Annotated in this window: 53 protein-coding genes, 5 tRNA genes and 1 pseudogene (2 of these 59 cut by a window edge); 40 read left to right on the top strand and 19 right to left on the bottom strand. The window is 52.0% G+C overall.

Features of this window, described 5'->3' with window-relative positions; all coding sequences use genetic code 11:
* The 3 genes from glnS to chiQ form a co-directional block, all read left to right on the top strand.
* A protein-coding gene (gene glnS, locus HV346_RS06225; RefSeq protein WP_181622680.1) for a glutamine--tRNA ligase crosses the window boundary here: on the top strand, positions 1-509 show its 3' portion. The gene continues 1,159 nt to the left of window position 1, outside the view; the window shows 509 of its 1,668 coding nt (coding positions 1,160-1,668); its start codon lies off the left edge, out of view; it ends in the stop codon at positions 507-509.
* Positions 510-956: 447 nt separating this feature from the next.
* On the top strand, positions 957-2,354 hold the full coding sequence (gene chiP / locus HV346_RS06230; RefSeq protein ID WP_181622681.1) for a chitoporin: 1,398 nt from the start codon (positions 957-959) through the stop codon (positions 2,352-2,354).
* A 46-nt stretch (positions 2,355-2,400) separates the two neighbouring features.
* Positions 2,401-2,730 carry a ChiQ/YbfN family lipoprotein gene (gene chiQ / locus HV346_RS06235; RefSeq protein ID WP_181623705.1) on the top strand — a complete coding sequence of 110 codons (330 nt, stop codon included), beginning with the start codon at positions 2,401-2,403 and terminating at the stop codon, positions 2,728-2,730.
* Between the two features lie 132 nt (positions 2,731-2,862).
* Here the strand turns inward: chiQ and fur are convergent, their stop codons facing one another.
* From fur to ybfF, 4 genes are all read right to left on the bottom strand, one after another.
* Positions 2,863-3,309 (bottom strand): ferric iron uptake transcriptional regulator, encoded by a 447-nt coding sequence (fur, locus tag HV346_RS06240; protein ID WP_032681417.1) that lies wholly within the window; start codon positions 3,307-3,309, stop codon positions 2,863-2,865.
* Positions 3,310-3,601: 292 nt separating this feature from the next.
* Positions 3,602-4,132: a flavodoxin FldA gene (fldA, locus tag HV346_RS06250; RefSeq protein WP_014069353.1), complete on the bottom strand. Its 531-nt coding sequence runs from the start codon at positions 4,130-4,132 to the stop codon at positions 3,602-3,604.
* A gap of 155 nt (positions 4,133-4,287) precedes the next feature.
* The gene (gene ybfE / locus HV346_RS06255) at positions 4,288-4,575 is read right to left on the bottom strand and encodes a LexA regulated protein (protein WP_181622682.1); all 288 of its coding nucleotides are present in this window, start codon (positions 4,573-4,575) and stop codon (positions 4,288-4,290) included.
* Positions 4,576-4,703: 128 nt separating this feature from the next.
* Complete coding sequence (gene ybfF, locus HV346_RS06260) at positions 4,704-5,477, bottom strand: esterase (protein ID WP_181622683.1); 774 nt, start codon at positions 5,475-5,477, stop codon at positions 4,704-4,706.
* Between the two features lie 183 nt (positions 5,478-5,660).
* On the opposite strand from ybfF, the gene seqA reads away from it, so the two are divergent.
* The 3 genes and pseudogenes from seqA to HV346_RS06275 all read left to right on the top strand — a co-directional run bounded on the left by seqA (position 5,661) and on the right by HV346_RS06275 (position 9,248).
* Positions 5,661-6,209 (top strand): replication initiation negative regulator SeqA, encoded by a 549-nt coding sequence (gene seqA, locus HV346_RS06265; protein ID WP_181622684.1) that lies wholly within the window; start codon positions 5,661-5,663, stop codon positions 6,207-6,209.
* 24 nt (positions 6,210-6,233) lie between these two features.
* Positions 6,234-7,874 carry a phosphoglucomutase (alpha-D-glucose-1,6-bisphosphate-dependent) gene (pgm, locus tag HV346_RS06270; RefSeq protein ID WP_181622685.1) on the top strand — a complete coding sequence of 547 codons (1,641 nt, stop codon included), beginning with the start codon at positions 6,234-6,236 and terminating at the stop codon, positions 7,872-7,874.
* A 181-nt stretch (positions 7,875-8,055) separates the two neighbouring features.
* A pseudogene (locus HV346_RS06275) lies at positions 8,056-9,248 on the top strand (IS4 family transposase).
* 88 nt (positions 9,249-9,336) lie between these two features.
* On the opposite strand, the gene potE reads toward HV346_RS06275, so the two are convergent.
* From potE to kdpF, 9 genes are all read right to left on the bottom strand, one after another.
* Positions 9,337-10,650, bottom strand: coding sequence for a putrescine-ornithine antiporter (potE, locus tag HV346_RS06280; RefSeq protein WP_181622686.1), 1,314 nt, complete (start codon positions 10,648-10,650; stop codon positions 9,337-9,339).
* Positions 10,647-12,845 carry an ornithine decarboxylase SpeF gene (gene speF, locus HV346_RS06285; RefSeq protein WP_181622687.1) on the bottom strand — a complete coding sequence of 733 codons (2,199 nt, stop codon included), beginning with the start codon at positions 12,843-12,845 and terminating at the stop codon, positions 10,647-10,649. Before speF ends, potE begins: the two co-directional genes overlap by 4 nt.
* A 255-nt stretch (positions 12,846-13,100) precedes the next feature.
* Positions 13,101-13,205 carry a leader peptide SpeFL gene (gene speFL / locus HV346_RS06290; RefSeq protein ID WP_003858645.1) on the bottom strand — a complete coding sequence of 35 codons (105 nt, stop codon included), beginning with the start codon at positions 13,203-13,205 and terminating at the stop codon, positions 13,101-13,103.
* A 276-nt stretch (positions 13,206-13,481) separates the two neighbouring features.
* Positions 13,482-14,159: a two-component system response regulator KdpE gene (kdpE, locus tag HV346_RS06295; protein WP_181622688.1), complete on the bottom strand. Its 678-nt coding sequence runs from the start codon at positions 14,157-14,159 to the stop codon at positions 13,482-13,484.
* Positions 14,156-16,843, bottom strand: a complete 2,688-nt coding sequence (kdpD, locus tag HV346_RS06300; RefSeq protein ID WP_181622689.1) for a two-component system sensor histidine kinase KdpD — start codon at positions 16,841-16,843, stop codon at positions 14,156-14,158. The genes kdpE and kdpD overlap by 4 nt, the downstream gene beginning before the upstream one ends.
* Complete coding sequence (kdpC, locus tag HV346_RS06305) at positions 16,844-17,419, bottom strand: potassium-transporting ATPase subunit KdpC (protein ID WP_181622690.1); 576 nt, start codon at positions 17,417-17,419, stop codon at positions 16,844-16,846. It lies immediately after the preceding gene.
* A 12-nt stretch (positions 17,420-17,431) separates the two neighbouring features.
* Positions 17,432-19,480, bottom strand: a complete 2,049-nt coding sequence (gene kdpB / locus HV346_RS06310) for a potassium-transporting ATPase subunit KdpB (RefSeq protein ID WP_181622691.1) — start codon at positions 19,478-19,480, stop codon at positions 17,432-17,434.
* Between the two features lie 18 nt (positions 19,481-19,498).
* On the bottom strand, positions 19,499-21,178 hold the full coding sequence (kdpA, locus tag HV346_RS06315; RefSeq protein WP_181622692.1) for a potassium-transporting ATPase subunit KdpA: 1,680 nt from the start codon (positions 21,176-21,178) through the stop codon (positions 19,499-19,501).
* Positions 21,178-21,267: a K(+)-transporting ATPase subunit F gene (gene kdpF, locus HV346_RS06320; protein WP_014069365.1), complete on the bottom strand. Its 90-nt coding sequence runs from the start codon at positions 21,265-21,267 to the stop codon at positions 21,178-21,180. Before kdpF ends, kdpA begins: the two co-directional genes overlap by 1 nt.
* A 308-nt stretch (positions 21,268-21,575) precedes the next feature.
* On the opposite strand from kdpF, the gene HV346_RS06325 reads away from it, so the two are divergent.
* From HV346_RS06325 to nei, 7 genes are all read left to right on the top strand, one after another.
* Positions 21,576-21,782: a YbfA family protein gene (locus tag HV346_RS06325; RefSeq protein WP_181622693.1), complete on the top strand. Its 207-nt coding sequence runs from the start codon at positions 21,576-21,578 to the stop codon at positions 21,780-21,782.
* A gap of 257 nt (positions 21,783-22,039) precedes the next feature.
* Positions 22,040-23,452, top strand: coding sequence for a deoxyribodipyrimidine photo-lyase (phrB, locus tag HV346_RS06330; RefSeq protein ID WP_181622694.1), 1,413 nt, complete (start codon positions 22,040-22,042; stop codon positions 23,450-23,452).
* A 10-nt stretch (positions 23,453-23,462) separates the two neighbouring features.
* Positions 23,463-24,206 carry a type 2 GTP cyclohydrolase I gene (locus tag HV346_RS06335; protein WP_181623706.1) on the top strand — a complete coding sequence of 248 codons (744 nt, stop codon included), beginning with the start codon at positions 23,463-23,465 and terminating at the stop codon, positions 24,204-24,206.
* Between the two features lie 14 nt (positions 24,207-24,220).
* The gene (gene pxpB, locus HV346_RS06340) at positions 24,221-24,877 is read left to right on the top strand and encodes a 5-oxoprolinase subunit PxpB (protein WP_181622695.1); all 657 of its coding nucleotides are present in this window, start codon (positions 24,221-24,223) and stop codon (positions 24,875-24,877) included.
* Positions 24,871-25,803 carry a 5-oxoprolinase subunit PxpC gene (gene pxpC / locus HV346_RS06345; protein ID WP_181622696.1) on the top strand — a complete coding sequence of 311 codons (933 nt, stop codon included), beginning with the start codon at positions 24,871-24,873 and terminating at the stop codon, positions 25,801-25,803. The genes pxpB and pxpC overlap by 7 nt, the downstream gene beginning before the upstream one ends.
* The gene (pxpA, locus tag HV346_RS06350) at positions 25,790-26,527 is read left to right on the top strand and encodes a 5-oxoprolinase subunit PxpA (protein ID WP_181622697.1); all 738 of its coding nucleotides are present in this window, start codon (positions 25,790-25,792) and stop codon (positions 26,525-26,527) included. The genes pxpC and pxpA overlap by 14 nt, the downstream gene beginning before the upstream one ends.
* Positions 26,528-26,550: 23 nt before the next feature.
* Positions 26,551-27,342, top strand: coding sequence for an endonuclease VIII (gene nei / locus HV346_RS06355; RefSeq protein WP_181622698.1), 792 nt, complete (start codon positions 26,551-26,553; stop codon positions 27,340-27,342).
* A 117-nt stretch (positions 27,343-27,459) separates the two neighbouring features.
* Here nei and HV346_RS06360 read toward each other — a convergent pair whose 3' ends face one another.
* On the bottom strand, positions 27,460-28,743 hold the full coding sequence (locus HV346_RS06360) for a citrate synthase (protein WP_181622699.1): 1,284 nt from the start codon (positions 28,741-28,743) through the stop codon (positions 27,460-27,462).
* A gap of 647 nt (positions 28,744-29,390) precedes the next feature.
* Here HV346_RS06360 and sdhC point away from each other — a divergent pair.
* From sdhC to pnuC, 26 genes are all read left to right on the top strand, one after another.
* The gene (gene sdhC, locus HV346_RS06365; RefSeq protein WP_020684965.1) at positions 29,391-29,795 is read left to right on the top strand and encodes a succinate dehydrogenase cytochrome b556 subunit; all 405 of its coding nucleotides are present in this window, start codon (positions 29,391-29,393) and stop codon (positions 29,793-29,795) included.
* On the top strand, positions 29,789-30,136 hold the full coding sequence (gene sdhD / locus HV346_RS06370) for a succinate dehydrogenase membrane anchor subunit (RefSeq protein WP_181622700.1): 348 nt from the start codon (positions 29,789-29,791) through the stop codon (positions 30,134-30,136). Before sdhC ends, sdhD begins: the two co-directional genes overlap by 7 nt.
* Positions 30,136-31,902 carry a succinate dehydrogenase flavoprotein subunit gene (gene sdhA / locus HV346_RS06375; RefSeq protein WP_181622701.1) on the top strand — a complete coding sequence of 589 codons (1,767 nt, stop codon included), beginning with the start codon at positions 30,136-30,138 and terminating at the stop codon, positions 31,900-31,902. Before sdhD ends, sdhA begins: the two co-directional genes overlap by 1 nt.
* A 15-nt stretch (positions 31,903-31,917) precedes the next feature.
* Positions 31,918-32,634, top strand: coding sequence for a succinate dehydrogenase iron-sulfur subunit (locus tag HV346_RS06380; protein ID WP_119935049.1), 717 nt, complete (start codon positions 31,918-31,920; stop codon positions 32,632-32,634).
* Positions 32,635-32,959: 325 nt separating this feature from the next.
* Positions 32,960-35,767 (top strand): 2-oxoglutarate dehydrogenase E1 component, encoded by a 2,808-nt coding sequence (gene sucA / locus HV346_RS06385; RefSeq protein ID WP_181622702.1) that lies wholly within the window; start codon positions 32,960-32,962, stop codon positions 35,765-35,767.
* A 14-nt stretch (positions 35,768-35,781) separates the two neighbouring features.
* Positions 35,782-37,002, top strand: coding sequence for a 2-oxoglutarate dehydrogenase complex dihydrolipoyllysine-residue succinyltransferase (gene odhB, locus HV346_RS06390; RefSeq protein ID WP_181622703.1), 1,221 nt, complete (start codon positions 35,782-35,784; stop codon positions 37,000-37,002).
* Between the two features lie 95 nt (positions 37,003-37,097).
* Positions 37,098-38,264 (top strand): ADP-forming succinate--CoA ligase subunit beta, encoded by a 1,167-nt coding sequence (gene sucC, locus HV346_RS06395; protein WP_181622704.1) that lies wholly within the window; start codon positions 37,098-37,100, stop codon positions 38,262-38,264.
* Complete coding sequence (gene sucD / locus HV346_RS06400) at positions 38,264-39,133, top strand: succinate--CoA ligase subunit alpha (RefSeq protein ID WP_181622705.1); 870 nt, start codon at positions 38,264-38,266, stop codon at positions 39,131-39,133. Before sucC ends, sucD begins: the two co-directional genes overlap by 1 nt.
* Positions 39,134-39,949: 816 nt before the next feature.
* Positions 39,950-41,518 carry a cytochrome ubiquinol oxidase subunit I gene (gene cydA / locus HV346_RS06405; protein WP_181623707.1) on the top strand — a complete coding sequence of 523 codons (1,569 nt, stop codon included), beginning with the start codon at positions 39,950-39,952 and terminating at the stop codon, positions 41,516-41,518.
* A gap of 15 nt (positions 41,519-41,533) precedes the next feature.
* On the top strand, positions 41,534-42,673 hold the full coding sequence (gene cydB / locus HV346_RS06410; protein ID WP_181622706.1) for a cytochrome d ubiquinol oxidase subunit II: 1,140 nt from the start codon (positions 41,534-41,536) through the stop codon (positions 42,671-42,673).
* A gap of 14 nt (positions 42,674-42,687) precedes the next feature.
* A complete protein-coding gene (gene cydX, locus HV346_RS06415; RefSeq protein ID WP_181622707.1) occupies positions 42,688-42,801 on the top strand; it encodes a cytochrome bd-I oxidase subunit CydX in 114 nt (37 codons plus the stop codon).
* On the top strand, positions 42,801-43,094 hold the full coding sequence (gene ybgE, locus HV346_RS06420) for a cyd operon protein YbgE (RefSeq protein ID WP_181622708.1): 294 nt from the start codon (positions 42,801-42,803) through the stop codon (positions 43,092-43,094). The genes cydX and ybgE overlap by 1 nt, the downstream gene beginning before the upstream one ends.
* Before the next feature lie 148 nt (positions 43,095-43,242).
* A complete protein-coding gene (ybgC, locus tag HV346_RS06425) occupies positions 43,243-43,647 on the top strand; it encodes a tol-pal system-associated acyl-CoA thioesterase (RefSeq protein ID WP_032617092.1) in 405 nt (134 codons plus the stop codon).
* Positions 43,644-44,336, top strand: a complete 693-nt coding sequence (tolQ, locus tag HV346_RS06430; protein WP_089598919.1) for a Tol-Pal system protein TolQ — start codon at positions 43,644-43,646, stop codon at positions 44,334-44,336. Before ybgC ends, tolQ begins: the two co-directional genes overlap by 4 nt.
* A gap of 3 nt (positions 44,337-44,339) precedes the next feature.
* Positions 44,340-44,768 (top strand): colicin uptake protein TolR, encoded by a 429-nt coding sequence (tolR, locus tag HV346_RS06435; RefSeq protein WP_181622709.1) that lies wholly within the window; start codon positions 44,340-44,342, stop codon positions 44,766-44,768.
* Between the two features lie 41 nt (positions 44,769-44,809).
* Positions 44,810-46,090 carry a cell envelope integrity protein TolA gene (tolA, locus tag HV346_RS06440; protein ID WP_181622710.1) on the top strand — a complete coding sequence of 427 codons (1,281 nt, stop codon included), beginning with the start codon at positions 44,810-44,812 and terminating at the stop codon, positions 46,088-46,090.
* A gap of 135 nt (positions 46,091-46,225) precedes the next feature.
* A complete protein-coding gene (gene tolB, locus HV346_RS06445; protein ID WP_181623708.1) occupies positions 46,226-47,518 on the top strand; it encodes a Tol-Pal system beta propeller repeat protein TolB in 1,293 nt (430 codons plus the stop codon).
* A 35-nt stretch (positions 47,519-47,553) separates the two neighbouring features.
* On the top strand, positions 47,554-48,075 hold the full coding sequence (gene pal, locus HV346_RS06450) for a peptidoglycan-associated lipoprotein Pal (RefSeq protein WP_003858578.1): 522 nt from the start codon (positions 47,554-47,556) through the stop codon (positions 48,073-48,075).
* Positions 48,076-48,084: 9 nt separating this feature from the next.
* Positions 48,085-48,882, top strand: coding sequence for a cell division protein CpoB (gene cpoB, locus HV346_RS06455; RefSeq protein WP_181622711.1), 798 nt, complete (start codon positions 48,085-48,087; stop codon positions 48,880-48,882).
* Positions 48,883-49,043: 161 nt separating this feature from the next.
* A tRNA-Lys gene (locus HV346_RS06460) sits at positions 49,044-49,119 on the top strand.
* Positions 49,120-49,246: 127 nt separating this feature from the next.
* Positions 49,247-49,322, top strand: a tRNA-Val gene (locus HV346_RS06465).
* A 3-nt stretch (positions 49,323-49,325) separates the two neighbouring features.
* A tRNA-Lys gene (locus tag HV346_RS06470) sits at positions 49,326-49,401 on the top strand.
* Between the two features lie 41 nt (positions 49,402-49,442).
* Positions 49,443-49,518: transfer RNA gene (locus HV346_RS06475), tRNA-Lys, on the top strand.
* Positions 49,519-49,549: 31 nt separating this feature from the next.
* Positions 49,550-49,625: transfer RNA gene (locus HV346_RS06480), tRNA-Lys, on the top strand.
* 361 nt (positions 49,626-49,986) lie between these two features.
* Positions 49,987-51,030: a quinolinate synthase NadA gene (nadA, locus tag HV346_RS06485; RefSeq protein ID WP_181622712.1), complete on the top strand. Its 1,044-nt coding sequence runs from the start codon at positions 49,987-49,989 to the stop codon at positions 51,028-51,030.
* A 22-nt stretch (positions 51,031-51,052) separates the two neighbouring features.
* On the top strand, positions 51,053-51,775 hold the full coding sequence (pnuC, locus tag HV346_RS06490; RefSeq protein WP_181622713.1) for a nicotinamide riboside transporter PnuC: 723 nt from the start codon (positions 51,053-51,055) through the stop codon (positions 51,773-51,775).
* Here the strand turns inward: pnuC and zitB are convergent.
* Positions 51,769-52,704: a CDF family zinc transporter ZitB gene (gene zitB / locus HV346_RS06495; protein ID WP_181622714.1), complete on the bottom strand. Its 936-nt coding sequence runs from the start codon at positions 52,702-52,704 to the stop codon at positions 51,769-51,771. The genes pnuC and zitB overlap by 7 nt on opposite strands.
* A gap of 184 nt (positions 52,705-52,888) precedes the next feature.
* Here zitB and aroG point away from each other — a divergent pair, with 184 nt between their 5' ends.
* Complete coding sequence (gene aroG, locus HV346_RS06500) at positions 52,889-53,941, top strand: 3-deoxy-7-phosphoheptulonate synthase AroG (protein ID WP_181622715.1); 1,053 nt, start codon at positions 52,889-52,891, stop codon at positions 53,939-53,941.
* An 88-nt stretch (positions 53,942-54,029) separates the two neighbouring features.
* Here aroG and tnpA read toward each other — a convergent pair whose 3' ends face one another.
* The 4 genes from tnpA to galK all read right to left on the bottom strand — a co-directional run.
* Positions 54,030-54,464: an IS200/IS605 family transposase gene (gene tnpA, locus HV346_RS06505; RefSeq protein WP_181623709.1), complete on the bottom strand. Its 435-nt coding sequence runs from the start codon at positions 54,462-54,464 to the stop codon at positions 54,030-54,032.
* A gap of 170 nt (positions 54,465-54,634) precedes the next feature.
* Positions 54,635-55,387 (bottom strand): 2,3-diphosphoglycerate-dependent phosphoglycerate mutase, encoded by a 753-nt coding sequence (gene gpmA, locus HV346_RS06510; RefSeq protein WP_114978400.1) that lies wholly within the window; start codon positions 55,385-55,387, stop codon positions 54,635-54,637.
* Positions 55,388-55,590: 203 nt separating this feature from the next.
* Complete coding sequence (gene galM, locus HV346_RS06515) at positions 55,591-56,631, bottom strand: galactose-1-epimerase (RefSeq protein ID WP_181622716.1); 1,041 nt, start codon at positions 56,629-56,631, stop codon at positions 55,591-55,593.
* Positions 56,625-57,671 carry the 3' portion of a galactokinase gene (gene galK / locus HV346_RS06520; RefSeq protein WP_181622717.1) on the bottom strand. It continues 102 nt past the right edge of the window, so only the last 1,047 of its 1,149 coding nucleotides appear in the window; the start codon falls outside the window, past its right edge; the stop codon is at positions 56,625-56,627. The genes galM and galK overlap by 7 nt, the downstream gene beginning before the upstream one ends.

Genomic DNA, 57,671 nt, shown 5'->3' on the forward strand with positions numbered 1-57,671 from the left:
TCTGGATCGATCGTGCTGACTTCCGTGAAGAAGCCAACAAACAGTACAAGCGCCTGGTGATGGGTAAAGAAGTTCGTCTGCGTAATGCGTATGTGATAAAAGCTGAACGTGTTGAAAAAGACGCGGAAGGCAATATCACCACGATTTTCTGTACTTATGATGCGGATACTCTGAGCAAAGATCCTGCGGATGGTCGCAAAGTGAAAGGCGTGATCCACTGGGTTAGCGCTGCCCACGCGCTGCCGATTGAAATTCGTCTCTACGATCGTCTGTTCAGCGTACCAAATCCAGGTGCAGCGGACGATTTCCTGGCGACTATTAACCCCGACTCTCTGGTCATCAGGCAGGGTTATGCAGAACCGTCTCTGAAACAGGCTGAAACCGGTAAAGCGTTCCAGTTTGAACGTGAGGGATATTTCTGTCTGGACAGCCGTCACAGTACGGCGGAAAAGCCCGTGTTTAACCGCACTGTGGGTTTGCGTGATACCTGGGCCAAAGCAGGCGAATAATAACGCTTCGTAGGTCAATGAGAAACAACGCCGCTAACTGCGGCGTTTTTTTTATTTTATGATCATACCGTTAATGAAAGGTATGTCATGGCGATGTCAAAATATCAGGTCAATGAGCTGCTACTTATTTTTCTCGAAAAAAGTTCGAAGTATTTGTCCACCAATGGACTGAGATAAATCGTCGACAAAAATAGTTCTTCCTTGCTTAAACTAACTGATTTTCCGCGTAAAACCTCGAATTGGCGGAAGTGTTACAAATCACTACCAATTATGTGCACTTCGTCATAATCCTGACTTTTGCCTACTAAAAAGCATTGATAATTCGTGTCGCGAAAAATAACCTAAAGGCGGTAGTTAATTCGAGGGTATTTCTAACTACCCCAGACCATCAGGTCTTTTATATTTTTCGCCGTTTAGGCGTTTTAATTCGTCAAAGAGGATTTATCTATGCGTACGTTCAGTGGCAAACGTAGTGCGCTGGCGCTGGCTATTGCCGGTGTCACAGCAATGTCTGGTTGGGTTGTCTCCCCAGAAGTTCATGCAGCAGGATTTGTCGATGATTCCACGTTAACAGGCGGTGTCTATTACTGGCAGCGTGAGCGTGATCGTAAAGATGTTACCGAAGACAAATATAAAACCAACCTTTCTCACTCCACCTGGAACGCCAACCTGGATTTCCAGTCTGGTTATGCAGCCGATATGTTCGGTCTTGATATTGCAGCATTTACCGCAATTGAAATGGCAGAAAATGGCGATAGCGGCCACCCGAACGAAATTGCCTTCTCTTCCAGTAATAAAGCGTACAAAGAAGACTGGTCTGGCGATAAAAGCGGGGTCAGCCTGTATAAAGCGGCTGCAAAATTCAAATACGGTCCTGTATGGGCGCGAGCAGGTTATATTCAGCCAACCGGACAAACCCTGTTAGCACCGCACTGGAGCTTTATGCCAGGTACTTATCAGGGCGCAGAAGCCGGAGCTAATTTTGACTACGGTGATGCGGGCGCGTTGAGCTTCTCCTATATGTGGACCAACGAGTACAAAGCGCCGTGGCATATTGAGATGGACAAGTTCTATCAGAACGACAGAAAAACCAAAGTAGAATATCTCCACTCACTCGGTGCGAAGTACGATTTCAAAAACGATCTGGTTCTTGAAGCCGCATTTGGTCAGGCTGAAGGGTATATCGATCAGTATTTTGCGAAAGCCAGCTACAAATTCGACATCATTGGTGGTCCTCTGAGCACCAGCTACCAGTTCTATGGTACGCGTGACAAAGCCAGCAATGGAACGGTTAACGATATTTATGCTGGCACAGCATGGTTGCAGGCGCTGACGTTTGGCTACAAAGTCGGTCAGGTTGATTTACGTCTGGAAGGGACCTGGGTGAAAGCTGAAGGCCAGCAAGGCTACTTCCTGCAACGTATGACACCAACCTATGCCTCTTCAAACGGTCGTCTGGATATTTGGTGGGATAACCGTTCTGACTTTAACGCCGATGGCGAAAAAGCCGTCTTCTTCGGCGCGATGTATGACCTGAAGAACTGGAACCTCCCGGGTTGGGCAGTGGGTGCATCTTATGCTTACGCCTGGGATGCGAAGCCTGCCGATATGGCCACCCCGGATGCTTACTACGACCCTAACTACCGTCTGAAAGAGTCCTCTTACAGCCTGGATGCGATTTACACACTGCAGGATGGCCGCGCAAAAGGCACGATGTTCAAGCTTCACTTCACTCAGTATGACAACCATTCCGATATCCCGAGCTATGCGGGCGGTTACGGCAACATCTTCCAGGATGAGCGAGACGTGAAATTTATGGTTATCGCGCCGTTCACTATTTTCTGATGAACCCTCCGGCGGGCTGAGTCCCGCCGGAAAGGAGACTGAAATGATGAAAAAAATCGTGCTTATTGCCGTCATGGCTGCCGGGCTTACAGCCTGTGCGCAACCTCAGGCCCCGAAAGAAGATTCTCGCCTGAAAGAGGCTTACAGCGCCTGCATTAATACGGCTGAAGGCTCGCCGGAAAAAATTGAAGCTTGCCAAAGTGGGCTGACTGTGCTGAAGAAAGAGAAAGCACATGAGCAATTCGCGACGCAGGAAAATGTCAGAGTGATGGATTACCAGGCCTGTATTCAGGCGCGTAAAACCGGTAACGATCAGGAAGTGGCAAAACGTTGCGACAAAATCTGGCAGGAAATTCGTAGCAATAACACCAAATAGTAAGCTGTTTGCCACGCCCGGAGACGCTCGTTTACTGTCAATACAGTAAGCAATGCATCTCCGGGCTTTTTTATTGATATTTCAGGCAAAAAAAAGCCAACCGTAAGGTTGGCTCAGAGTACGAAAGCGAGCTTATTTCGCGTCGTGCGCGTGATCGTCTTCACGACAATCGCCTTCTGCACAGTGACCATACAGGTACAGGCTGTGGTTAGTCAGGCGGATGCCATGACGTGCTGCGATTTCACGCTGACGCGCTTCGATGGAATCATCGCTAAACTCAATCACTTTGCCGCAATCGAGGCAAATCAAGTGATCGTGATGATGCTGTTGCGTCAGTTCGAACACGGATTTACCGCCTTCGAAGTTGTGACGGGTGACAATTCCGGCATCATCAAACTGGTTCAGAACACGGTATACGGTCGCCAGCCCAATCTCTTCGCCCATGTCGATCAGACGTTTGTAAAGATCTTCCGCACTGACGTGATGGTTATCCGGTCCTTGCAACACTTCCAGGATTTTCAAACGAGGAAGCGTAACTTTCAGGCCAGCCTTCTTTAATGCGGTATTGTTGTCAGTCATGCGGAATCTGTCCTGTTGCTAAACGATTCACTTCTAAAGAAGAAGTGACAGAAAATGCACTTGGGATAATGCGTCTCATTATAGAACTGCCATGCCTAAATGAAAACTGCAAGTCTCAAGCAAAGTATGCTTATAAAAACGTGGTATCGCCAACAAACTTGTTAGAAAGCGACCCCTTTACCAGACAGTTATTGTACAGGTATGAGCGCAAAAGTTAAAAGTTTGTAGCAATTAATTTAATTGGTACGACCTGATACTGCGACGCAACACAAATGCTGCGCCGCATCAATCATTAAGCGTTAAGGATGTCGTCCAGATTCAGCTCTTCGCGGATCTGTTTCACCCATTTTTCAACACGCTCAGCGGTCAGCTCCGGTTGGCGATCTTCATCAATGGCCAGACCGACAAAGTGATCGTCATCAGCCAGACCTTTAGAGGCCTCAAAGTGGTAACCCGCTGTTGGCCAGTGGCCTACAATCGCCGCGCCGCGTGGTTCAATGATATCGCGAATTGTTCCCAGTGCGTCACAGAAGTACTCTGCGTAATCTTCCTGATCGCCACAGCCGAACAGGGCAACCAGTTTACCGTTGAAGTCAACTTCTTCCAGCGTTGGGAAGAAATCGTCCCAGTCACACTGTGCTTCACCGTAGTACCAGGTTGGAATGCCGAGCAACAGGATGTCATAGCCTTCGAGATCTTCTTTGCTGCTCTTGGCAATGTCATGCACATCGGCAACATCTTTACCGAGCTGTTTTTGAATATTTTTTGCGATATTTTCGGTATTGCCGGTGTCACTGCCGAAAAAAATGCCGATGATTGCCATGAGTAAAATAACCTCTTGAAACTTAATGGTATGGTGGCGCGATTTGTCCACGGATAGGGGCAATAATAGCAGAACTGACAACCCTGCGGGAACTGCTATCGCGCAGGACTGCACTCTGTGCTACATGAAAAGGGTGAGAAAGGGAATTATCCGACTTACACCTTGCTGTGTGATTTTTCGAGTTGCGCGATCAACATCTCTTCAATCAGCTCACTACGGCTGATATTGCGTGCATCAGCAAGTTCGTTAAGTGCATCGACGGCATCAGCATTGAGCTTTAGCTCGACACGCTTAAGCCCACGATTTTTATCGCGTTTAAGCTGATTGCGTTTATTAATACGCAGCTGTTCGTCGCGTGAAAGCGGATTGGTCTTGGGTCGTCCCGGGCGACGCTCATTCGCGAACAGATCTATTGTCGTGCGGTCCGTTTGTTCTTTGGCCATGATTTTGAGACTTCGGGGGAAACACGCCGCCCTGCTAATGCCCAGGCGATAAGCGCGCAATCATACATCACGGAAAACGGCACGCCAACGACTGGAAGCCTGTAGCCTTCCGGTCGCTGTCTTTTTAATCAATTTTCAATGTCAGCGAGATAACGGCGGATAGCGCGAAGTACAGCTTCTGGTTTTTCTGCGTGCACCCAATGCCCAGCTCCGGCAATCACGTGGGCTCGTGTCTGAGGGAACTGCGCCAGAATCGCATCGCGGTACGCTTCAGTAACATACGGTGAATTGCCGCCACGGATAAAGAGAGCAGGGTGTGACCAGGCAGGCACGGGTTCCCAGCCGACAATATGACGGTACTGATCCCACAGCACCGGAACGTTGAAACGCCACTGACCTTCGACGAAAGATTTCAGCAAAAATTGCACAACCCCCTCTTCATCAAGGTGCTCGCGCATAATGGCTGCCGCCTGTTGGCGGGTAGATACACCGGCGTCTGTCACGGCATTAATTGCCGCAAAAATTTCATCATGGCGACGAACGTCGTAATCTACCGGGGCAACATCAATAACAATCAGCCCATTGATACGCTCAGGTGCGAGCGCGGTCAGCGCCATAACGGCTTTGCCGCCCATTGAATGCCCAATCAGCGTGACTTTTTCGAGGTTATTAACGTCAAGTGTCTCCAGCAGATCCTGTGCCATTGCCGTGTAGTTCATGTCCGGCGATCGACCGGAAAGGCCATGGTTTCGCATATCGACCTGCAAAATGTCGTGATCGGTAACCAGATCGCGCGCCAGTACACCCAGATTATCAAGGCTGCCAAACAGGCCGTGAACCAGTACGATGGGGGAATTATTGTTCGGCGATTGTGCAGATTGCGCTCGGGTATTCAATTTCATGGCAAAGTTCTTTTTTTACGTATGTCAGGTTAGGGTATTATGTTGACCATTCTGCCGCCCGGCTGCAAGGATCCAGTTTATTCTGACTTTTGCCGCCAACCTGGCTTGACGCTATCCGCTGTTGGGATTTGACTTTATAATCCCAACGACTTGTATTCAGATAAGATATCGCACTGGATTAAGATGAAAACAATCGAAGTTGATGATGAGCTCTATCAGTATATCGCCAGCCAAACGCGGCATATCGGGGAGAGCGCGTCCGACATTTTACGGCGCATGCTGAAATTTTCCGCCGCCTCACAGCCTGTCACTCCTGTTACTAAAGATGTTGTGCTTCAGCCGAGTGTAGCTGCGCAAGTTAAACCGGCACAAACGCCGGTCAAAGATAAAGTGCGTGCGATGCGCGAACTGCTGCTTTCTGATGAATACGCAGAGCAGAAAAAGGCGGTTAACCGCTTTATGTTGGTGCTGTCTACACTCTATTCACTGGATAACAAAGCGTTTGCTGAAGCGACCGAGTCGCTGCACGGTCGTACGCGCGTGTATTTTGCGGGTGACGAGCAGACGTTGCTACAAAACGGCAATCAAACCAAACCTAAACATGTCCCTGGTACGCCATACTGGGTGATTACCAATACCAACACGGGCCGCAAGTGCAGCATGGTTGAACACATCATGCAGTCCATGCAGTTCCCGGCGGAATTGATCGAAAAGGTTTGCGGTACAATCTAACCCTTGCATAAGAAGGACCCGGCAATGGCAAATCACAACCGTGCAGGCCAACCTGCACAACAAAGCGATTTGATTAACGTCGCCCAACTGACCGCGCAGTACTACGTACTGAAACCGGTTGTGGGTAACGCAGAACACGCAGTGAAGTTTGGTACGTCTGGCCACCGCGGTAGCGCGGGTCGCCATAGCTTTAACGAACCGCATATTCTGGCCATTGCCCAGGCCATCGCGGAAGAACGCGCGAAAAATGGCGTGACGGGTCCGTGCTATGTAGGGAAGGATACGCACGCTTTATCTGAGCCAGCTTTCATCTCCGTACTGGAAGTGCTGGCCGCTAACGGCGTGGACGTTATTGTCCAGGAAAATAACGGTTTTACCCCGACGCCTGCGGTCTCTAACGCGATCCTTGTGCACAACAAAAAAGGTGGTGCGCTGGCTGATGGTATCGTTATTACACCATCCCACAACCCGCCAGATGATGGTGGTATCAAATACAACCCACCTAACGGCGGCCCGGCAGATACCAACGTCACTAAAGTGGTAGAAGACCGCGCTAATGCCCTGTTGGCGGACGATCTGAAAGGTGTAAAGCGCATCTCTCTGGATGCGGCAATGGCCTCAGGTCACGTGAAAGCGTTGGATCTGGTCCAGCCGTTTATCGAAGGGTTGGCTGATATCGTTGATATCGCTGCGATCCAGAAAGCAGGTCTGAAACTGGGCGTTGATCCACTTGGCGGTTCCGGGATCGAGTACTGGAAACGTATCGCCGAATTCTACAAACTGGATCTGACCATCGTGAACGATCACGTTGATCAAACCTTCCGCTTTATGCATCTCGATAAAGACGGCGCAATCCGCATGGACTGCTCCTCAGAGTGTGCTATGGCAGGTCTGCTGGCGCTGCGTGATAAATTCGATCTGGCGTTTGCAAACGACCCGGATTACGACCGTCACGGTATCGTCACCCCGGCAGGTCTGATGAACCCGAACCACTATCTGGCGGTCGCGATCAACTATCTGTTCCAGCATCGTCCACAGTGGGGCAAAGAGGTCGCTGTCGGTAAAACACTGGTCTCTTCTGCGATGATCGACCGTGTGGTCGATGCACTTGGCCGTAAGCTGGTGGAAGTCCCGGTGGGCTTCAAATGGTTTGTTGACGGTCTGCATGACGGTAGCTTCGGCTTTGGCGGCGAAGAGAGTGCAGGGGCATCTTTCCTGCGCTTCGACGGTACACCGTGGTCGACTGACAAAGATGGCATCATTATGTGTCTGCTGGCGGCTGAAATTACCGCCGTTACCGGGAAAAACCCGCAGGAACACTACAATGAGCTGGCCGCACGTTTTGGTGCGCCAAGCTACAACCGCATTCAGGCGGCAGCGACATCTGCGCAGAAAGCCGCTCTGTCTAAACTCTCCCCTGAAATGGTCAGCGCCAATACGCTGGCAGGCGATCCGATTACTGCGCGTCTGACTGCTGCGCCAGGTAATGGTGCGTCCATTGGCGGCCTGAAAGTCATGACCGAGAATGGCTGGTTTGCCGCGCGTCCGTCTGGTACGGAAGACGCGTACAAAATCTACTGCGAAAGCTTCCTCGGTGATGAGCACCGTAAGCTGATCGAGAAAGAAGCGGTAGAGATTGTCAGCGAAGTGCTGAAAAACGCGTAAGTGTAGTTCTGGTGTGGGCTGATGTTTTCACTCCAGCCTTCTCCCACAGAATGAGGGAGAAAACACTAAAAACGGCAACCTTCGGGCTAATGCCGATCAGTTAAGGATCGATTGACCGATCCGGTGGATGGTGTAAAAAGGGTTCCATGTTCATTATGGAGCCCTTTTTAAATGGAACTTTATCAGGCACCTGGCATTATCAACGCCACGCACTCCAGAGCGTGCCCGTAATCTCGCCGACCTCATTCCCCCGGCGCTTATTCAGCAGGCACTCACGCTGACCGATACCGTCACTTTGCGTAAACGCAAACTCCCTCCCGGATCGATGATTTGGCTTGTCGTAGGGATGTCCATTTTCTGCGACCGTCCAATGACAGAAATCGTAAATCTGATGGATATCACTGACCGTACTGGCCCCCCTTTTTCCGCCCGGAGTGCTGTCATTCAGCGCCGTAAAACACTGGGGGAGAACGCTGTGCGGGAGCTTTTTGATATCACCCGGCAAACAGGCAGTGCATCCACAATGGCACGGACTGAACCTCTTTGCTGTCGATGGCGTGGTCTTGTGTACCGCAGATACACCGGAAAACAGAGCCTCCTTCAGTAAACACACCAGTCAGGGCTGAGCAACTGACAGAGAAAGCGCCGGATAACAGTATTACCCTGTTCGATAAGGGATTTTACCCGATGGGCCTGCTCCATCACTGGCAGACATCAGGAGAAAACCGGCACTGGTTGTTGCCGTTGAAAAAGAATACACAGTATCGGGTGGTTCGCCGTCTGGGCCGCGGAGATGAACTGGTCGGCCTGAAAACCAGCCCGCGAGCCCGGAAGCACTGGCCAGGGGTCCCGGAAGAAATAGTGGGAAGACTGCTGACCCGCAGGGTGGACGGAAAAGAGAGGCAGGTGCTGACATCACTGACAGACCCGAATCGTTATCCAGGCAATGACATCAGTGAGTTATATCGCCACCGCCGGGAAACAGAGCTGGGTTACCGGGAAGCCAGGCAGAGTATGCTGGACAGTCGATGGACGTTACGCAGTCGCCTGCCGGAACTGGTGAGGCAGGAGCTGTGGGGGGGTCTGCTGGCGTATAAGCTGGTGCGATATCAGATGGTGCAGATGGTGTTCCATCTGAAGGGAGATGATTTGCCTAACCAGCTTAGCTTCAGTGGAGCGATAAGCGAAATAATCCGGCTACTGATAACCCAGCCGTGGGCCTCACCGGGAAAAATGCCGGGCGAAATGAGAACGCTGTATGAACAAGCGAAATGGCTGATATTACCGGGGAGAAGGGAGCGAAGTTACCCGCGGGAACTCAGGGTAAAGACCAGAAAATATCCGGATAAAAAGGTTGCTGGTCACCTTAAGTGACCAGCATTAACCCGTGGGTTGCCGTTTTGCGTTAAGACCTCCTGGGCCCGGTAAGCGTTAGCGCCACCGGGCTTTTTTGTGTCCCGATTTAACCGTGTTTATTTTTCAGCTCAAACCTCGGAGATACCAGACCGTAGAGCGTCCAGCCCATAAAGGTCACCATGGCTCCATAGAGCATCGCTTCCTGGCCGGAAGAGTAAAGCGCATAGAAGCTGTAGATGGCCCCAATCAGCGCCACGGCGTTTGCGGCTCTTGCTTTGCCTGGTTCGACTTTCGCCACTTTCTGAATGATCACCAGTGCCGCCATCGACAGAATATACGGAATGATGTTGGTCACTACCGCCAGATTCACCAGTACGTTGAACTGGCTATTGAGTGACGGGCTTATGGTCATCAAGGACAGACCACTCTGGAAAATGACAATCGCCAGCATGCCCTGCACCGGAGCGTCGGATTTGGTGACGCGGGAGAAAATTTTCGGGAAGTAACCTTCGTCAGCCGATGATTTAAACACCTGGGCGATGGTGAATTGCCAGCCGAGAAGTGAACCGCAGCATGACATTACCATCAGACCCATGATCACTTTCCCAACTTCCGGAGTAAACATCTGTGCGAAGGCCACGCCAAACGGTGCGGTAGAGTTGGCTAAATCCGCGTTTGGTACAATCCCGGCAATCACGTTGGTCGAAACGATATAGATCACCGCTGCGCCCAGGGTCCCGCCCAGTACCGCAATCGGGACGTTTTTTTCCGGATTTTCTACCACTTCAGCATTCGCACAGGCAGATTCCAGACCGAGGAAGGCCCACAGCGTCATGGCGATGGAAGAGCCGACAGCAGTAAAGAACGGCACATGATGTGGGTTCCAGGAGTTTGCGTACAGCGTTGGGCTAAACCAGAACCAGCCGATGATACACAGCCCCACAACCGGGATGATTACCCCCCAGACGGTGATGCTGCTGAGCTGTCCGGTTATCCGCGCACCACCGAAGTTTGCAACGGTGCAGATCCACAGCACGCCGATGGTCGCCAGCCCAATCTGCACCGGGCTTAGCGTCGCACCAAACAGCTCCGTACCGTAGCCGACGGCTGAAATGGCAATGGCTACGTTGGCAATCAGGAGGGAGACGCCATAGGTATAGTTGGCCATAAAGTTGCCTGACTTACCGAATGCGTACTCCGCATAACCGCCCATCCCACCAGACTTCCGGCTGAACATGCCACATTTGGCAAAGGCCCATGCGAGCGCCATCGAACCTACGGCAGTCACTAACCAGGAGATAATAGAGATCGTACCCACTTCCGCGAGCTTGGTCGGCAGCATGATTATGCCTGATCCCATCATGTTTACCATGGTGAGGATCGTGAGCTGCACGACGCCCATTTTGTTGGACTTACTCATATTTTTTCTCCTTTCAGCAGCGATAGCTGAGCGGCAGGTTGTTTGATGACGTAACAGCGAACCTGTTTCCGTCCGTCGCACTCTTCGACATACACGCCCTGCAACTCAGGTGCGAAGCCGGGCAGAAGATTGATCCCCTCTTCAAGTGCAGTGAAATAACGCAGTACGGACCCCCCCCAGATTTCACCTGGGACAACGCACAGCACGCCCGGTGGGTAAGGGAGAGCGCCTTCGGCTGCGATACGGCCTTCCGCATCACGCAGAGAAACCAGTTCTACCTCACCACGCAGATAGGCATAGTTCGCCTCCTGTGGGTTCATCATCACGCGCGGGAAATGTGATTTACGGAACATCTCTTTTTGCAGCTGTTTCACGTTATGGCGGGCATAGAGGTTGTGCATTTCCTGGCATATCTGACGCAGGGTGTAGTCTGCATAGCGTTCCGGATGCTGTTTACAAATAGACGGCAGTACCTCTTTGAGTGGAGCATCGGTCTGGAGCAGTTTTTCAAAGCGTACTAACTGGGCGACAAGTTGCTGCAGTTTGCCCATGTCTTCTGCCGGGGTTAGCAGGAACAGGATCGAGTTGAGATCGCATTTTTCCGGAACAATGCCATTTTCTCGCAGGAAGTTAGCGAGAATGGTGGCGGGAACGCCGAAATCCTCGTACTCACCCGTACGGGCATTGATGCCTGGTGTGGTCAGCAGCAATTTGCACGGGTCGATAAAATACTGATGCTCAGCGTAACCGTCGAAGGCGTGCCAGCGTTCACCTGGCACAAAGTGGAAAAAGCGCAGGTCAGAAGCAATATCTGCGGTATCCCAGCTTTCCCACGGGCGCTCATCCACAGTTTCAGGAACAAACGGGCGAATAAACTGACAGTTTTGCAGAATCAGTTTGCGCGCTTCGATGCCGTTCACTACGCAGTCCATCCACATGTTGCGGCCGCTTTGTCCCTCATGCATACGGGCGTTAATATCAAGCGCGGCAAACAGCGGATAAAACGGGCTGGTGGAGGCATGCATCATAAAGGCGTTGTTAAGACGTTTATGCGGGACATAACGCTGCTGGCCTTTAATGTGGCGGTCTTTTTTGTGGATCTGCGAGGTTTGTGAGAACCCTGCCTGCTGTTTATGTACGGATTGAGTGACCAGAATACCGGGGTCATTCTCGTTCAGTTCCAGCAGCAGTGGCGAACAGTCAGCCATCATCGGAATAAACTGCTCGTAACCCACCCATGCAGAGTCAAACAGGATGTAATCACACAGATGGCCGATTTTATCCACGACCTGGCGGGCGTTATAAATTGTACCGTCATATGTGCCCAGTTGGATCACTGCCAGACGGAACGGACGTGCGTCACGAGCGCGGCCTGGAGCCACTTCTGATACCTGCTCGCGCAGATAACTCTCCTCGAAGCAATGTGCGTCAATACCGCCGATAAAGCCGTACGGGTTACGCGCAGTTTCCAGGTAGACCGGTGTCGCGCCGGCTTGTAACAGTGCGCCGTGGTGGTTGGATTTGTGGTTGTTACGATCGAACAGGACCAAATCACCGGGGGTCAGCAGGGCATTAAGCACCACTTTGTTTGAGGAGGACGTACCATTCAGAACGAAGTAGGTTTTATCTGCGTTGAAGACTTTTGCTGCGTGTTGCTGGGCAATACATGGTGCGCCTTCGTGAATCAGCAGGTCGCCCATTGCTACATCGGCGTTACACAGATCTGAGCGGAACAATGTCTCGCCAAAGAAATCGACAAACTGATTACCGGCAGGGTGGCGGCGGAAGAACTGCCCCCCCTGATGCCCTGGGCAGTCGAATGCGCTATTGCCTTGCTTAACGTAATCGACCAGTGCGCGGAAGAACGGCGGACGCAACTGGGTTTCGTACTTCTGCGCAGCGGCCTCCAGTTGACGTCCGTAGAAATCATTGCTGGTGTCAGAACATTCAAAAACGCCATGAATACGCGACAGATATTCTGCCGGAACAATCTCTTCTTTATGTGTCGCAATAAATACAGGAATACCGAATCCCGTTGCTTCTATTTCTTCTATCGCACCGCTGAAAATATCACTGACGGCCAGAACAACGGCGGCGACATCAATATAATCAGAGGAACTTACGTCTACCATCTCACGGCGAGTGGTAAAGCAATCGGGGCATGCACGGCTGGCTGCAATTTTTAAGGTTTTCATCTTTATCTCTTTATTTTAGACAATATGGGTCCCTCGATTTCTTGCAATAAAGAAATCGATATTTTCCGGAAAAAAAAGCAAAGTCTGGCCGCTGATAAATAATCAGTTAATTGCTTTTTGCAGAATTAAATCCAGTCCGTCCGGTTACGGATGTGTCTGGATCAAGAGGAATAGATGCACAGGTTCACAGGTAGTTACCTGTAAAGTAAGCTTTTTTAAAGCAACCTGTAAGCAAGCGCACCAGAAGTCGAAGGACTACCGGGCATTGAAGAGATGAAAGTCGAAGCAGTTACGGTGGGCAAACATCATGATATGAGTTGTCCGCCTTATATGGGGCATTAAACGATTATTGTTTTCCATGCTTATTTTCCTTTCAGTAATTGAAAGCATGGTCATTTTATCCAGGAAAAGGCTGTAAACTGTGAAGGTGATCAACATTAATCGATCAAATCAGAAATAAATATTCGTTTTTGATGAATATCTCAGATCAACATGCTGTTTTGTGAGTGTTATGTTAATGAATGGTTTTAATGTTGTTTAATTATGATTTAAATAAACAAAAATACACTTTTATTTATTTATAAAAATATAAAAGGGAGTTTTTTGTTTATTATTTGAATTAAATTGAATAGTTATTCAGATCATAAACCGATAACCGATACCGGTTTCAGTTAATAAATGGCGAGGGCGTGCGGGATCGACTTCAAGTTTCTGGCGAAGGTGTCCCATATAAATGCGTAAATAGTGACTATGTTCAACAGCATTGGGTCCCCAGACCTGGTTTAAGAGCTGGCGTTGCGTGAGGACTTTACCGTGGTTGTTAAGCAGGATAGCCAGAAGGCGAAACTCAATCGGGGTGAGATGGATCTCCTCTTCGCCGCGAAGAATACGCCGTGCGGCAAGGTCAACCTGGATGTTGGAGAAGGTATACACCGGATCAGAGGGTGTGGCTGTACTGTGACGACGAAGTGCCACGCGCAGACGCGCCTGTAACTCTCCGATGCCAAAAGGTTTAATCAGGTAGTCATCAGCACCTGCATCCAGCGCGGCGATTTTGTCTGTCTCTTCAGTACGTGCAGACAAAACCAGGATGGGCATCTGGCTCCACTGGCGCACTTCACGAATAAAATCGATGCCATCGCCATCGGGTAGTCCCAGATCGAGGATCACCAGGTCCGGCTTGCGCGTAGCCGCTTCGATCAGACCACGTTGCAGCGTAGCGGCATCATGAACACGCAAACCATCGCTTTCCAGCGCAGCGCGCAGAAAGCGACTAATGGCGAGTTCATCTTCAACAATCAGTACGCTAATCACAAATCCTCTGGTAATTCATCAAGTTCTGGCGGGGTATCCAGTGGAAGTGTAACACAAAAACGTGCTCCCCCTTCCGGGCGGTTCTCGGCGGAGATCGTCCCGCCATGCACGTCGATAATGGCCTGACAAATCGCCAGACCAAGCCCAACACCGGGTATAGCCGACTCTTTATTACCCCGGGCGAACTTTTCGAAGATGGCCTGTTCCTGTCCTCCGGGTATACCTGGCCCCGTATCCCAGACATCCAGGTGCAGAGCCTGTTCTTCCACCGTGGCGTTAATCCCAATTTGCGCTTTTGCGCCTGCATATTTGGCGGCATTTTCCAGCAGATTGATCAGGACGCGTTCAAACAGTGGTCCATCGACATGAATCAGGGTGAGGGGTTCCGGCATGCTCAAATCAATGTGACGGTCACCCAGACCCGGCTCCAGCATCTTTAAGGCACTGCCCACCACTTCTTCAAGGGTAAGCCACTCTTTTTTCAGGTTAAAACCTCCTGACTGAATGCGCGCCATATCCAGAAGATTATTCACAAGCCTGGTGGTGTTCAGTACATGCTGGCGGATTTCGCTGGCCTGAAGAGCGTGGCGTGAACCTTCGGCGGCAAGATCCAGCGTCAGGATCTCAGACTGACCAAACAGCACCGTAAGCGGGGTACGCAAATCGTGAGACAGTGCGGCCAACAGGGAGTTACGAATACTCTCCCGCTCGCTGGCCAGCCGAGCCTGCTCTTCGCTGGCGGTGAGCGCAAGTCGTTCAAGGGCATTTGCCACCAGCAAAGTGAATGTCTCCAGCAGGCGTTGCTGCTCAGGGATCATCAGTTGACGAAGGTTGGCCGGCTCAACAATCACCAGTCCCTGATTTTTATCCGCACTGCGCAGAGGCAGAATTTGATAAGGCACGCCCGGGAGCGTGTCCGTCCCGGCGCCGGCAGGTAAACTCTTGTCGAAACTCCAGCGCGCGATGGCTTCATCCCAGGGCGTCATGCCGGAGGCGGACGTTAGCGGGCGCAGCTTCCCGTGTTCATCAGGCAGTAAAATCAGGTTGCTGGCGTGGAACGTGGAGCGGATAAATTGTTCGCTGGTCTGGACAATATCCAGCGGGGTACGACCAACAGCCAGCGATTTGGACATTTCGTATAAATGCCGCGTACGCTGCTCACGGTAGCGGGCAATACGCGCCTGGTAACGGACCCCTGCCGTCAGGTTCCCAATCACCAATCCGACGGTGAGCATCACGCCGAAAGTGAGAATGTACTGCACGTCGGAAACGGCAAGCGTACCGCGTGGGGCGATAAAAAAGAGATCGAAGCTGACCACGTTAATGACGGTGGCCAGGACAGAAGGCCAGCGCCCGTAAAACAGCGCCACGACCACAACGCCCAGCAGGTAGATCATCACCAGGTTGGCAGCATCGAAAGCAATCAGCCACTGGCTGGCGATCACGGTGATCAGCGCGCAAAGTATGACGGCGACCAGGCAGCCACGGAGCTGAATTCGCCATTTCTCGCTAAACGTGCGGGCATCTGGCTGGCGGCTGGGCAGGGGCGTAGGTTTGTCGTCCAGTGCAACGATCACCAGATCCAGGTCAGGCGCACGCCGGGCCAGCTTATCGGCAAAAGATTCCCGGCTAAACCAGCGGCGGTGGTGGCGTCTGCCAATGACAATCTTGCCCAGATTGTGTTCACGCGCGTAGCGCAGGATGGCTTTATCTTCTGCCGGATCGGAAAGGGTGGCCGTTTCTGCGCCCAGCTCCTGTGCCAGCCGCAGTGAGCCGAGGATCGCACGACGCTGATTTTCAGGCAGGGCGTGCAGCTGGGGTGTTTCGACATAGACCGCGTGCCAGACGCTACCAAATTTTGCCGCGAGTCGCGCGGCGGTGCGGATCAGCTTCTCATTGCCACTGCCGTGACCAATGCACAGCAGGATGGCATCCCGCGTATGCCAGACTCGCTCTTGCCCTTGCAGATCGCGCCAGGCGCGCATCTGGTCGTCAACTCGATCAGCGGTCCGGCGCAGCGCCAGTTCTCGCAGGGCAATCAAATTGCCTTTGCGGAAGAAATGCTCGATGGCGCGCTCCGCCTGACCAGAAATATAGACTTTCCCTTCGTGCAGACGCTGGCGCAGATCGTCCGGCGGCAGGTCGACCAGCACCACTTCATCGGCGGAATCGAAAAATGGATCGGGAACCGTTTCCCGTACCTGGATGCCGGTCACGCCGCTGACCACATCGTTCAGGCTTTCCAGATGTTGAACGTTGACGGTGGTAAAGACGTCGATTCCGGCTTCAAGAAGCTCTTCAACATCCTGCCAGCGCTTTGGATGGCGTGAACCCGGCGCGTTACTGTGCGCCAGTTCGTCCATCAGGATAAGGGCAGGGCGGCGGGCGAGGGCGGCATCGAGATCGAATTCGGTCACGAGCCTTCCACGGTGGCTGATACGCCGGGGAGGCTGGGTTGCCAGCCCGGTCAACAATGCTGCCGTCTCTTTGCGACCGTGAGTTTCCACGACGCCGATAAGAATATCGAGCCCCTGCGCCCGTAAGCGCTGTGCTTCCGTCAGCATGGCGAAGGTTTTCCCGACGCCTGCACAGGCGCCGAAGAAAATTTTCAGTTTGCCGCGGTGGGCCTCGGCAGTTTGTTCGAGCAACCTGTCCGGGTCCGGGCGCATGGGCTCGTCAGTCATTTAGTTTTTCCTTAGCGCATCCAGCGCCAGATTAAGCTCAACAATGTTCACGACCGGCATGCCAAGGAAGCTGACCAGTGGTTTTTGCGTGTGTTCAGCCACCAGTTTACTGACCTGTTCGGTGCTTAACTGGCGTGCTGCGGCCACACGCGGAATTTGCCAGGCAACGGACTCCGGCGTCAGGCTATAATCCAGCCCGCTGGCGGAAGTTGTGACCAGTTCAACGGGCACGTCACGGCTGGCCTGAGGGTTTGCAGCGCGCAAGGCGGTGATGCGTTCCGTTACCGCTTTATCCAGATCCGGGTTGCTGCCTGCCAGGTTACTGCCACCGGACGCCATCGGATTATACGGGCTTTCCGCAGTGGCGGAAGGACGTCCCTGGAAGTAACGGGCATCCGTAAAGTTCTGACCAATCAGGCGCGAGCCCCGGTTTTCTCCCTCCTGAATAATAAGCGAACCGTTGGCCTGGTCCGTAAACCACCATTGCCCAAGAGCAGTGGTCACCAGTGGATAAAGCCCGCCGGTGATCAGGGACAGCAGAATAAACAGAAGTATAGCGGGGCGTAACATAGTCATTTGATTCACCTTTTAAACCAGCCCAAACAGTGTGAGCAGCAGGTCGATAACCTTGATCCCGATAAAGGGAACCAATAGCCCGCCCAGCCCATAAATCCACAGATTGCGACGCAACATGGCGGCAGCGGTCAGCGGTTTGTAACTCACCCCTTTCAGTGCCAGCGGGATCAGAAACACAATGATCAGGGCGTTAAAAATCACTGCACTGAGAATGGCAGAGGCAGGGGAGTGCAGGTGCATAACGTTCAACGCATTCAGCTGCGGATAGGTCGCGGCAAAGGCTGCCGGAATAATGGCGAAATATTTCGCCACGTCGTTGGCAATGCTGAAGGTGGTGAGTGAACCACGCGTCATCAGCATCTGTTTACCGATATGGACCACTTCGATCAGCTTGGTTGGGTTGGAGTCGAGATCGACCATGTTCCCCGCCTCTTTTGCCGCCTGCGTACCGGAGTTCATGGCCACCGCAACGTCTGCTTGTGCCAAAGCCGGGGCGTCGTTTGTACCGTCGCCAGTCATCGCCACCAGACGGCCCTCAGCCTGATACTGACGAATAAGCGCCAGTTTGGCCTCCGGCGTGGCTTCTGACAGGAAATCATCCACACCGGCTTCAGCGGCAATCGCAGCTGCCGTCAGGCGGTTGTCTCCGGTGATCATCACCGTTTTGATCCCCATTTTGCGTAGCTGGGCAAAACGCTCTTTGATCCCGCCTTTGACGATGTCTTTCAGGGCAATAACCCCCAGTACTTTAGCCCCTTCTGCCACGACCAGTGGAGTTGCGCCCTGGCGAGCGACATTCTCGACCAGTTTGTCTACTTCTGGCGGGAAGTGACCCTCATTGGCTTCAATATGACGGCGGATGGCATCAACGGAGCCTTTGCGGATCATCCGATCCTGAATATTAATGCCGCTCATGCGAGTTTGTGCCGTGAACGGAACAAAGGTGGCATGAAGACTCTGTACGTCACGCTGGCGCAGGTTGAAGCGCTGTTTTGCCAGAATCACAATGCTACGGCCTTCTGGTGTTTCATCCGCCAGAGACGAGAGCTGCGCGGCGTCAGCCAGCGTTTTTTCATCGATGCCTGGCGCGGGTAAGAAATCCGATGCCTGGCGGTTACCGAGTGTGATGGTCCCGGTTTTATCCAGCAGCAGTACGTCCACGTCACCAGCCGCTTCGACGGCTCGTCCGCTGGTGGCGATTACGTTTGCACCCAACATGCGGCTCATTCCGGCAACGCCAATCGCTGAGAGCAGACCCCCGATAGTGGTTGGGATCAGGCAAACCAGCAGAGCGACCAGAACAGTGATGCTTACCGCTGTACCGCCATACGCCGAGAAAGGCCACAGAGTGGCGGTTGCCAGCAGGAAGACGATGGTCAGGGCGACCAGCAAAATCGTCAGCGCAATTTCGTTCGGCGTTTTACGACGCTGAGCCCCTTCGACCATGGCGATCATGCGGTCGAGGAACGTTTCGCCAGGGTTCACACTGCACTGGATCACCAGCCAGTCAGAGAGAATACGCGTCCCGCCTGTCACGGAGGCAAAATCACCACCAGACTCGCGGATCACCGGCGCGGACTCCCCGGTGATGGCGCTTTCGTCTACCGATGCACCCCCTTCAATGACTTCACCGTCGCAAGGAATAATGTCACCGGCCTCGACCAATACAACATCACCTTTACGCAGTTCATCTGACGGAACGTGGTCCATTTGAGCGCCATATTTGGGCTCACGTAATTTGCGCGCAAACGCGGTCTTTTTAACGCCTTTCAGGCTATTAGCCTGTGCCTTGCTGCGGCCTTCGGCCAGCGCTTCGGCGAAGTTTGCGAACAGAACGGTAAACCATAGCCACAGGCTGATTGCTCCGGTAAACAGCGTATTGCCTGCAAGATGGCCTGTTCCCATCGCAATCGCCAGCGCCGTGGTGAGCAGGCTACCTATCCAGACGATAAACATCACCGGGTTGTGCCACTGCACACGCGGGCTTAATTTTTTCACCGCATCCATTAGCGCCTGACGAACTAACGACGGTTCGAACAGGGCCAGTTGTTTACGACTCATGACAATGTCTCCGCAAAATCAGCGTAAAGAGAGATATTCCGCGACCGGGCCTAATGCGAGGGCGGGGATAAAGGTCAACGCACCGACCAGCAGTACTGTGCCAATCAGCAGGCCAATAAACAGTGCGCCGTGGGTGGGTAAGGTTCCGGTTGTGGCGGGTTGTATTTTTTTATTCACCAGCGAGCCTGCGATAGCCATGACCGGCACAATGACCCCAAAACGCCCCACGAACATGCAAAATGCCAGCAGGCAGTTCCAGAACGGTGAGTTCGCACTTAAGCCGGCAAAAGCACTGCCGTTGTTGTTCGCCGCAGAAGAGACGGCGTACAGCACTTCGCTGAAACCATGGATCCCCGGATTGAAGATGCCGCTGCGTCCGGCATCGGTCATCAGCGCCAGTGCAGTGCCCAGCAGAACCAACGCAGGCGTAACCAGAATCGCCAGTGCGGTTAATTTCATTTCGCGGACGTCAATTTTCTTGCCCAGATACTCCGGCGTACGGCCAATCATCAGCCCGGCGATAAAGACCGCCAGCAGAACAAACAGCAGCATGCCGTATAGCCCTGAACCCACACCGCCAAACACCACTTCGCCAATTTGCATCAGCCACAACGGGATCATCCCGCCCAGCGCGGTAAAGGAATCGTGCATCGCGTTAACTGCGCCACAAGACGCCGCCGTGGTGACCACGGCATAAAGGCTGCTGGTCAGAATGCCGAAACGGCTCTCTTTCCCTTCCATGTTGATGTTGCTGTCTGCACCCAACTGCATGAAATGCGGATTACCGTGCCATTCCGCCCACATCACCAGTGCGGCACACACAATGAAAATGAGGGTCATTGCCCAGAGAAGAGTGCGTCCCTGGCGACGATCGTTAACAACATCACCAAAGGCGAAGCACAATGCGGCAGGGATCAGGAAGATCGCCAGCATCTGCACAACGTTGGTCAGCGCCGTGGGGTTTTCAAAGGGGTGGGAAGAGTTGGCGTTGAAGAACCCGCCACCGTTTGTCCCCAGCATCTTGATCGCTTCCTGTGACGCCACCGGACCCATTGGCAGGAGCTGTTTTGCCCCTTCGAGCGAGGTGTATGGCATGTAAGGGAGGACGTTTTGTAGTGTGCCTTGCTGGATAAAGAACACCGCAATGATGAGTGAAAGAGGGAGCAGAACCCACAAGGTAATGCGTGTCAGGTCGACCCAGGCGTTACCGAGTGTGCTGATATTCTGGCGGGCAAAGGCGCGTGTCAGCGCAAAAATTACTGCAATCCCGGTGGCCGCAGAAAGGAAGTTCTGCACGGTAAGGCCTGCCATCTGGCTGAAATAGCTCAGCGTGGTTTCACCGGCATACGATTGCCAGTTGGTGTTACTGACAAAACTGACCGCTGTGTTCAGCGCCAGATGCCAGGATAAACCCGGTAACTGTTGCGGATTCAGAGGCAGAATGCCTTGTAACATCAACATGGCAAACAGCGCGAACAAACCCACGATGTTTAACAGCAGGATGGCGAGCAGATACTGTCGCCAGTTCATCTCCTGCTCGTTGACCCCCAGTATGCGCCATACCCCTTTTTCTATCGTTCCTGCGACCGGTAATGCCACGTTGTTGATCATCCGCGCCAGCACGGTTCCGAGTGGTCTGGCGAGCGCAAAAAGGACCAGCAAAAAACTGGCAATCAGTAAAAACGCCTGAGCTGCCATCAGAATGCCTCCGCATTGATCAGGGCGTAGACCAGATAACCCAATAACAGGAAAACCAGCACGATGCCGGCAATCAGACCTGCACTCACAATCCACCTCCAGGTGACGTTTGTATTTGTGCTAACGGTAGGATTTATGGCGCAAAGATTTCGCAAAAATCAGGAGGAGGGGTGTAAAAAAAGTATAAAAATGGCAAAAGCCACAATTTAACTATTGATAAGTATTCTGTTAACTTTTGTGTAACTTAATTACAGGGTGAATGTAAATATTCACTAAATGGATGAAAATAAGTGGTCGGATGAGTAGTAAAATTACAAACAAAGCGATATTATTTTAGCCAGGTCACAGAATTTGAATTTTCCGGATGACGTTTCCGGCCAACTATAGGGGAGAAAATATGGATCTTTATAAAGAGTATCCGGCTCATATCATTTTTATGCGTCGTACTTTCGCCGTGGTGGCTGGTGTGCTGGCCCTGCCGGTGATGCTTTTCTGGAAAGATCGTGCACGTTTTTATAGCTATCTGCACCGCGTCTGGGCGAAAACCAGCGAGAAACCGGTATGGATGGATCAGGCTGAAAAAGCGACCTGCGATTTCTACTGAGACGACGACGCACAGCAATAAGAAACCGCCTACAGCAATGTGGCGGTTTTTTGTTTCCGGGAACAGTGAACCGTTGGGCAGGCTTTCATGCATCCTCCCGGGGTTGTATCCATCGACTTCTCACCGTTAAGGCCGCTCCCGGCGGCCTTTTTTATTTCATCGCGTCTACACTTCATGGCAAAGTAGTTCAATGCGTGCCTCCTTTTCTCTTTGGTCGCATGGCCTTACGGACATAATGGATATTTGCCTGGAGTTTTATGCCCACCCATCTGGTTTGGTTTCGCGCGGATATGCGCGTACATGACAACATCGCGCTGGCGGCTGCCTGCCGCTCTCAACATGCCAGCGTGCTGGCCCTGTTTATCGCCACACCTGGACAGTGGCAACAACACAACATGGCGCCGCGGCAAGCTGCCTGTTTAGCGTCGCATCTGAATGGTTTGCAACATTCGCTCGCGGAAAAAGGCATCCCACTGATTTGTAAAGAGGTGGTGGACTTTTCTGCACAGCTCCAGACGGTGCGGGAAATTTGTCAGCAGCACGATGTCACCCATCTTTTCTACAATTACCAGTACGAATTTAATGAGCAGCAGCGGGATCGCCAGCTTGAAAGCCTCGTAAAAGATGTTGTGTGTCAGGGATTTGATGACAGCGTTATACTGCCGCCAGGTAGCGTGATGACTGGCAACCATGAGATGTATAAAGTCTTTACGCCGTTCAAGAATGCCTTTATCAAGCGCCTGAAAGAGGCGTTGCCGGAATGTGTAACCGCGCCTGCCGTCCGGGGAGAGGTGTTAACGGATTTACCTGATCTGGCGTTTAACTATCCTCAAAAGGCGTTTGACGACGCGCTGTTTCCTGCGAATGAGAAGGCAGCCATTGCGCAATTGCGCCATTTTTGCAAACAGGGCGCGGCGGAATACGGTACGCGCAGGGACCTGCCCTCAGTTGAAGGAACCAGCCGCCTGTCAGCCTGTTTAGCGCTGGGCGCACTCTCTCCGCGCCAGTGTTTGCATCGACTTCTGGCGGAACAACCCCAGGCACTGGACGGCGGGCCTGGATCGGTGTGGTTGAATGAGCTTATCTGGCGGGAGTTCTACCGTCATCTGATGACCTATCATCCTGATCTATGTAAACATCGTCCCTTCATTCGCTGGACTGAAAACGTAAAATGGCAGCCGAATGACGAGAAATTACAGGCCTGGCAAAACGGATTGACGGGATATCCCATTGTCGATGCAGCCATGCGTCAGCTCAATGAAACCGGATGGATGCACAACCGCCTGCGAATGATTACGGCCAGTTTTCTGGTGAAAGATCTGCTTATCGACTGGCGTGCGGGTGAGCGCTATTTTATGTCTCAGTTGATCGATGGTGACTTCGCCGCGAATAACGGCGGCTGGCAATGGGCGGCCTCAACCGGAACCGATGCCGCGCCTTATTTTCGCATTTTTAACCCAACGACTCAGGGACAGCGGTTTGACGCCGATGGTGAATTTATTCGTCGCTGGCTGCCAGCGTTGTCTGATGTTCCCGCAAAGGCGATTCATGAACCCTGGGTGTGGGCGGATAAACAAGGCATAACGCTCGATTATCCTCGTCCCATCGTTGACCATAAACAGGCGCGAGTCGCCACGCTGGCGGCGTATGAAGTCGCCCGCAAAGCTTAAGAGACTGATGATGAAAAACAGTGAACTGGAAAGCCTGATTAACGAAAAACTCAACAGCGCCTCCTTCAGCGATTACGGGCCGAATGGTTTGCAGGTCGAAGGGCGTGAAACGGTGCAGAAAATTGTGACTGGTGTGACGGCAAGCCAGGCGTTGCTGGATGAAGCCGTTCGCCAGCAGGCGGATGCGGTTATCGTTCACCACGGTTATTTCTGGAAAAATGAGTCGCCGATTATCCGTGGCATGAAGCGCAACCGTCTGAAAACACTGCTGGCAAATGACATCAACCTGTATGGCTGGCATTTGCCACTGGATGCGCACCCGGAGTTGGGCAATAACGTGCAACTGGCGGCGTTGCTGGGCATAACGGTGATGGGTGAAATTGAACCGCTTGTGCCGTGGGGTGAGTTGTCCATGCCTGTACCGGGACTGGAGCTGGCGTCCTGGATCGAAGCGCGTCTGGGGCGTCGCCCTCTGTGGAGCGGTGATACCGGGCCGGATACCGTAAAACGTATCGCCTGGTGTACCGGCGGTGGACAAGGCTTTATTGATAGTGCGGCCCGTTTTGGCGTTGATGCGTTTATTACAGGTGAAGTGTCTGAGCAAACCATTCACTCTGCCCGTGAACAGGGGCTTCATTTTTATGCCGCAGGTCACCACGCGACAGAGCGCGGCGGTATTCGCGCCTTGAGCGAGTGGCTGACAGAGAATACCGATCTGGATGTCACCTTTGTTGATATTCCCAACCCTGCCTGATGAGAGGTGCTTAAGTGCAGCGAGCGCGTTGTTATCTACTCGGTGAAACAGCGGTGGTTCTTGAACTTGAACCTCCGGTTACGTTGGCGACGCAAAAGCGTATCTGGCGGCTGACCCAGCGACTGGCAGATATCCCGGAAGTGGTGGAAGCCATTCCGGGCATGAATAACATCACGGTGGTGCTTCGCAATCCACATTCGCTGGCGCTGGATGCTATCGAGCGTTTACAACGCTGGTGGGAGGAGAGTGAAGCCCTGGAGCCAGATTCCCGGGCAATTGATATTCCGGTTGTCTATGGCGGTAGGGGGGGGCCTGATTTATCCGTTGTGGCGCAACACTGTGGTTTAACGGAAAAGCAGGTTGTGGAGCGTCATGCTTCGGTGGATTACGTTGTCTGGTTTGTGGGGTTCCAGCCAGGTTTTCCCTATCTTGGGGGCCTGTCGCCAGAGCTGCATACGCCACGTCGGGCTGAACCTCGCGTGAGCGTCCCGGCGGGCACTGTCGCTATTGGGGGGGGGCAAACCGGCATCTATCCACTTGCCTCTCCGGGGGGCTGGCAGCTTATCGGACACACCTCCGTCCCGCTGTTTGAACCCGGACGCGACTCGCCCATTCTGCTTCAACCGGGCGATACTTTGCGCTTTATCCCGCAAAAGGAGGGGGTATGTTGAAGCTTATCCGTGCAGGTTTATATACCTCCGTCCAGGATGCCGGGCGGTTTGGCTTGCGCCAGGCCGGGGTGAGTTACTGCGGTGCACTTGATCGACCTGCGCTTGAGATTGCGAATGTGCTGGTGGGGAATCCTGCAAATTCAGCCGCTCTGGAGATCACACTCGGACAATGTATTATCGAGTTCAGCCAGGAGACCTGGTTTGCTCTGACCGGAGCAGGCTGTGAAGCCACGCTGGATGGAAAAGCGGTCTGGACGGGCTGGCGTTTGCGCGCGAAAGCCGGTCAACAGTTAAGCCTTAAACGGCCACGACATGGCGTTCGTAGCTACCTGGCTGTCGCCGGAGGAATTGATGTCCCTGACGTTATGGGATCGTCCAGCACCGACACGAAAGCAGGGATTGGCGGGCACGAGGGACGGTTGTTGCGTGACGGCGACTGTCTTGCCGTTCATCCCTCTTCACGCCATTTTTCGACCACTCAGGGTGTGAAGCAACTGCTCTGGGGAAACCGTATCCGCGCTTTACCGGGGCCTGAATATCAGGAATTCGACGAGGTTTCCCAGGAGAGTTTCTGGCGTTCTCCGTGGCACATCAGCCCGCAAAGTAACCGCATGGGCTATCGGTTGCAGGGACAACCTCTGGTGCGAACAACCGACAGAGAACTGGTATCGCACGGCTTGTTGCCGGGCGTGGTGCAGGTTCCACACAACGGGCAACCTATCGTGCTGATGAATGATGCCCAGACGACCGGTGGCTATCCGCGTATTGCCTGCATTATTGAAGCGGATCGTTACCATCTGGCGCAAATTCCCTTGGGACAACCGATTCACTTTGTGCAGTGTTCGCTGGAAGAGGCGCTAAAAGCGCGGCAGGACCAGCAGCGCTACCTGGAACAACTGGCATGGCGACTCGATGGTAAAGATTGACTTAAATGCCGATCTCGGCGAGGGCGGAAACGTCGATGCTGAACTGATGACGCTGGTCTCATCGGTCAATATTGCCTGCGGTTTTCATGCAGGCGATGCGCAAACCATGCTGGTGAGCGTGCGTGAGGCCCTCAGGAATGGGGTGGCGATTGGTGCGCACCCGGGGTTCCCGGACAGGGAAAACGTTGGGCGAACCGCAATGAATTTACCTCCGGAGACCGTTTATGCCCAGACGCTGTATCAGATTGGCGCACTGGCGGCGATTGTCCATTCGCAGCAGGGCGTGATGCGTCATGTGAAACCTCACGGCATGCTCTATAACCAGGCGGCGAAGGAGCCTGAACTGGCCGACGCCATCGCCCGTGCGGTACGGGACTGCAATCCGCACCTTATTCTGGTTGGCCTGGCTGGAAGTGAGCTTATCCGGGCGGGGCAGCGTCTGGGATTAGCCACCCGACAAGAAGTGTTTGCCGACAGGGGGTATCTGCGTGACGGTAGTCTGGTCCCCCGCACGCAACCGGGGGCATTGATTACGGATGAACAGCAGGCACTGGCGCAGACGCTGGTCATGGTGCGTGATGGCCGGGTCAATACCGTTGACGGTGGCCAGGCAAAGGTACAGGCTGAAACGGTGTGTTTGCACGGTGATGGTGAGCATGCGCTGCTGTTTGCACGTCGATTGCGGGATGCATTCACTGCACACCACATTCTCATCAGCGCCTGAAAGTAACGAAAAAGGATAATGAGATGCCAGAAGGTCCGGAGATCCGCCGTGCTGCGGATAGCCTGGAGGCGGCGATAAAAGGTAAGCCACTGACGGATGTCTGGTTTGCTTTTCCTCAGTTGAAACCGTTTGAACCGGAATTAGTCGGACAGACGGTGACTCATATTGAAACGCGGGGCAAGGCGCTGCTCACGCATTTTTCCCATAACCTCACGTTATATAGCCATAACCAGCTTTATGGTGTCTGGCGAGTTGTTAATGCAGGTGAGCATTTACAAACTACACGGGTATTGCGGGTCAGGTTGCAAACGGCTGATAAAGCTATTCTGCTCTACAGTGCATCGGATATTGAGATGTTAACGCCGGAGCAACTGCTTACTCACCCATTTCTTCAGCGAGTGGGCCCGGATGTACTGGATTTGCGCCTGACGGCGAGTGATGTTAAAGCCAGATTATTATCCCGAAAATTTCGTAATAGACAGTTTTCGGGTCTGTTGCTCGATCAGGCATTTTTGGCCGGACTGGGAAACTATCTGCGCGTGGAGATCCTCTGGGAAGTGGGGCTGGCGGCGCAGCATAAAGCCTCTGAGCTTAGCGATGGCCAGCTTGATGCCCTGTCTCGCGCACTGCTGGCGATCCCGCGCTTGTCCTACAACACGCGAGGCGTGGTGGATGACAATAAACATCATGGTGCATTGTTCCGGTTCAAGGTGTTTCATCGCGATGGCGACGCGTGTGAGCGATGCGGCGGGATGATTGAAAAGACAATGCTCTCATCAAGACCATTTTACTGGTGTCCACATTGTCAGACATAAAAAAGTCGGGTGGCGAGGTAAAAGCAAAACGGTAACCCGAGGGTTACCGTTTGTAATGTTTTCACCCTCTCTCACGGGAGAGGAGCGGGCGAGGCATCAGGCCACACCCAACATCTTTTAGCGCTTGATATCAGACTTGAAATCACGCTGTTCGTAGCCGGTATACAGCTGACGAGGACGCGCGATTTTCATGCCGTCGGTGTGCATTTCGTTCCAGTGCGCAATCCAGCCTACAGTTCGGGCCATCGCGAAGATGACGGTGAACATGGATGACGGAATGCCCATCGCTTTCAGAATAATGCCAGAGTAGAAATCGACGTTCGGGTAGAGTTTCTTCTCGATGAAGTACGGGTCGTTCAGCGCGATATGTTCCAGCTCCATCGCCACTTCCAGCAGATCATCTTTTGTGCCCAGCTCTTTCAGTACTTCGTGGCAGGTTTCACGCATTACAGTGGCGCGTGGGTCATAGTTTTTGTAAACACGGTGACCAAAGCCCATCAGACGGAAGGAGTCATTCTTGTCTTTCGCGCGACGCACGAATTCCGGAATGTGCTCAACGGAGCTGATCTCTTCCAGCATCTTCAGTGCCGCTTCGTTCGCGCCACCGTGTGCTGGCCCCCACAGGGAGGCGATACCCGCGGCGATACAGGCGAACGGGTTTGCGCCTGAGGAGCCTGCGGTACGGACAGTGGAGGTCGAGGCGTTTTGCTCATGGTCGGCGTGCAGGATCAGAATACGGTCCATTGCACGTTCCAGAACAGGGTTGACGACGTACTCTTCACACGGCGTGGAGAACATCATACGCAGGAAGTTTCCAGCGTAGGAAAGGTCATTGCGCGGGTAAACAAATGGTTGGCCGATAGAGTACTTGTAACACATCGCTGCCATGGTTGGCATTTTGGAGAGCAGACGGAATGCTGCGATATCACGATGACGTTGGTTATTCACGTCCAGAGAATCGTGATAAAACGCTGCCAGCGCACCGGTAATTCCACACATCACGGCCATCGGATGTGAGTCACGACGGAATGCATGGAACAGACGGGTAATCTGCTCATGAATCATAGTGTGGCGCGTGACGGTCGTTCTGAACTCATCGTATTGTTCCTGCGTCGGTTTTTCACCGTTCAGCAGGATGTAGCACACTTCCAGATAGTTGGATTCAGTGGCTAACTGATCGATGGGGAAACCGCGGTGCAGCAGGATGCCTTCGTCACCGTCAATGAAGGTGATTTTGGATTCGCAAGATGCGGTGGAGGTGAAACCTGGGTCAAAGGTAAATACACCTTTTGAACCCAGCGTACGGATATCAATAACATCTTGACCGAGCGTGCCTTTTAGCACATCCAGTTCAACAGCAGTGTCACCATTTAAGGTGATCTTTGCCTTTGTATCAGCCATTTACGGTCTCCTTAGCGCCTTATTGCTTAAGACTGCTAAAACACCAGTGTTTGGATTTGCATTCAGCTGTTAATCACCGTTACCAGTTTGTTATTTGGCTTACCGCTCAGCTCACGAGGAGAAACCAGGGTACAGAGCTATGGCGCCTTGCAGGTAAACGGATGAAAAATCAGAGAAACAACAGCAAATCAGTGTCTTCGCAGTCCGAATTATTCAAACCTGTATATCACTAATAACTGTCCTGATAACTTCGGTCAATACCATCACACTGTTACATAACTAATTGTCAGGTGAAAGAGAGACCTCATAACTTTTGCGCATTATATGCCTTTTCTGCTGATGTTTGTAACAATATTGTTTAACATTTGTCAAATCAGATGATTAAAATTTAAAAAGATGTTGTTATCGTGACTCTGATCACTGTTCCGCATAAAACCCGACAAACTGTATGTAGGTTAATTGTAATGATTTTGTGAACATCCTATACTGCCGCCAGGTCTCCGGAACACCCTGCAATCCCGAGCCAACCAGCGTTGTAACGTGTCGTTTTAGCATTTGGAAGCAATGTTTTGCATGACGCGCAGTTATAGAAAAGGAACGCTGTCTGACCCGCATCGCAGCCCGGAGGATGGAATAATAAGAACAGCATGTGGGCGTTATTCATGATAAGAAATGTGAAAAAACAAAGACCTGTCAATCTGGATCTCAAAACGATCCGGTTCCCTGTAACAGCAATAGCGTCCATTCTCCACCGTGTATCCGGTGTGATTACATTTGTGGCGGTGGGCATTCTGCTGTGGTTGCTGGGGACTAGCCTCTCTTCTCCTGAAGGATTCCTCCAGGCCTCTGCCATCATGAATAGCTTCTTCGTGAAATTCATCATGTGGGGCATTCTGACTGCGCTGGCGTACCACGTTGTGGTAGGTGTTCGCCATATGCTGATGGACTTTGGTTACCTGGAAGAGACTTTCGAAGCAGGGAAACGCTCAGCGAATATTTCATTTGTGATCACTGTCGTGCTTTCACTTCTCGCAGGAGTTCTCGTATGGTAAGCAACGCCTCCGCATTAGGACGCAACGGCGTACATGACTTCATTCTGGTCCGCGCTACCGCCATCGTCCTCACACTTTACATCATCTACATGATCGGCTTCTTCGCGACCAGCGGCGACCTGACGTGGGAAATCTGGAGTGGTTTCTTCGGATCGGCCTTCACCAAAGTGTTCACCCTGCTGGCGCTGTTCTCCATCCTTATTCATGCCTGGATTGGCATGTGGCAGGTGTTGACCGATTACGTTAAGCCACTGGCAATTCGTTTGCCACTGCAACTGGTTATTGTGGTTGCCCTGGTGGTTTACGTTATTTATGGATTCGTTGTGGTGTGGGGTGTGTGATGAAACTGCCAGTCAGAGAATTTGATGCTGTTGTGATTGGTGCTGGTGGCGCAGGTATGCGCGCAGCGCTGCAAATTTCCCAGAGCGGCCAAACCTGTGCGCTGCTCTCTAAAGTATTCCCAACCCGTTCCCATACCGTATCAGCACAGGGTGGTATCACTGTTGCGCTCGGTAATACTCATGACGATAACTGGGAATGGCATATGTATGACACGGTAAAAGGTTCCGACTATATCGGTGACCAGGACGCCATTGAATATATGTGTAAAACAGGCCCGGAAGCGATTCTTGAGCTTGACCACATGGGGCTGCCGTTCTCCCGTCTTGATGACGGCACTATTTATCAGCGTCCGTTTGGCGGGCAGTCAAAAAACTTTGGCGGCGAGCAGGCGGCACGTACTGCGGCAGCGGCTGACCGTACCGGCCACGCGCTGCTGCACACTCTGTACCAGCAGAACCTGAAAAACCACACCACTATCTTCTCTGAGTGGTACGCGCTGGATCTGGTCAAAAACGCCGATGGTGCTGTTGTCGGGTGTACTGCGCTGTGTATCGAAACCGGTGAAGTGGTTTACTTCAAAGCCCGCGCAACTGTGCTGGCAACCGGTGGTGCAGGCCGTATTTATCAGTCCACCACTAACGCCCACATCAACACGGGTGATGGCGTTGGCATGGCTATTCGTGCTGGCGTTCCGGTGCAGGATATGGAGATGTGGCAGTTCCACCCAACCGGAATTGCCGGCGCGGGTGTTCTGGTGACAGAAGGCTGTCGTGGTGAAGGTGGCTACCTGCTGAACAAACACGGTGAACGCTTCATGGAGCGTTATGCCCCGAATGCGAAAGACCTGGCGGGTCGTGACGTGGTGGCGCGTTCCATCATGATCGAAATCCGTGAAGGCCGCGGTTGTGATGGCCCGTGGGGCCCGCACGCTAAACTGAAACTTGATCATCTGGGTAAAGAGGTTCTGGAGTCTCGCCTGCCGGGTATTCTGGAGCTGTCTCGTACCTTCGCGCACGTTGACCCGGTTAAAGAACCAATTCCGGTTATCCCAACTTGTCACTATATGATGGGCGGTATTCCGACCAAAGTGACTGGTCAGGCATTGACCGTGAATGAGCAGGGTGAAGATGTGGTCATTCCTGGTTTGTTTGCGGTGGGGGAAATCGCGTGTGTCTCCGTACACGGTGCAAACCGTCTTGGCGGTAACTCTCTGCTCGACCTGGTGGTGTTTGGCCGCGCAGTGGGCTTGCATCTGCAAGAGTCGATTGCCGAGCAGGGCGTACTGCGTGATGCAACTGAGGCAGAAATTGATGCTTCTCTCGAACGCCTTAACCGCTGGAACGGCAACCGTAACGGCGAAGATCCTGTGGAAATCCGCAAAGCACTCCAGGAATGCATGCAGCACAACTTCTCGGTATTCCGTGAAGGTGATGCGATGGCAAAAGGCCTTGAGCAACTGAAAGCGATCCGTGAACGCCTGAAAAACGCTCGTTTGGATGATACCTCCAGCGAGTTCAACACTCAGCGCGTTGAGTGCCTGGAGCTGGATAACCTGATGGAAACTGCCTATGCAACAGCAGTTTCTGCAAACTTCCGTACCGAAAGTCGTGGCGCACACAGCCGCTTTGACTTCCCGGATCGTGATGACGAAAACTGGCTGTGCCATTCCCTGTATCTGCCAGAGTCGGAATCCATGACGCGTCGCAGCGTCAATATGGAACCGAAACTGCGTCCGGCGTTCCCGCCGAAGATTCGTACTTATTAATGCGGAGACAGGACAATGAAACTCGAATTCTCAGTTTATCGTTATAACCCGGATGTAGATGATGCTCCGCATATGCAGGATTACACCCTGGAAGCGGAAGAAGGCCGTGACATGATGCTGCTGGATGCGTTAATGCAGCTCAAAGAAAAAGATCCGACACTGTCGTTCCGTCGCTCTTGTCGTGAAGGGGTCTGTGGCTCGGACGGTGTGAACATGAACGGCAAAAATGGCCTGGCCTGCATCACGCCCATTTCGGCGCTGCAACGTCCTGGACAGAAAATTGTTATTCGTCCTTTGCCTGGGCTGCCTGTCGTGCGCGATTTGGTGGTGGACATGGGGCAATTCTATGCACAATATGAGAAGATTAAGCCTTACCTGTTGAATAATGGGCAAAATCCACCCGCTCGCGAGCATTTGCAGTCGCCAGAGCAGCGTGAAAAACTCGATGGTCTGTACGAGTGTATTCTTTGTGCATGTTGCTCGACGTCCTGCCCATCGTTCTGGTGGAATCCTGACAAGTTTATCGGCCCGGCGGGCCTGCTGGCTGCCTATCGCTTCCTGATCGACAGCCGCGATACCGAAACCGATAATCGTCTGGAAGGGCTGAGTGATGCTTTCAGTGTATTCCGCTGCCATAGCATTATGAACTGCGTCAGTGTGTGTCCTAAGGGACTTAACCCGACGCGCGCCATCGGCCACATTAAGTCGATGCTGCTGCAGCGCAGTGCGTAAGTAAGCGTCAGTCCCCTCTCTGTCAGAGAGGGGACTGAATGCAGGAAATCTTTAAAAACCGCCACAATGGCACATCCAGTAATCGAGGCGTTCAGAGCGAGATAAGGCGGCAACTGAGCGCATCCCCGGGAGCATAGTTCACTATGTGACAGGGGTAAGTGAAGGCAGCCAGCGATGTCGCAGCCTGAACGAAGAAGATTAATGGCAGTTTTTAAAGGTTCCTTCGCGAGCCAATAAGAGCTCGCAGGTGAACCCCGGCACGTACACGTGGTGTACGTGGTAGTTTCTACGGCGAAATAAGCATAAAAATGCTTAAGGGATCACGATGCAGAACGGCGCAATGAAAGCCTGGCTGGACTCTTCTTACCTCTCCGGTGCGAACCAGAGCTGGATAGAACAGCTCTATGAAGACTTCTTAACCGATCCTGACTCAGTGGACGCAAACTGGCGTTCCATGTTCCAGCAATTACCTGGAACTGGGGTCAAACCGGATCAATTCCATTCCAAAACGCGTGATTATTTCCGTCGTCTGGCGAAGGATGCCTCACGTTATACTTCCTCGATTTCCGACCCTGATACCAATGTTAAGCAGGTTAAAGTCCTGCAGTTGATTAACGCCTACCGCTTCCGTGGTCACCAGCACGCGAATCTTGATCCGCTGGGACTGTGGCAGCAAGAACGTGTAGCGGATCTCGATCCGGCTTACCACGATCTGACCGAGGCCGATTTCCAGGAAAGCTATAACGTAGGTTCTTTCGCCATCGGTAAAGATACGATGAAGCTGGGCGATCTGATTGACGCGCTCAAGCAAACCTACTGTGGCTCCATCGGCGCGGAATATATGCACATCACTTCCACAGAAGAAAAACGCTGGATCCAACAGCGTATCGAATCTGTGGCCGGTCACGCGACGTTCTCTACTGATGAGAAAAAGCGTTTCCTTAGCGAACTGACCGCAGCGGAAGGTCTTGAACGTTATCTGGGGGCTAAATTCCCTGGCGCTAAACGCTTCTCACTGGAAGGTGGTGATGCGCTAGTCCCTATGCTTAAAGAGCTGATTCGTCATGCAGGCAACAGCGGCACGCGTGAAGTTGTACTGGGCATGGCCCACCGCGGTCGTCTGAACGTCCTGGTCAACGTTCTGGGTAAAAAACCTCAGGACCTGTTTGATGAGTTTGCAGGTAAACATAAAGAACACCTTGGCACAGGCGACGTGAAGTACCACATGGGCTTCTCGTCGGATATCGAAACGAAAGGCGGCCTGGTTCACCTGGCGCTGGCGTTTAACCCATCGCACCTTGAAATCGTCAGCCCGGTGGTTATCGGTTCTGTGCGTGCCCGTCTGGACAGACTGGATGAGCCAAGCAGCAATAAAGTTCTGCCAATTACCATTCATGGTGATGCCGCGGTAACAGGGCAGGGCGTGGTTCAGGAAACCCTGAACATGTCTAAAGCGCGTGGTTATGAAGTGGGTGGTACAGTTCGCATCGTGATCAACAACCAGGTGGGCTTTACTACGTCTAACCCGCTGGATGCGCGCTCCACTCCTTACTGTACTGATATCGGTAAAATGGTTCAGGCGCCTATTTTCCACGTTAATGCGGATGATCCTGAAGCCGTCGCGTTCGTGACCCGTCTGGCTCTGGATTTCCGTAACACCTTTAAACGTGATGTCTTCATCGACCTGTTCTGCTACCGCCGCCACGGCCACAACGAAGCCGATGAGCCAAGTGCAACGCAGCCGCTGATGTATCAGAAAATCAAAAAGCATCCGACGCCGCGTAAGATCTATGCCGACAAACTGGAAGCTGAAAAGGTAACGACGCTCGAAGATGCGACCGAAATGGTCAATCTTTACCGCGATGCGTTGGATGCTGGCGAGTGTGTGGTGAAAGAGCTGCGTCCAATGAACATGCACTCCTTTACCTGGTCGCCGTACCTTAACCACGAGTGGGATGAGAGCTACCCGAATAAGGTAGAGATGAAACGTCTGCAAGAGCTGGCAAAACGTATCAGCAGCGTGCCTGACGCGATCGAAATGCAGTCCCGTGTACAGAAAATCTACTCTGACCGTCAATCTATGGCGTCAGGTGAGAAGATGTTCGACTGGGGTGGTGCAGAAAACCTGGCTTACGCCACGCTAGTGGACGAAGGTATTCCGGTTCGTCTGTCTGGTGAAGATGCGGGACGCGGAACCTTCTTCCACCGCCACGCGGTTATTCACAACCAGACTAACGGCTCCACTTATACCCCATTGCAGCATGTTCACAATGGACAGGGCCAGTTCAAGGTCTGGGACTCCGTATTGTCTGAAGAAGCGGTGCTGGCATTCGAATATGGTTATGCGACCGCAGAGCCGCGCACTCTGACCATCTGGGAAGCGCAGTTTGGTGACTTCGCCAACGGTGCTCAGGTGGTTATCGACCAGTTCATCTCCTCCGGTGAGCAGAAATGGGGCCGTATGTGTGGCTTGGTGATGCTGTTACCGCACGGCTATGAAGGGCAGGGTCCGGAGCACTCTTCCGCACGTCTGGAACGCTATCTGCAACTTTGTGCTGAGCAAAACATGCAGGTTTGTGTGCCGTCGACTCCGGCTCAGGTGTACCACATGCTACGTCGCCAGGCGTTGCGCGGTATGCGCCGTCCGTTGGTGGTGATGTCACCCAAATCGCTGCTGCGTCACCCGTTAGCGGTCTCAAGCCTTGATGAGCTGGCGAATGGAGCCTTCCAGCCAGCGATTGGCGAGATTGACGAGCTGGATCCGAAAGCCGTGAAGCGTGTCGTAATGTGTTCTGGTAAGGTTTATTACGATCTGCTGGAACAGCGCCGTAAGAATGGCCAGAAAGATGTCGCCATCGTGCGTGTCGAGCAGCTTTATCCATTCCCGCACCAGGCGGTGCAGGAAGCGTTGAAACCGTATGCCCACGTACATGATTTTGTCTGGTGTCAGGAAGAGCCGCTCAACCAGGGCGCATGGTACTGCAGCCAGCATCATTTCCGTGATGTGATTCCATTTGGGGCGGGTCTGCGTTATGCAGGTCGTCCGGCCTCCGCCTCTCCGGCGGTAGGGTATATGTCCGTTCACCAGAAGCAACAGCAAGATCTGGTGAATGACGCGCTGAACGTCGATTAATTAAAGGATACATAATGAGTAGCGTAGATATTCTTGTTCCCGACCTGCCTGAGTCTGTAGCAGATGCGACTGTTGCGACCTGGCATAAAAAACCGGGCGATACCGTCCAGCGCGACGAAGTGCTGGTAGAAATCGAAACTGACAAAGTGGTACTGGAAGTACCGGCTTCGGCGGATGGCATTCTGGATGCAGTGCTGGAAGATGAAGGTACAACGGTAACCTCTCGCCAGATCCTGGGTCGCCTGCGTGAAGGCAATAGCTCTGGTAAAGAATCCAGTGCGAAGTCTGAAGCAAAAGAGTCTACTCCGGCTCAGCGCCAACAGGCATCTCTTGAAGAACAAAGTAATGATGCACTTAGCCCGGCGATCCGCCGTCTGCTGGCTGAGCACAACCTGGATGCCGCAGCCATTAAAGGCACAGGTGTCGGTGGCCGTCTGACGCGCGAAGACATTGATAAGCACCTGGCGAAAGCCCCTGCGAAAGCAGAAGCCAAAGCCCCTGTGGCAGCATCTGCAGCACAGCCTGCTCTGGGTGCTCGCAGCGAGAAACGTGTACCAATGACTCGCCTGCGTAAACGCGTGGCTGAGCGTCTGCTGGAGGCGAAAAACTCCACCGCGATGCTGACCACCTTCAACGAAGTGAACATGAAACCTATCATGGACCTGCGTAAGCAGTACGGTGACGCGTTTGAAAAACGTCATGGTATCCGTCTGGGCTTTATGTCTTTCTATGTGAAAGCGGTGGTTGAAGCGTTGAAACGCTACCCGGAAGTCAACGCGTCTATCGACGGCGATGACGTGGTTTACCACAACTATTTCGATGTAAGCATGGCGGTGTCAACGCCACGCGGCCTGGTGACTCCGGTTCTGCGTGATGTGGATACCCTGGGTATGGCTGATATCGAGAAAAATATTAAAGAACTGGCCGTAAAAGGCCGTGACGGCAAGCTGACCGTAGACGATCTGACCGGCGGTAATTTCACCATTACCAACGGCGGCGTATTCGGCTCGCTGATGTCTACCCCGATCATTAACCCGCCGCAGAGCGCGATCCTGGGTATGCATGCCATTAAAGATCGTCCAATGGCCGTAGACGGTAAAGTTGAGATCCTGCCGATGATGTATCTGGCACTCTCTTACGATCACCGCCTGATTGATGGTCGTGAGTCCGTGGGCTTCCTGGTTGCTATTAAAGAGCTGCTGGAAGATCCGACGCGTCTGCTGCTGGACGTCTAGTAGTTTTTTAGCATCACCTGCCCTGTAGGCCGGATGAAGACCGCGTCGGCCTACAGGTTTGAAGATAACGATTACCTGAAGGATGGATAGAACACATGAACTTACATGAATATCAGGCTAAACAGCTGTTTGCCAGGTCAGGTTTACCGGCTCCGGTGGGTTACGCCTGTACTACCCCACGTGAAGCAGAAGAAGCCGCATCTAAAATCGGTTCCGGCCCTTGGGTAGTTAAATGTCAGGTTCACGCTGGCGGCCGCGGTAAAGCGGGCGGTGTGAAAGTGGTTAAAACCAAAGAAGAGATCCGCGCGTTTGCTGAACACTGGCTGGGTAAGCGTCTGGTGACCTATCAGACAGATGCGAATGGCCAGCCGGTTAACCAAATCCTGGTTGAAGCGGCGACTGATATCGCAAAAGAGCTGTATCTCGGTGCTGTTGTTGACCGTAGCTCACGTCGTGTTGTGTTCATGGCGTCTACCGAAGGCGGCGTGGAAATTGAGAAAGTGGCGGAAGAAACCCCGCACCTGATTCATAAAGTGGCTATCGATCCGCTGGCAGGTCCAATGCCATACCAGGGACGCGAACTGGCGTTCAAACTGGGTCTGGAAGGTAAACTGGTTCAACAGTTCACCAAAATCTTCATGGGTCTGGCGACGATCTTCCTGGAGCGCGATCTGGCGCTGATCGAGATTAACCCACTGGTGATTACCACTCAGGGTGACTTGATCTGCCTCGATGGCAAACTGGGCGCTGATGGTAACGCACTGTTCCGCCAGGCCGATCTGCGTGAAATGCGTGATCAGTCTCAGGAAGATCCGCGTGAAGCTCAGGCTGCACAGTGGGAACTGAACTACGTCGCACTGGATGGCAACATTGGCTGCATGGTCAACGGTGCGGGTCTGGCGATGGGAACCATGGACATCGTTAAACTGCACGGCGGCGAACCGGCAAACTTCCTGGATGTAGGCGGTGGTGCGACAAAAGAGCGTGTGACCGAAGCATTCAAAATCATTCTCTCCGACGATAATGTGAAAGCCGTTCTGGTGAACATCTTCGGTGGTATCGTGCGTTGTGACCTGATCGCCGACGGTATCATTGGTGCGGTGGCTGAAGTGGGCGTTAACGTCCCGGTTGTTGTGCGTCTGGAAGGTAACAACGCTGAACTCGGCGCGAAAAAACTGGCTGACAGCGGCCTGAATATTATTGCAGCGAAAAGTCTGACGGATGCAGCTCAGCAGGTTGTTGCCGCAGTGGAGGGGAAATAATGTCTGTTTTGATCGATAAAAATACAAAAGTAATTTGCCAGGGCTTCACCGGTAGCCAGGGGACTTTCCACTCCGAACAAGCCATTGCTTATGGCACGCAGATGGTAGGTGGCGTAACGCCAGGTAAAGGCGGTACAACGCACCTCGGTATGCCAGTATTCAATACTGTGCGCGAAGCCGTCGAAGCCACGGGCGCAACAGCGACCGTCATCTATGTTCCGGCGCCATTCTGCAAAGATTCCATTCTGGAAGCGATCGACGCAGGTATCAAACTGATCATCACCATCACCGAAGGTATCCCGACACTGGATATGCTGACCGTGAAAGTGAAGCTGGATGAAGCAGGCGTGCGCATGATTGGCCCGAACTGCCCAGGTGTTATCACCCCAGGCGAATGTAAAATCGGCATCATGCCTGGTCATATTCACAAGCCAGGAAAAGTGGGTATCGTTTCCCGCTCGGGTACGCTGACTTATGAAGCGGTCAAGCAGACCACTGACTACGGTTTCGGCCAGTCCACCTGTGTGGGCATCGGCGGTGACCCAATCCCTGGTTCAAACTTCATCGACATCCTGAAACTGTTCCAGGAAGATCCACAGACTGAAGCCATCGTCATGATTGGTGAAATCGGTGGTAGTGCAGAAGAAGAAGCGGCGGCGTATATCAAAGATCACGTCACCAAACCGGTTGTTGGCTACATTGCCGGTGTCACCGCGCCGAAAGGCAAGCGTATGGGCCACGCAGGGGCAATTATCGCGGGTGGTAAAGGTACTGCGGATGAGAAATTCGCCGCGCTGGAAGCCGCTGGCGTGAAAACCGTGCGCAGCCTGGCTGATATCGGTAATGCGCTGCAATCCATCATTAAGTAAAACCACTCTGCTGCCTGAAAGGGGAGTAGTGATATAAAAATGTCCGTTTCGACATGGTTGGCCGCTGAAAAGCGGCCTTTTTTATGGTGTTTATTCTGACTTCTCGTCACGGGATGTTGTTTTCCTGTTTGAAAATTGGGCAAACACTCCTCGCTCGGTATAGCCAGTTGCGGGCTACTTCATGAAATAGTCACAATGAGGTGTTAATTTACAGAGGCTTAAAGGTGAATGAATTGTTGTTAATTATTAATGAGGAACAAAAATGGAAAATTATGAGTAAGGGGCTATGATTAATAGTTTATCAGTTCCGGAATCTCCTCCCGCTGTTTAGTTAATAAAAATCACTTTCATCTCTATTATTATCGCTACTCGATAACTATGAATATCTGTTTTTACACATATATTTAACAAGGTTTTTACTGTGTTTACCAGGTATAAACACAATTAACAAAAATCAATATTGTTGATTTAAATCAATGTTTAATATTTGGTAAAAGACATCAAAAGGCGCTAAATTGTGCCAGATCAAACTGGCTCAAAAGTGGTAAATTCGCTATATATTGATCACCGTCGTAAAACGCAAAACTGATTCAATAAAAACCTGTTTATTGTAAGGATTTTACGGCGTAATATATTTGCGGGATCAATTTGGGTTTTTTATTAACGTATTTGTAACCTTTCATCACTGCTTTTACCTCCTGTTGAGAATAAGCAACGAAGAACGGGCGCAGATAACTTTGTATTGGGGCATGTGTGTGAATCCTTATCTAACGGGGTTCACTCTCGGAGTCTTCATGCGATGAGCAAGGAGTCATGATGTTAGATATAGTCGAACTGTCGCGCTTACAGTTTGCCTTGACCGCGATGTACCACTTCCTGTTTGTGCCACTGACGCTCGGTATGGCGTTCTTGCTGGCCATCATGGAAACGGTTTACGTCCTCTCCGGCAAACAGATTTATAAAGATATGACCAAGTTCTGGGGCAAGTTGTTTGGTATCAACTTTGCGCTGGGCGTGGCAACCGGTCTGACTATGGAGTTCCAGTTCGGGACTAACTGGTCTTACTATTCCCATTATGTAGGGGATATTTTCGGTGCGCCGCTGGCCATTGAAGGTCTGATGGCCTTCTTCCTCGAATCCACCTTTGTAGGTCTGTTCTTCTTCGGTTGGGACCGTCTGGGTAAAGTCCAGCATATGGCGGTAACCTGGCTGGTGGCGTTAGGTTCTAACCTGTCCGCACTGTGGATCCTGGTGGCGAACGGCTGGATGCAGAACCCTATCGCGTCTGATTTCAACTTCGAAACCATGCGTATGGAGATGGTCAGCTTTGCGGAGCTGGTGCTGAACCCGGTCGCTCAGGTTAAATTTGTTCACACTGTAGCGTCTGGCTATGTGTGTGGCGCGATGTTCGTTTTAGGTATCAGTTCCTACTACATGCTGCGTGGCCGAGACTTCGCATTTGCTAAACGTTCTTTTGCGATCGCTGCAAGCTTCGGTATGGCCGCTATCCTTTCCGTTATTGTTCTGGGTGATGAATCCGGTTATGAAATGGGCGACGTACAGAAAACCAAACTGGCCGCGATTGAAGCTGAGTGGGAAACCCAGCCAGCACCAGCCGCCTTCACCCTGTTTGGTGTGCCTGACCAGGATGCACAGGAAAACCGTTTCGCTATTCAGATCCCTTACGCACTGGGCATCATCGCGACACGTTCTGTCGACAAGCAGGTGACGGGCCTGAAGGATCTGATGGTGCAGCATGAAGGCCGTATCCGTAATGGTATGAAAGCCTATGCTCTTCTGGAACAACTGCGTGGTGGTTCCACCGATCAGGCTGTTCGCGATCAATTCAACAATGTGAAGAAAGACCTGGGTTATGGTCTGTTGCTGAAGCGCTATACCCCGAACGTCTCTGACGCGACGGAAGCACAGATTCAGCAAGCGACGAAAGACTCCATTCCTCGCGTTGCGCCACTGTACTTTGCTTTCCGTATCATGGTCGGCTGCGGCATCCTGATGCTACTGATTATTGCGGCGTCCTTCTGGTCAGTGATTCGCAACCGTATCGGCCAGAAAAAATGGCTGTTGCGTACCGCAATGTACGGGATCCCGCTGCCATGGATTGCTATCGAGTCCGGTTGGTTCGTGGCGGAATATGGCCGTCAACCGTGGGCGATTGGTGAGGTACTGCCAACAGCAGTAGCAAACTCCTCTCTGACGGCAGGCGATCTTATCTTCTCCATGCTGCTGATCTGCGGTTTGTATACCCTGTTCCTGGTGGCTGAACTGTTCCTGATGTTCAAGTTCGCACGCCTTGGCCCAAGCAGCCTGAAAACCGGTCGCTATCACTACGAGCAGTCCAATGTGGCTTCTCAGCCGGCACGCTAAGACAGGAGTCGTCAAATGATCGATTATGAAGTATTGCGTTTTATCTGGTGGCTGCTGGTTGGCATTTTGCTGATTGGTTTTGCTGTCACCGACGGTTTCGACATGGGGGTGGGCATGCTCACCCGATTCCTCGGTCGTAATGACACCGAGCGTCGAATTATGATTAACTCCATCGCCCCACACTGGGACGGTAACCAGGTTTGGTTGATCACTGCTGGTGGCGCACTGTTTGCTGCCTGGCCAATGGTCTACGCAGCGGCGTTTTCCGGCTTCTATGTGGCGATGATTCTGGTGCTGGCATCATTGTTCTTCCGTCCAGTCGGTTTTGACTACCGCTCTAAGATTGAAGACACTCGCTGGCGCAATATGTGGGACTGGGGCATTTTCATTGGTAGCTTCGTACCACCGCTGGTGATCGGTGTGGCATTCGGCAACCTGTTGCAGGGTGTTCCGTTCCACATTGATGAGTACATGCGTCTTTATTACACCGGTAACTTCTTCCAGTTGTTGAATCCGTTTGGTCTGCTGGCCGGTGTAGTGAGCGTGGCGATGATCATTACACAAGGCGCAACTTATTTGCAGATGCGTACTGTGGGTGAACTGCACCTGCGTTCACGTGCGACAGCTCAGGTTGCTGCACTGGTTACGTTGGTATGCTTCGCACTGGCAGGCGTTTGGGTTGTCTACGGTATTGATGGCTACGTGGTGACATCTGCTATCAACCATGTAGCGCCTTCAAACCCACTGACCAAAGAAGTGGCGCGTCAGGCTGGTGCATGGCTTGTGAACTTCAACAATATGCCTGTACTGTGGGTTATCCCGGCGCTGGGTGTACTGCTGCCGCTGCTTACAGTTTTGACATCTCGTCTTGAAAAGGGTGCACTGGCTTTCGTGTTCTCTTCTCTGACGCTGGCGTGCATCATTCTGACGGCGGGTATCGCGATGTTCCCATTCGTCATGCCATCCAGCACTATGATGAATGCAAGCCTGACTATGTGGGATGCGACCTCTAGCCAGCTGACACTGAATCTGATGACGTATGTTGCGTGCGTGTTCGTACCGATTATCTTGCTCTACACCACGTGGTGTTACTGGAAAATGTTCGGTCGTATCACGAAAGAAGATATCGAAAGCAACACTCATTCCCTGTACTAAGTAAGGAGCTGAATATGTGGTACTTCGCATGGATTTTGGGGACGCTTCTTGCCTGTGCTTTCGGCATCATTACTGCCCTGGCGCTTGAGCACGTTGAAGCAGCTAAAACGAGTGAAGAAAAACACTAATGATGAATATTATCGCAACGTTATATGCGGTAATGGACAAGCGCCCGTTAAGGGCGCTTTCCTTAGTGATGGCACTGCTGCTGGCAGGTTGCATCTTCTGGGACCCTTCGCGTTTTGCGGCGAAGACCAGCGAGCTTGAGATCTGGCACGGCCTCTTCATTATGTGGGCGGTGTGTGCAGGTGTGATTCATGGTGTGGGTTTTCGTCCGAAGGCTGTGCACTGGCAAGGTGTTTTTTGCCCTCTCATCGCTGACCTGGTGCTCCTCGCTGGGTTGATTTTCTTCTTCTTCTGAATAAGAAATGTCCGTTAACCTTATGGGCTTGCCTAAGCCCATAAAAATTTACTCTCCGTTTACTTTCCCCCATTCCAAACCATCTTTCCCGCGCGTATAGTAGCGAAGTTTAAAAGCTATAACTTTTGTTGCATTACCGGGATGTAAAGTGAATACAACGCTGTTTCGATGGCCGGTTCGTGTCTATTACGAAGATACCGATGCCGGTGGTGTGGTTTACCATGCCAGCTACGTTGCTTTTTATGAACGGGCACGCACAGAGATGCTGCGCCATCATCACTTTAGTCAACAGGTGCTGTTGGCTGAGCGAGTTGCCTTTGTGGTTCGCAAGATGACGCTAGAGTATTTTGCGCCTGCCAGACTCGACGATATGCTCGAAGTCCAAACAGAAATAACATCAATGCGTGGAACCTCACTGGTTTTCACGCAGCGGATTGTCAATGCAGAGAACACCGTACTGAACGAAGCTGAAGTACTGATTGTCTGTGTTGATCCACTCATCATGAAGCCTCGTGCGCTTCCTAAGTCTATTGTCGCGGAGTTTAAGCAGTGACTGACATGAATATCCTTGATTTGTTCCTGAAGGCAAGCCTTCTGGTTAAACTTATCATGTTGATTTTGATTGGTTTTTCAATCGCCTCCTGGGCTATCATCATCCAGAGAACGCGTATTCTTAATGCAGCAGGCCGTGAAGCTGAAGCGTTTGAAGACAAGTTCTGGTCTGGTATCGAACTTTCCCGTCTGTATCAGGAAAGCCAGGGACGCCGTGATAATCTCTCAGGCTCCGAACAAATTTTCTATAGCGGTTTCAAAGAGTTTGCCCGTCTACATCGAGCTAACAATCACGCGCCAGAAGCGGTGGTTGAAGGTGCATCGCGTGCGATGCGTATTTCGATGAACCGTGAACTGGAAACACTCGAAACACATATTCCTTTCCTTGGTACTGTAGGTTCCATTAGCCCATATATTGGTCTGTTTGGTACGGTTTGGGGGATCATGCACGCGTTTATCGCACTGGGTGCGGTAAAACAGGCAACGCTGCAAATGGTTGCTCCGGGTATCGCGGAAGCACTTATCGCAACGGCTATCGGTCTGTTCGCTGCAATCCCTGCTGTAATGGCTTACAACCGTCTGAACCAGCGCGTGAACAAACTGGAACTGAACTACGACAACTTTATGGAAGAGTTCACTGCGATTCTGCACCGTCAGGCGTTTACCAGCACCGAGAGTAACAAGGGGTAAACCATGGCCAGAACGCGTGGACGAGGTCGTCGCGAACTCAAGTCCGAAATCAATATTGTTCCGCTGCTTGACGTTCTGTTAGTACTGTTGCTTATTTTTATGGCAACAGCGCCGATCATTACCCAAAGCGTAGAAGTTGATCTGCCGGATGCGACAGAATCACAAGCGGTAAGCACTAATGACGATCCTCCGGTCATCATTGAGGTTTCCGGTGTGGGGCAATATAGCGTGGTGGTAGAGAAAGATCGTATGGATCAGTTGCCGCCTGAGCAAGTCATTGCTGAAGCGCAACGTCGTCTGGAATCCAATCCGAAGACGGTCTTTTTAATCGGTGGTGCGAAAGACGTACCCTACGATGAAATTATTAAAGCGCTGAACTTGCTACATAGCGCGGGTGTTAAGTCAGTTGGCTTAATGACGCAGCCTATTTGATCACCTGCTAGCAGTGGGATACGAGTTTTTGGGAACCGATAGTGTCAAAGGCAACCGAACAAAACGATAAGCTTAAGCGAGCGATAATTATTTCGGCGGTGTTGCATGTGATTCTTTTTGCAGCACTGATCTGGAGTTCGTTCGACGAGCATATAGATGCATCAGCCGGTGGTGGTGGAGGATCCTCCATTGACGCTGTCATGGTCGATCCTGGTGCGGTAGTGCAAAACTATAATCGTCAGCAGCAGCAGCAGGCGAGTGCAAAACGAGCTGAAGAGCAGCGAGATAAACAGGCGCAACAGCAAGCCGAGGAACTGCGTGAAAAGCAGGCCGCGGAACAGGAGCGTTTGAAGCAGCTTGAGAAAGAACGTTTGCAGGCGCAGGAAGCCGCGAAAGAGCAGGCGGAACAGCAAAAGCAAGCGGAAGCGGCGGCGAAGAAAGCACAGGAACAGCAGAAGCAGGCAGAAGAGGCAGCTGCAAAAGCTGCTGCAGATGCCAAAGCGAAGGCTGATGCACAAGTAAAACTGGCAGCGGACGCGGCGAAGAAAGCGGCTGCCGATGCTCAGAAACAGGCTGAAGAAGCGGCGAAGAAAGCGGCGGCTGATGCTCAGAAAAAAGCTGAAGCCGAAGCGGCGAAGAAAGCCGCAGCGGATGCCCAGAAGAAAGCTGAAGCGGATGCTGCTAAAAAAGCGGCTCAGGAAGCAGAGAAAAAAGCGGCTGCCGATGCGGCGAAGAAAGCTGCCGCAGCTGAGAAAGCCGCTGCTGCTGAAAAGGCTGCTGCTGAAAAGGCTGCTGCTGAAAAGGCTGCTGCCGAGAAAGCTGCAACTGCTGCAAAAGCGGCTGCAGATAAGAAAGCTGCTGCGGCAGAAAAAGCAGCTGCCGATAAAGCTGCGGCTAAAAAGGCTGCAGCAGAGAAAGCTGCCGCCGCCGCAGGGGTGGATGATTTGCTGGGTGACTTGAGTTCGGGTAAGAATGCGCCGAAAGCGGGCGGGGGAGCGAAAGGAAGTAACGCCTCACCTGCTGGAAGTGGTAACACTAAGAACAACGGTGCTTCAGGTGCTGAAATCAATGGCTATGCCTCGCAGATAAAGTCTGCTATCGAGAGCCGATTCTATGATGCGTCTTCCTACACAGGCAAAACGTGTACGTTACGTATCAAGCTCGCGCCGGATGGTATGTTACTTGATATTCAGTCTGAAGGTGGCGACCCAGCCTTATGTACTGCAGCTTTAGCTGCGGCACGTCAGGCTAAGATGCCAAAACCGCCTTCACAGGCAGTCTACGAAGTCTTTAAAAATGCACCACTGGACTTCAAACCTTAAGTTACATTTTTCCCCGTGAAAACGGGGGAAAATAGACCAGGTTTAGTCTCAGGGTTCTGGTAGTTTTGTCTATTTGAGTTTGTTAACATTCTGCTAAATTATCGTGGGTAAGGTTACCCAGATAAGGGAGATATGATGAAGCAGGCATTACGTGTAGCATTTGGTTTCTTAATGCTGTGGGCAGCTGTGCTGCACGCAGAGGTACGTATCGAGATCACCCAGGGGGTGGACTCGGCGCGCCCAATCGGCGTTGTTCCGTTCCAGTGGGCAGGCCCAGGCGCTGCACCTGAAGATATCGGCGGCATTGTTGCTGCTGATCTGCGCAACAGCGGCAAATTCAATCCATTAGATCGCTCTCGTCTGCCACAGCAGCCGGGTAGCGCGCAAGACGTTCAGCCTGCAGCATGGTCTGCACTGGGTATTGATGCGGTCGTTGTGGGCCAGGTTACACCTAGTCCAGATGGTGGCTACACAGTGGCTTACCAACTGGTCGATACCGGTGGTGCTCCAGGTACTGTTCTGGCGCAGAACTCCTACAAAGTTAACAAGCAGTGGCTCCGTTATGCGGGCCATACTGCGAGTGACGAGGTGTTCGAGAAGCTGACCGGTATTAAAGGGGCATTCCGTACTCGTATCGCATATGTTGTGCAGACCAATGGCGGTCAGTTCCCTTATGAGCTGCGCGTTTCTGACTACGATGGTTACAACCAGTTCACCGTTCACCGTTCTCCACAACCGTTGATGTCGCCGGCGTGGTCTCCAGATGGTGCTAAACTGGCCTACGTGACCTTCGAAAGTGGTCGTTCTGCGTTGGTCATTCAAACACTGTCTAACGGTGCGGTGCGTCAGGTTGCGTCGTTCCCACGTCACAACGGTGCGCCAGCGTTTTCTCCGGACGGTTCTAAACTGGCCTTTGCACTGTCAAAAACCGGTAGCCTGAACCTCTACGTGATGGATATTGGTTCTGGCCAGATCCGTCAGGTGACTGATGGACGCAGCAACAACACTGAACCGACCTGGTTCCCGGACAGCCAAAATCTGGCGTTCACTTCTGATCAGGCGGGTCGTCCACAGGTTTATAAAGTCAATATCAACGGCGGTGCACCACAGCGTATTACCTGGGAAGGTTCACAAAACCAGGACTCTGATGTCAGCAGCGACGGTAAATTTATGGTAATGGTAAGTTCTGCAGGTGGTCAGCAGCACATTGCCAAACAAGATCTGGTAACGGGTGGCGTACAAGTTTTGTCGTCAACGTTCCTGGATGAAACGCCAAGTCTGGCACCTAACGGCACTATGGTAATCTACAGCTCTTCTCAGGGGATGGGATCTGTGCTGAATCTGGTTTCTACAGATGGGCGTTTCAAAGCGCGTATTCCGGCAACTGATGGACAGGTAAAATCACCTGCCTGGTCGCCGTATCTGTAAATAATAATTAATTGATTACTAAAGGAATCTTAGAAATGCAACTGAACAAAGTGCTGAAGGGGCTGATGATCGCTCTGCCTGTAATGGCAATCGCAGCGTGTTCTTCCAACAAGAACGCAAGCAATGACCAGAGCGGCGAAGGCATGATGGGTGCCGGCACTGGTATGGACGCTAACGGCAACGGCAACATGTCTTCTGAAGAGCAAGCGCGTCTTCAGATGCAGCAGCTGCAGCAGAACAACATCGTTTACTTTGATCTGGATAAGTACGACATCCGTTCTGACTTCGCTGCGATGCTGGACGCTCACGCTAACTTCCTGCGTAGCAACCCGTCTTACAAAGTCACCGTAGAAGGTCATGCTGACGAACGTGGTACTCCAGAGTACAACATCTCCCTGGGCGAACGTCGTGCTAACGCTGTGAAAATGTACCTGCAAGGTAAAGGCGTTTCTGCAGACCAGATCTCCATCGTTTCTTACGGTAAAGAAAAACCTGCAGTACTGGGTCACGACGAAGCGGCTTACTCCAAAAACCGTCGTGCCGTACTGGTTTACTAAGAGAATTGCATGAGCAGTAACTTCAGACATCATGTATTGAGTCTGTCGTTACTGGTTGGTATAGCGGCCCCCTGGGCCGCTTTTGCTCAGGCACCAATCAGTAGTGTCGGCTCAGGCTCGGTCGAAGACCGTGTCACTCAACTCGAGCGTATTTCTAATGCTCACAGCCAGCTTTTAACCCAACTCCAGCAACAGCTTTCTGATAACCAAAACGATATTGATTCTCTACGTGGTCAGATCCAGGAAAGTCAGTATCAGCTTAATCAGGTTGTTGAACGTCAAAAGCAGATTTTGCTTCAGATGGATAGCCTGAGCAATGGTGGTGGTGCAGCAGCACAACCCGCTGCAGGCGATCAGAACGGTGCTGCGACAGCAACACCTGCGCCATCAACTGATACATCCGCCTCCACAGGCGCGCCTGTACAGAGCGGTGACGCGAATACGGATTACAATGCAGCTATTGCCCTGGTACAGGACAAATCGCGTCAGGACGATGCTATCGCTGCATTTCAGAACTTCGTTAAGAAATACCCTGATTCCACGTACCAGCCGAACGCGAATTACTGGCTGGGTCAGCTGAATTACAATAAGGGTAAGAAGGACGATGCGGCGTTTTATTTTGCCTCTGTGGTGAAAAATTACCCAAAATCGCCAAAAGCACCTGATGCCATGTTCAAGGTCGGCGTGATCATGCAAGACAAAGGTGATACTGCAAAAGCCAAGGCAGTGTATCAGCAGGTGGTAACGAAGTTCCCTGGTACGGAAGGTGCCAAACAGGCGCAAAAACGTCTGAGTTCGATGGGATGATTACCGCATGACCAGAAATCGTGTTATTTCTGGTCGTGCAGCATGATTCGTAAGCAGTTAGGTGATCTTCATCGAAATTTTTGTTGCGCTGAATTCTTAAATCAGTAATATATGCCGCCGTTGCCACGGGATATCAAACAACGTAAAAGCAACGCAAAAGTGGGTCGTTAGCTCAGTTGGTAGAGCAGTTGACTTTTAATCAATTGGTCGCAGGTTCGAATCCTGCACGACCCACCAATAAAATGGTGGAAGCAGTACTTAAGCGTGAAGGATAACGTTGCGTCAGCAACGGCCCGTTAGGGCGAGGCGAAGCCGAGTCATCCTGCACGACCCACCACTTAAAGCAGTTCCTGAAGTACAGAGTGGGTGATTAGCTCAGTTGGTAGAGCATCTCCTTTACACGGAGGGGGTCGGCGGTTCGAGCCCGTCATCACCCACCACTCGGGTCGTTAGCTCAGTTGGTAGAGCAGTTGACTTTTAATCAATTGGTCGCAGGTTCGAATCCTGCACGACCCACCAATTTTATTGGTTCCGAGTAAAAATTCAGGCAACACCCGTATGGGTCGTTAGCTCAGTTGGTAGAGCAGTTGACTTTTAATCAATTGGTCGCAGGTTCGAATCCTGCACGACCCACCAGCCTGAATAGATATAAAGTACATCCCGAAAGGGGTCGTTAGCTCAGTTGGTAGAGCAGTTGACTTTTAATCAATTGGTCGCAGGTTCGAATCCTGCACGACCCACCAATTTTAATATCTGACTCAGATGTTAAATGTGAAGGATAACGTTGCCTTAGCAACGGCCCGAAGGGCGAGGCGTAGCCGAGTCATCCTGCACGACCCACCAATGTAAAAAAGCGCCCTAAAGGCGCTTTTTTGCTATCTGTAATTTACACAATTCGAAGTTGCTGCAGGTGAGAGTCGGACGAAGCAAATCATCCAGCACGATCCACTCATATTTAAAGCCGCTTTTTCGCTCACCATTTCCGGTGACTTTTCACCTCAAATTCGCTATCTTGTTTAGTATATAAAACATGATTGTCATCCGTTTTGCTATGTCATGCAAAAGAAAGGCAATATTGTTAAGCCAGTAAAACGAGAAGCCATAATGAGCGTGATGTTTGATCCAGAAGCCGCAATCTATCCTTTCCCACCGAAACCTGTTCCGTTAAACCGGGATGAAAAACACTTTTATCGTGAGAAGATCAAACGCCTGCTCAAGGAACGTGACGCGGTGATGGTTGCGCACTACTACACCGATCCGGAGATCCAGCAACTGGCTGAAGAGACAGGCGGTTGTATCTCTGATTCTCTGGAGATGGCGCGTTTTGGCGCAAAGCATCCGGCATCCACACTGCTGGTTGCGGGTGTCCGTTTTATGGGGGAAACCGCCAAAATTCTGAGTCCTGAAAAAACTATCCTGATGCCGACGTTACATGCCGAATGTTCGCTTGACCTCGGCTGCCCAATCGACGAATTCAGCGCCTTTTGCGATGCGCATCCTGATCGAACCGTTGTGGTCTACGCCAACACGTCTGCGGCGGTAAAAGCTCGCGCAGACTGGGTGGTAACATCCAGTATTGCTGTTGAACTTATTGAACACCTGGACAGCCTTGGACAGAAAATTATCTGGGCCCCCGACCGCCATCTGGGAAATTATGTGCAAAAACAAACCGGGGCGGATGTCCTTTGCTGGCAGGGCGCATGTATTGTCCACGACGAATTCAAAACACAAGCGCTGGCGCGCATGAAAGGATTGTACCCGGACGCGGCTATCCTCGTTCACCCTGAATCGCCACAGTCGATTGTTGACATGGCAGATGCTGTTGGCTCAACCAGTCAGCTTATTAATGCCGCGAGAACTCTGCCGCATCAGCAACTTATCGTGGCAACCGATCGCGGTATATTTTATAAGATGCAGCAGGCCGTACCGGGAAAAGAGCTGCTTGAAGCACCTACTGCGGGAGAAGGAGCGACCTGTCGTAGCTGCGCTCACTGCCCGTGGATGGCGATGAATGGCCTGAAAGCGATTGCTGAAGGACTGGAAGCCGGTGGGATAGAACACGAAATTCATGTTGATGCCGCCCTGCGTGAAGGTGCGTTAATTCCGCTTAACCGTATGCTTGAGTTTGCGGCTACACTACGTACTTAATTCAACACGCTCTGGGGAAAAGATGGATTTTTTTAGCACACAGAATATCCTGGTTCATATACCGATTGGGGCGGGTGGCTATGACCTGTCATGGATCGAAGCGATTGGTACACTGGCGGGTCTGCTCTGTATATGGCTCGCCAGTCTTGAGAAGATCAGCAATTATGCGTTCGGGCTCATCAACGTGACCCTGTTCGCCATTATCTTTTTCCAGATCCAACTGTATGCCAGCCTGCTGTTACAGTTGTTTTTCTTCGCGGCGAACATTTATGGCTGGTATGCCTGGTCGCGGCAGAACAGCCAACAGGAAGCGGAGCTACAGATCCGCTGGTTGCCTTTATCAAAAGCTATCGCCTGGTTTGTGGCGTGCGTTGTTGCCATCGGTGTTATGACGGTTTATATCAACCCGGTATTTGCGTTCCTCACACAGATTGCGGTGTCAGTGATGTCCGCACTAGGGTTGAATGTCACAATGCCTGAATTACAACCCGATGCTTTCCCGTTCTGGGATTCCTGCATGATGGTTCTGTCGATTGCCGCGATGATCCTGATGACCCGTAAATACGTTGAGAACTGGCTGTTGTGGGTCATTATTAACGTGATCAGCGTGGTCATTTTCGCATTGCAAGGTGTGTACGCGATGTCGCTGGAATATCTGCTGCTGACCTTTATTGCATTGAACGGTAGTCGTATGTGGATTAACAGCGCGCGTGAGCGAGGCTCTCACGCACTGTCCAGTCAGTGATGGTGATGATGTGAATGGCCGGACTGCGCTTCGTTCAGGTGGCAGTCTGGTCCGTTACACGGCTGGTACTCCATCTGTATGGTGGCATGCGCAATCTCATAGTGATGTTCAAGAAAGTGCTGAATGCGTTCAAGCAGAGCGTCATGATCATGCGGTGGGATTACCTGAACATGCAATGTCATCAGCGGTTTCTCACCTACCATCCAGACGTGAACATGGTGAACATTTCTTACTTCGGGAATAGATTGGCGCAGGTTGCGTTTGAGTGCAGCGATATCCAGCGACGCGGGAGCACCTTCCAGTAATTCGTTCACACTCTCTTTCAGTAACTGCCAGGCGCTGTGAAGAACCAGACAAGAGACCAGAACGGACAGAATAGGGTCGATGGGTGTCCATCCGGTATAGATAATCACAAGGGCGGCGACAATGGCCCCTATTGATCCGAGTAAATCTCCCAACACATGCAGCGCCGCAGCACGCACATTCAGGTTTTTCTCTTCACTGCCGCCGCGATGCAAAATCCAGAATGCCAGCACATTCGCGAGCAGCCCGGCTACAGCAATAACCATCATCGTCGCCCCTGCGACAGGCTGAGGATGCCTGAAGCGCTGAAAGGCCTCCCAGACGATCAAAATGGTAATCACCACCAGAGCGATGGCATTCACGAACGCTGCAAGAGTTGTGAGCCGCAACCAGCCAAAGGTATGACGGCCATTAGGAGGGCGTTGTGCAAACTGCACGGCCAGTAGTGCAAAGAGCAGGGCTGCGGCATCAGTCAGCATGTGTCCTGCATCTGCCAGTAACGCCAACGAGCCTGAAATAATCCCGCCAATAACCTCGATAATCATGAATATCGCGGTGACGGAAAAAGCCAGCATCAGGCGTTTCGCGTTTTCGTCTCTTGGGGGATGCGAGTGAGAATGCGCCATGTCAATTTTCCTGGTTCGATTTTAAGCTAAGTGTAGAATTTTTAATGTGTTACACAAATGTCTTTTTCGTTCTGTCACCGCAATTTCCCAAGAGGGTGTAAAAGGTGGTTTACACTAAGCGACTTGCAAGATAGATTGAAAGGATTGCATTCAACACTAGAGTTATGGCAGAGCTGGAAAGAAAATGAATTATCAGAACGACGATTTACGTATTAAAGAGATCAATGAGTTATTACCTCCTGTAGCACTCCTTGAAAAATTCCCCGCCACTGAAAATGCCGCAAACACGGTTTCTCATGCCCGTAAAGCGATCCATAAGATCCTGAAAGGTAATGATGATCGTCTTCTGGTCGTGATTGGTCCATGTTCTATTCACGATCCTGCTGCGGCTAAAGAGTACGCCTCACGCCTGATTAAACTGCGTGATGAGCTGAAAGGTGAGCTGGAAATCGTGATGCGCGTTTATTTTGAAAAGCCGCGCACGACGGTAGGCTGGAAAGGGCTGATTAACGATCCGCACATGGATAACAGCTTCCAGATTAACGATGGTCTGCGCATTGCACGCAAGTTGCTTCTGGAAATCAACGACAGTGGCCTGCCTGCCGCTGGCGAATTCCTCGACATGATTACGCCGCAATACCTCGCAGACCTGATGAGCTGGGGCGCAATTGGTGCGCGTACCACAGAATCTCAGGTACACCGTGAGCTGGCGTCCGGTCTTTCCTGCCCGGTTGGCTTCAAAAATGGCACAGATGGCACGATCAAAGTGGCGATTGACGCGATCAACGCTGCGGGTGCGCCTCACTGTTTCTTGTCCGTAACCAAATGGGGTCACTCTGCGATCGTGAATACCAGTGGGAACGGAGACTGCCATATTATCCTGCGCGGTGGCAAAGAGCCGAACTACAGTGCAAAACACGTGGCAGAAGTGAAAACCGGTCTCGAAAAAGCAGGCTTGTCTCCAAATGTGATGATTGACTTCAGCCATGCGAACTCCAGCAAGCAGTTTAAAAAGCAGATGGAAGTTGGTGCGGATGTCTGCCAGCAGATTGCAGGCGGTGAGAAATCCGTGATGGGTGTGATGATCGAAAGTCATCTGGTTGAAGGTAATCAGAATCTGGAAGGCAGTGAACCGCTGGTCTACGGCAAGAGCGTGACGGATGCCTGCATTGGCTGGGATGACACCGATACGCTTCTGCGTCAGTTGGCTGAAGCGGTTAAAGCCCGCCGCGGCTGATACGGCTGGGCAAGTAAAAGACCACCTTCTTAGAAGGTGGCTTTTGAGAATGCCCCCTGTAAGGGGGGCTATTGTCACTTTCCGTTTACTACTCTAGCAATTCCATCTGCTGTTCATGCGTTTGTTCCGTTTTCTCCTGATGCCTCACGTATCGTCTGATAATTTCTTCATTCACTCCTACCATATCGACAAAGTAACCACGGGACCAAAAATGGTTGCCCCATAGCTTCTTTCTGATATGTGGAAAACGGTTGTAGAGCCTGATAGCGCTGCGCCCTTTCAGATGACCCATCAGGGTTGATATTGAGAGCTTCGGCGGAACGATTACTACAAGATGTACATGATCTGGCTGAACATTTAACTCCAGAACTTCACAATCTTTTATCCCGCAAAGAATGTAGATAGTCCTGTAAAGTTCCTTGCCCAGCTTATCTTTCAGGAGCCTGAAACGGTACTTCGGCGTCCAGACTATGTGGTATTTGCAACGCCAATATACATGTGATGAACTCCTGTAAAGCCCCATGTCGGTTTGTCTCCTTTTACTTGTGGTGAGTAAGCAGAGATATTCCGGCATGGGCATTCTTCAGGCTATAGCCTTACAGGAGCAATCACCACCTCCCCAGGAGGTGGTTTAAGGGTGACAATAAAAAAGCCTGGCGATTCATGCCAGGCTTTTTTTGTCTCTGGCGAAAATTACTTCGCTTTACCCTGGTTTGCGACTGCCGCTGCTTTTGCAGCGATTTCGTCAGCGTTGCCCAGATAGTAATGTTTGATTGGTTTGAAGTTCTCATCGAACTCATACACCAGCGGGACGCCGGTTGGGATGTTCAGTTCGAGGATCTCATCTTCACCCATGTTGTCCAGGTATTTCACCAGTGCACGCAGGGAGTTACCGTGAGCGGCGATGATCACGCGCTCACCGCTTTTCAGGCGTGGCAGAATGGTTTCATTCCAGTATGGCACAACGCGATCGATGGTCAGCGCCAGGCTTTCGGTTTGTGGCAGTTCTGCATCGGTCAGTTTCGCGTAGCGCGGATCGTGGCCTGGGTAGCGCTCATCATCTTTGGTCAGCTCTGGTGGTGTTACTGCAAAACCACGACGCCACTGTTTAACTTGCTCGTCACCGTATTTCTCAGCGGTTTCAGCTTTGTTCAGACCCTGCAACGCACCGTAATGACGCTCGTTCAGTTTCCAGGATTTTTCAACAGGCAGCCAGGCTTGATCCAGTTCGTCCAGAACGTTCCACAGCGTGTGGATGGCACGTTTCAGCACAGAGGTGTAAGCAAAATCAAAGCTGAAGCCTTCTTCCTTCAGCAGTTTACCTGCTGCTTTTGCTTCGCTTACGCCTTTCTCGGACAGATCAACATCGTACCAACCGGTAAAGCGGTTTTCGTTGTTCCATTGGCTTTCGCCGTGGCGCACCAGTACCAGCTTAGTTACAGCCATATCTTACTCCTCAAGCATTTTGAATGATAACAATTCTCATTATATTGCCGTGACTGCGCCAGCGGCAACGCTTAACCCTAACCATAGCGAAAATAGTCTCTGAGTGTAAGATGCTTGTGAATCCAGGGTTATGATTTTGTCTGTGATCGGCGCTATTTTCAGCAGTATGGGCAAAAAAAGCCCTCCGGAAGGAGGGCTGGACGTTAATGGGGAATAAAGTGATATTCCGTCAGGCTCATGTACTCTTCACCTGGTCGCAGAATACAGTCTGGCTGCGGCCATTCTGGATGGTTGGGGCTGTCCGGGAGAAACTCACTTTCCAGTGCCAGACCTTGCCAGTCGCGGTACTCGTCATGTTCCCGTGCCGGTGTACCGCCAAGATAGTTACCAGAATAGAATTGCAGGGCCGGGGCAGTGGTATAAACCGTCATTTGCAGCTTTTCATCGGCGGACCAGACTTGTGCGGCAGGCTGATGAATATCGCCTTTTGCCTGTAGCAGGAAGGCGTGATCATAGCCTTTCACTTTGCGCTGATCGTCATCGCTCAGAAAATCCCGGGCAATGGTCTTCACGTTACGGAAGTCAAAGCTGTTACCGCTAACGGGCTTCAGACCCTGTTGTGGGATACCCATCTCATCTACCGGCAGATATTCGTCCGCCAGAATTTGTAGTTTATGCTGGCGCACGTCGCACTGATGACCGTCGAGATTGAAATAAGCGTGGTTCGTCATGTTGACCGGACACGGCTTATCAACCGTTGCGCGATACTCAATGGCAACACGGTTATCGTCGGTCAGGGAGAAGTGGGCTGACGCAGAGAGAGTGCCAGGGAAGCCCTGATCGCCATCACTGGAGTCCAGCGTAAGTAATACTTCTCTGTCGTTCTGCTGGGCAATTTGCCAGCGACGTTTATCAAATCCTTCCGGGCCACCGTGTAACTGGTTTTCACCCTGGCTTGAGAGAAGGGGATAGCGCACACCATCGAGTTCAAAGCAGCTTTTGGCGATACGATTGGCGTAGCGGCCCACCGATGCGCCGAGATAGGCCGCCTGATTCACATACTGCTCCGGTGACGCACAGCCCAGAAGCGTTTCGCGCACGCCACCATCCGGCATGGGAACGCGTGCAGAGAGTAATGTTGCACCCCAGTCCATCAGCGTAACCACCATCCCTGCGTGGTTGCGCAGGGTTAACAGGCGATACGGCAGACCATCAGGGGCGAGGGTTGGCGTTTCGTTTAGCACTGTCCCGCTCCTTGCGATGCTTTGCAGACATAGAAGGTTTCTTTGATGCCGGTTTTCGCTTCGTATTGTTTCGCGACCGCATCCTGAACCGCCGAAACCAGGTCTTCCGGAACCAGGGCCACGATACAACCCCCAAATCCTCCCCCGGTCATACGCACACCGCCTTTATCACCAATTGCGGCTTTGACAATTTCGACCAGTGTGTCGATTTGCGGAACGGTAATTTCGAAGTCATCCCGCATAGAGGCATGAGATTCAGCCATCAGCTCGCCCATGCGCTTTAAATCACCTTTTGCCAGTGCATCAGCCGCTTCAACGGTACGGGCATTTTCGGTCAGAACATGGCGCACACGTTTAGCGACAACAGGATCCAGCTCGTGAGCCACTTTGTTGAATTCATTGATTGAAACGTCACGCAGGGCGGGTTGCTGGAAGAAACGCGCACCTGTCTCGCACTGTTCGCGACGGGTGTTGTACTCGCTGCCCACCAGGGTCCGTTTGAAGTTGCTGTTGATGATCACCACCGCTGCACCTTTTGGCAGTGAAACGGCTTTCGTGCCCAGTGTCCGGCAGTCAATCAGCAGCGCATGCTCTTTTTTACCCAAAGCGGAGATGAGCTGGTCCATAATGCCGCAATTACACCCCACGAACTGGTTCTCAGCTTCCTGGCCATTCAGCGCAATTTGCGCACCATCAAGCGGTAAATGGTAAAGCTGCTGGAATACCGTCCCAACGGCTACCTCAAGCGAGGCTGAAGAACTTAACCCTGCACCTTGTGGCACGTTGCCGCTGATGACCAGGTCCGCGCCGCCGAAGTTTTTGTTACGTTTTTGCAGGTGTTTAACGACGCCGCGCACATAGTTAGACCATTGCTGGCTGTCGTGCGTCACGATGGGCGCATCGAGAGAAAATTCATCGCTCTGGTTGCCGTAATCTGCTGCAATTACGCGGATGTTGCGGTCATCGCGTTTGGCGCAACTGATTACGGTCTGGTAGTCGATCGCGCAAGGCAGCACGAAACCATCGTTATAGTCGGTGTG

Source organism: Enterobacter sp. RHBSTW-00994 (assembly GCF_013782625.1).
Classification (GTDB): Bacteria; Pseudomonadota; Gammaproteobacteria; order Enterobacterales; family Enterobacteriaceae; genus Enterobacter.

What these genes read in the sequence shown, in the direction of transcription:
- chiP (WP_181622681.1), top strand. Translation starts at nt 957, where the DNA reads ATGCGTACGTTCAGTGGCAAACGTAGTGCGCTGGCGCTGGCTATTGCC.
- chiQ (WP_181623705.1), top strand. Translation starts at nt 2,401, where the DNA reads ATGAAAAAAATCGTGCTTATTGCCGTCATGGCTGCCGGGCTTACAGCC.
- fur (WP_032681417.1), bottom strand. Translation starts at nt 3,309, where the DNA reads ATGACTGACAACAATACCGCATTAAAGAAGGCTGGCCTGAAAGTTACG.
- fldA (WP_014069353.1), bottom strand. Translation starts at nt 4,132, where the DNA reads ATGGCAATCATCGGCATTTTTTTCGGCAGTGACACCGGCAATACCGAA.
- ybfE (WP_181622682.1), bottom strand. Translation starts at nt 4,575, where the DNA reads ATGGCCAAAGAACAAACGGACCGCACGACAATAGATCTGTTCGCGAAT.
- ybfF (WP_181622683.1), bottom strand. Translation starts at nt 5,477, where the DNA reads ATGAAATTGAATACCCGAGCGCAATCTGCACAATCGCCGAACAATAAT.
- seqA (WP_181622684.1), top strand. Translation starts at nt 5,661, where the DNA reads ATGAAAACAATCGAAGTTGATGATGAGCTCTATCAGTATATCGCCAGC.
- pgm (WP_181622685.1), top strand. Translation starts at nt 6,234, where the DNA reads ATGGCAAATCACAACCGTGCAGGCCAACCTGCACAACAAAGCGATTTG.
- potE (WP_181622686.1), bottom strand. Translation starts at nt 10,650, where the DNA reads ATGAGTAAGTCCAACAAAATGGGCGTCGTGCAGCTCACGATCCTCACC.
- speF (WP_181622687.1), bottom strand. Translation starts at nt 12,845, where the DNA reads ATGAAAACCTTAAAAATTGCAGCCAGCCGTGCATGCCCCGATTGCTTT.
- speFL (WP_003858645.1), bottom strand. Translation starts at nt 13,205, where the DNA reads ATGGAAAACAATAATCGTTTAATGCCCCATATAAGGCGGACAACTCAT.
- kdpD (WP_181622689.1), bottom strand. Translation starts at nt 16,843, where the DNA reads ATGACTGACGAGCCCATGCGCCCGGACCCGGACAGGTTGCTCGAACAA.
- kdpC (WP_181622690.1), bottom strand. Translation starts at nt 17,419, where the DNA reads ATGACTATGTTACGCCCCGCTATACTTCTGTTTATTCTGCTGTCCCTG.
- kdpB (WP_181622691.1), bottom strand. Translation starts at nt 19,480, where the DNA reads ATGAGTCGTAAACAACTGGCCCTGTTCGAACCGTCGTTAGTTCGTCAG.
- kdpA (WP_181622692.1), bottom strand. Translation starts at nt 21,178, where the DNA reads ATGGCAGCTCAGGCGTTTTTACTGATTGCCAGTTTTTTGCTGGTCCTT.
- HV346_RS06325 (WP_181622693.1), top strand. Translation starts at nt 21,576, where the DNA reads ATGGATCTTTATAAAGAGTATCCGGCTCATATCATTTTTATGCGTCGT.
- phrB (WP_181622694.1), top strand. Translation starts at nt 22,040, where the DNA reads ATGCCCACCCATCTGGTTTGGTTTCGCGCGGATATGCGCGTACATGAC.
- HV346_RS06335 (WP_181623706.1), top strand. Translation starts at nt 23,463, where the DNA reads ATGAAAAACAGTGAACTGGAAAGCCTGATTAACGAAAAACTCAACAGC.
- pxpC (WP_181622696.1), top strand. Translation starts at nt 24,871, where the DNA reads ATGTTGAAGCTTATCCGTGCAGGTTTATATACCTCCGTCCAGGATGCC.
- pxpA (WP_181622697.1), top strand. Translation starts at nt 25,790, where the DNA reads ATGGTAAAGATTGACTTAAATGCCGATCTCGGCGAGGGCGGAAACGTC.
- nei (WP_181622698.1), top strand. Translation starts at nt 26,551, where the DNA reads ATGCCAGAAGGTCCGGAGATCCGCCGTGCTGCGGATAGCCTGGAGGCG.
- HV346_RS06360 (WP_181622699.1), bottom strand. Translation starts at nt 28,743, where the DNA reads ATGGCTGATACAAAGGCAAAGATCACCTTAAATGGTGACACTGCTGTT.
- sdhC (WP_020684965.1), top strand. Translation starts at nt 29,391, where the DNA reads ATGTGGGCGTTATTCATGATAAGAAATGTGAAAAAACAAAGACCTGTC.
- sdhD (WP_181622700.1), top strand. Translation starts at nt 29,789, where the DNA reads ATGGTAAGCAACGCCTCCGCATTAGGACGCAACGGCGTACATGACTTC.
- sdhA (WP_181622701.1), top strand. Translation starts at nt 30,136, where the DNA reads ATGAAACTGCCAGTCAGAGAATTTGATGCTGTTGTGATTGGTGCTGGT.
- HV346_RS06380 (WP_119935049.1), top strand. Translation starts at nt 31,918, where the DNA reads ATGAAACTCGAATTCTCAGTTTATCGTTATAACCCGGATGTAGATGAT.
- sucA (WP_181622702.1), top strand. Translation starts at nt 32,960, where the DNA reads ATGCAGAACGGCGCAATGAAAGCCTGGCTGGACTCTTCTTACCTCTCC.
- odhB (WP_181622703.1), top strand. Translation starts at nt 35,782, where the DNA reads ATGAGTAGCGTAGATATTCTTGTTCCCGACCTGCCTGAGTCTGTAGCA.
- sucC (WP_181622704.1), top strand. Translation starts at nt 37,098, where the DNA reads ATGAACTTACATGAATATCAGGCTAAACAGCTGTTTGCCAGGTCAGGT.
- sucD (WP_181622705.1), top strand. Translation starts at nt 38,264, where the DNA reads ATGTCTGTTTTGATCGATAAAAATACAAAAGTAATTTGCCAGGGCTTC.
- cydA (WP_181623707.1), top strand. Translation starts at nt 39,950, where the DNA reads ATGTTAGATATAGTCGAACTGTCGCGCTTACAGTTTGCCTTGACCGCG.
- cydB (WP_181622706.1), top strand. Translation starts at nt 41,534, where the DNA reads ATGATCGATTATGAAGTATTGCGTTTTATCTGGTGGCTGCTGGTTGGC.
- cydX (WP_181622707.1), top strand. Translation starts at nt 42,688, where the DNA reads ATGTGGTACTTCGCATGGATTTTGGGGACGCTTCTTGCCTGTGCTTTC.
- ybgE (WP_181622708.1), top strand. Translation starts at nt 42,801, where the DNA reads ATGATGAATATTATCGCAACGTTATATGCGGTAATGGACAAGCGCCCG.
- tolR (WP_181622709.1), top strand. Translation starts at nt 44,340, where the DNA reads ATGGCCAGAACGCGTGGACGAGGTCGTCGCGAACTCAAGTCCGAAATC.
- tolB (WP_181623708.1), top strand. Translation starts at nt 46,226, where the DNA reads ATGAAGCAGGCATTACGTGTAGCATTTGGTTTCTTAATGCTGTGGGCA.
- pal (WP_003858578.1), top strand. Translation starts at nt 47,554, where the DNA reads ATGCAACTGAACAAAGTGCTGAAGGGGCTGATGATCGCTCTGCCTGTA.
- cpoB (WP_181622711.1), top strand. Translation starts at nt 48,085, where the DNA reads ATGAGCAGTAACTTCAGACATCATGTATTGAGTCTGTCGTTACTGGTT.
- nadA (WP_181622712.1), top strand. Translation starts at nt 49,987, where the DNA reads ATGAGCGTGATGTTTGATCCAGAAGCCGCAATCTATCCTTTCCCACCG.
- pnuC (WP_181622713.1), top strand. Translation starts at nt 51,053, where the DNA reads ATGGATTTTTTTAGCACACAGAATATCCTGGTTCATATACCGATTGGG.
- zitB (WP_181622714.1), bottom strand. Translation starts at nt 52,704, where the DNA reads ATGGCGCATTCTCACTCGCATCCCCCAAGAGACGAAAACGCGAAACGC.
- aroG (WP_181622715.1), top strand. Translation starts at nt 52,889, where the DNA reads ATGAATTATCAGAACGACGATTTACGTATTAAAGAGATCAATGAGTTA.
- tnpA (WP_181623709.1), bottom strand. Translation starts at nt 54,464, where the DNA reads ATGGGGCTTTACAGGAGTTCATCACATGTATATTGGCGTTGCAAATAC.
- gpmA (WP_114978400.1), bottom strand. Translation starts at nt 55,387, where the DNA reads ATGGCTGTAACTAAGCTGGTACTGGTGCGCCACGGCGAAAGCCAATGG.